This window comes from Kitasatospora sp. NPDC127116 (assembly GCF_042677365.1).
Taxonomy (GTDB): Bacteria; Actinomycetota; Actinomycetes; order Streptomycetales; family Streptomycetaceae; genus Kitasatospora; species Kitasatospora lactacystinica.
On sequence record NZ_JBHXTL010000041.1, the window covers coordinates 1 to 51,928 of the forward strand.

General features: G+C 64.1%; 73 protein-coding genes, 3 tRNA genes and 1 pseudogene. 41 read left to right on the plus strand and 36 right to left on the minus strand.

Translation table 11 applies throughout. From position 1 onward, the window contains the following. Positions 1-156 precede the first annotated feature (156 nt). The gene (locus tag ACFVHV_RS18285; RefSeq protein ID WP_359900203.1) at positions 157-894 is read left to right on the plus strand and encodes a zinc metalloprotease; all 738 of its coding nucleotides are present in this window, start codon (positions 157-159) and stop codon (positions 892-894) included. Between the two features lie 31 nt (positions 895-925). On the opposite strand, the gene ACFVHV_RS18290 is transcribed toward ACFVHV_RS18285, so the two are convergent. Then, on the minus strand, positions 926-1,309 hold the full coding sequence (locus tag ACFVHV_RS18290; RefSeq protein WP_359900204.1) for a hypothetical protein: 384 nt from the start codon (positions 1,307-1,309) through the stop codon (positions 926-928). 147 nt (positions 1,310-1,456) lie between these two features. On the opposite strand from ACFVHV_RS18290, the gene ACFVHV_RS18295 reads away from it, so the two are divergent. The 18 genes and pseudogenes from ACFVHV_RS18295 (at position 1,457) to ACFVHV_RS18380 (ending at position 12,895) form a co-directional block, all read left to right on the plus strand. After that, positions 1,457-1,918 carry a universal stress protein gene (locus tag ACFVHV_RS18295; RefSeq protein ID WP_359900206.1) on the plus strand — a complete coding sequence of 154 codons (462 nt, stop codon included), beginning with the start codon at positions 1,457-1,459 and terminating at the stop codon, positions 1,916-1,918. Between the two features lie 51 nt (positions 1,919-1,969). Beyond that, positions 1,970-2,176, plus strand: a pseudogene (locus ACFVHV_RS18300) (DNA-formamidopyrimidine glycosylase family protein); the annotation flags it as partial. A gap of 102 nt (positions 2,177-2,278) precedes the next feature. Beyond that, positions 2,279-3,844 carry a recombinase family protein gene (locus ACFVHV_RS18305; RefSeq protein WP_380352072.1) on the plus strand — a complete coding sequence of 522 codons (1,566 nt, stop codon included), beginning with the start codon at positions 2,279-2,281 and terminating at the stop codon, positions 3,842-3,844. A 185-nt stretch (positions 3,845-4,029) separates the two neighbouring features. Further along, entirely contained in the window at positions 4,030-4,296 is a 267-nt protein-coding gene (locus tag ACFVHV_RS18310; protein ID WP_380352074.1) for a hypothetical protein, read from the plus strand. 1,127 nt (positions 4,297-5,423) lie between these two features. Next, the gene (locus ACFVHV_RS18315) at positions 5,424-5,663 is read left to right on the plus strand and encodes a hypothetical protein (RefSeq protein WP_380352075.1); all 240 of its coding nucleotides are present in this window, start codon (positions 5,424-5,426) and stop codon (positions 5,661-5,663) included. Between the two features lie 196 nt (positions 5,664-5,859). Next, positions 5,860-6,084: a hypothetical protein gene (locus ACFVHV_RS18320; protein ID WP_380352077.1), complete on the plus strand. Its 225-nt coding sequence runs from the start codon at positions 5,860-5,862 to the stop codon at positions 6,082-6,084. 349 nt (positions 6,085-6,433) lie between these two features. Beyond that, positions 6,434-6,646, plus strand: coding sequence for a hypothetical protein (locus ACFVHV_RS18325; protein WP_380352079.1), 213 nt, complete (start codon positions 6,434-6,436; stop codon positions 6,644-6,646). Further along, positions 6,643-6,885 carry a hypothetical protein gene (locus ACFVHV_RS18330; protein WP_117490885.1) on the plus strand — a complete coding sequence of 81 codons (243 nt, stop codon included), beginning with the start codon at positions 6,643-6,645 and terminating at the stop codon, positions 6,883-6,885. The genes ACFVHV_RS18325 and ACFVHV_RS18330 overlap by 4 nt, the downstream gene beginning before the upstream one ends. 80 nt (positions 6,886-6,965) lie before the next feature. Further along, positions 6,966-7,262 (plus strand): hypothetical protein, encoded by a 297-nt coding sequence (locus ACFVHV_RS18335; protein ID WP_380352081.1) that lies wholly within the window; start codon positions 6,966-6,968, stop codon positions 7,260-7,262. 184 nt (positions 7,263-7,446) lie between these two features. Beyond that, positions 7,447-7,701: a hypothetical protein gene (locus ACFVHV_RS18340; protein ID WP_117490891.1), complete on the plus strand. Its 255-nt coding sequence runs from the start codon at positions 7,447-7,449 to the stop codon at positions 7,699-7,701. Positions 7,702-8,104: 403 nt separating this feature from the next. Next, positions 8,105-8,332: a hypothetical protein gene (locus ACFVHV_RS18345; RefSeq protein WP_380352083.1), complete on the plus strand. Its 228-nt coding sequence runs from the start codon at positions 8,105-8,107 to the stop codon at positions 8,330-8,332. A 97-nt stretch (positions 8,333-8,429) separates the two neighbouring features. Further along, a complete protein-coding gene (locus ACFVHV_RS18350) occupies positions 8,430-8,963 on the plus strand; it encodes an antirestriction protein ArdA (protein ID WP_380352085.1) in 534 nt (177 codons plus the stop codon). Positions 8,964-8,998: 35 nt separating this feature from the next. After that, entirely contained in the window at positions 8,999-9,223 is a 225-nt protein-coding gene (locus ACFVHV_RS18355) for a hypothetical protein (protein ID WP_380352087.1), read from the plus strand. Next, positions 9,220-9,582 (plus strand): hypothetical protein, encoded by a 363-nt coding sequence (locus ACFVHV_RS18360; RefSeq protein WP_117490898.1) that lies wholly within the window; start codon positions 9,220-9,222, stop codon positions 9,580-9,582. Before ACFVHV_RS18355 ends, ACFVHV_RS18360 begins: the two co-directional genes overlap by 4 nt. Further along, the gene (locus ACFVHV_RS18365; RefSeq protein ID WP_380352089.1) at positions 9,579-9,839 is read left to right on the plus strand and encodes a hypothetical protein; all 261 of its coding nucleotides are present in this window, start codon (positions 9,579-9,581) and stop codon (positions 9,837-9,839) included. Before ACFVHV_RS18360 ends, ACFVHV_RS18365 begins: the two co-directional genes overlap by 4 nt. Positions 9,840-9,916: 77 nt before the next feature. Continuing rightward, positions 9,917-10,597 (plus strand): hypothetical protein, encoded by a 681-nt coding sequence (locus tag ACFVHV_RS18370; protein ID WP_380352091.1) that lies wholly within the window; start codon positions 9,917-9,919, stop codon positions 10,595-10,597. A 13-nt stretch (positions 10,598-10,610) separates the two neighbouring features. Next, positions 10,611-11,963, plus strand: a complete 1,353-nt coding sequence (locus ACFVHV_RS18375; RefSeq protein ID WP_117490904.1) for a DUF3987 domain-containing protein — start codon at positions 10,611-10,613, stop codon at positions 11,961-11,963. A gap of 143 nt (positions 11,964-12,106) precedes the next feature. Further along, on the plus strand, positions 12,107-12,895 hold the full coding sequence (locus tag ACFVHV_RS18380) for a hypothetical protein (protein WP_380352094.1): 789 nt from the start codon (positions 12,107-12,109) through the stop codon (positions 12,893-12,895). Between the two features lie 88 nt (positions 12,896-12,983). On the opposite strand, the gene ACFVHV_RS18385 is transcribed toward ACFVHV_RS18380, so the two are convergent. The 29 genes from ACFVHV_RS18385 to ACFVHV_RS18525 all read right to left on the minus strand — a co-directional run bounded on the left by ACFVHV_RS18385 (position 12,984) and on the right by ACFVHV_RS18525 (position 33,917). Further along, a complete protein-coding gene (locus tag ACFVHV_RS18385) occupies positions 12,984-13,283 on the minus strand; it encodes a hypothetical protein (RefSeq protein ID WP_380352096.1) in 300 nt (99 codons plus the stop codon). Positions 13,284-13,323: 40 nt separating this feature from the next. Beyond that, positions 13,324-14,604, minus strand: coding sequence for a peptidoglycan-binding protein (locus ACFVHV_RS18390; protein WP_380352098.1), 1,281 nt, complete (start codon positions 14,602-14,604; stop codon positions 13,324-13,326). A 61-nt stretch (positions 14,605-14,665) separates the two neighbouring features. Next, a complete protein-coding gene (locus ACFVHV_RS18395) occupies positions 14,666-14,935 on the minus strand; it encodes a hypothetical protein (RefSeq protein ID WP_117490912.1) in 270 nt (89 codons plus the stop codon). A gap of 26 nt (positions 14,936-14,961) precedes the next feature. Continuing rightward, positions 14,962-15,564 carry a hypothetical protein gene (locus ACFVHV_RS18400; protein WP_380352100.1) on the minus strand — a complete coding sequence of 201 codons (603 nt, stop codon included), beginning with the start codon at positions 15,562-15,564 and terminating at the stop codon, positions 14,962-14,964. A gap of 3 nt (positions 15,565-15,567) precedes the next feature. Further along, complete coding sequence (locus ACFVHV_RS18405) at positions 15,568-16,407, minus strand: hypothetical protein (RefSeq protein ID WP_380352101.1); 840 nt, start codon at positions 16,405-16,407, stop codon at positions 15,568-15,570. Continuing rightward, on the minus strand, positions 16,400-17,080 hold the full coding sequence (locus ACFVHV_RS18410) for a hypothetical protein (RefSeq protein ID WP_380352103.1): 681 nt from the start codon (positions 17,078-17,080) through the stop codon (positions 16,400-16,402). The genes ACFVHV_RS18405 and ACFVHV_RS18410 overlap by 8 nt, the downstream gene beginning before the upstream one ends. After that, positions 17,080-18,111: a hypothetical protein gene (locus tag ACFVHV_RS18415; protein WP_380352105.1), complete on the minus strand. Its 1,032-nt coding sequence runs from the start codon at positions 18,109-18,111 to the stop codon at positions 17,080-17,082. The genes ACFVHV_RS18410 and ACFVHV_RS18415 overlap by 1 nt, the downstream gene beginning before the upstream one ends. Positions 18,112-18,131: 20 nt before the next feature. Then, positions 18,132-19,055: a phage tail domain-containing protein gene (locus ACFVHV_RS18420; protein WP_380352107.1), complete on the minus strand. Its 924-nt coding sequence runs from the start codon at positions 19,053-19,055 to the stop codon at positions 18,132-18,134. A gap of 93 nt (positions 19,056-19,148) precedes the next feature. Continuing rightward, positions 19,149-20,381 (minus strand): siphovirus ReqiPepy6 Gp37-like family protein, encoded by a 1,233-nt coding sequence (locus ACFVHV_RS18425; protein ID WP_117490924.1) that lies wholly within the window; start codon positions 20,379-20,381, stop codon positions 19,149-19,151. 73 nt (positions 20,382-20,454) lie between these two features. Continuing rightward, a complete protein-coding gene (locus tag ACFVHV_RS18430) occupies positions 20,455-24,000 on the minus strand; it encodes a tape measure protein (protein ID WP_380352109.1) in 3,546 nt (1,181 codons plus the stop codon). Positions 24,001-24,009: 9 nt separating this feature from the next. Beyond that, positions 24,010-24,294: a hypothetical protein gene (locus tag ACFVHV_RS18435; protein ID WP_380352111.1), complete on the minus strand. Its 285-nt coding sequence runs from the start codon at positions 24,292-24,294 to the stop codon at positions 24,010-24,012. A gap of 131 nt (positions 24,295-24,425) precedes the next feature. Then, the gene (locus ACFVHV_RS18440) at positions 24,426-24,746 is read right to left on the minus strand and encodes a hypothetical protein (protein WP_117490928.1); all 321 of its coding nucleotides are present in this window, start codon (positions 24,744-24,746) and stop codon (positions 24,426-24,428) included. 110 nt (positions 24,747-24,856) lie between these two features. After that, positions 24,857-25,498: a hypothetical protein gene (locus ACFVHV_RS18445; RefSeq protein WP_380352113.1), complete on the minus strand. Its 642-nt coding sequence runs from the start codon at positions 25,496-25,498 to the stop codon at positions 24,857-24,859. Further along, positions 25,495-25,872 carry a hypothetical protein gene (locus ACFVHV_RS18450; RefSeq protein ID WP_380352114.1) on the minus strand — a complete coding sequence of 126 codons (378 nt, stop codon included), beginning with the start codon at positions 25,870-25,872 and terminating at the stop codon, positions 25,495-25,497. Before ACFVHV_RS18450 ends, ACFVHV_RS18445 begins: the two co-directional genes overlap by 4 nt. Positions 25,873-25,895: 23 nt before the next feature. Next, positions 25,896-26,228: a hypothetical protein gene (locus ACFVHV_RS18455; protein WP_380352115.1), complete on the minus strand. Its 333-nt coding sequence runs from the start codon at positions 26,226-26,228 to the stop codon at positions 25,896-25,898. Beyond that, positions 26,228-26,575, minus strand: a complete 348-nt coding sequence (locus tag ACFVHV_RS18460) for a hypothetical protein (protein WP_380352117.1) — start codon at positions 26,573-26,575, stop codon at positions 26,228-26,230. The genes ACFVHV_RS18455 and ACFVHV_RS18460 overlap by 1 nt, the downstream gene beginning before the upstream one ends. After that, a complete protein-coding gene (locus tag ACFVHV_RS18465; RefSeq protein ID WP_380352118.1) occupies positions 26,526-27,173 on the minus strand; it encodes a phage gp6-like head-tail connector protein in 648 nt (215 codons plus the stop codon). Before ACFVHV_RS18465 ends, ACFVHV_RS18460 begins: the two co-directional genes overlap by 50 nt. Positions 27,174-27,244: 71 nt before the next feature. Continuing rightward, a complete protein-coding gene (locus ACFVHV_RS18470) occupies positions 27,245-28,312 on the minus strand; it encodes a hypothetical protein (RefSeq protein ID WP_380352120.1) in 1,068 nt (355 codons plus the stop codon). 47 nt (positions 28,313-28,359) lie between these two features. Beyond that, positions 28,360-28,926: a hypothetical protein gene (locus tag ACFVHV_RS18475; RefSeq protein ID WP_380352122.1), complete on the minus strand. Its 567-nt coding sequence runs from the start codon at positions 28,924-28,926 to the stop codon at positions 28,360-28,362. Between the two features lie 78 nt (positions 28,927-29,004). Beyond that, positions 29,005-30,519, minus strand: coding sequence for a phage portal protein (locus tag ACFVHV_RS18480; protein WP_380352124.1), 1,515 nt, complete (start codon positions 30,517-30,519; stop codon positions 29,005-29,007). A gap of 9 nt (positions 30,520-30,528) precedes the next feature. Beyond that, positions 30,529-31,530 carry a terminase TerL endonuclease subunit gene (locus ACFVHV_RS18485; protein WP_380352126.1) on the minus strand — a complete coding sequence of 334 codons (1,002 nt, stop codon included), beginning with the start codon at positions 31,528-31,530 and terminating at the stop codon, positions 30,529-30,531. 300 nt (positions 31,531-31,830) lie between these two features. Continuing rightward, positions 31,831-32,136: a hypothetical protein gene (locus tag ACFVHV_RS18490; RefSeq protein ID WP_380352127.1), complete on the minus strand. Its 306-nt coding sequence runs from the start codon at positions 32,134-32,136 to the stop codon at positions 31,831-31,833. Beyond that, positions 32,136-32,435: a hypothetical protein gene (locus tag ACFVHV_RS18495; RefSeq protein ID WP_147409271.1), complete on the minus strand. Its 300-nt coding sequence runs from the start codon at positions 32,433-32,435 to the stop codon at positions 32,136-32,138. Before ACFVHV_RS18495 ends, ACFVHV_RS18490 begins: the two co-directional genes overlap by 1 nt. Positions 32,436-32,575: 140 nt before the next feature. Beyond that, on the minus strand, positions 32,576-32,749 hold the full coding sequence (locus ACFVHV_RS18500) for a hypothetical protein (RefSeq protein ID WP_181970752.1): 174 nt from the start codon (positions 32,747-32,749) through the stop codon (positions 32,576-32,578). Between the two features lie 34 nt (positions 32,750-32,783). Further along, positions 32,784-32,857: transfer RNA gene (locus tag ACFVHV_RS18505), tRNA-Asp, on the minus strand. 2 nt (positions 32,858-32,859) lie between these two features. Further along, positions 32,860-32,933, minus strand: a tRNA-Ser gene (locus ACFVHV_RS18510). 55 nt (positions 32,934-32,988) lie between these two features. Next, positions 32,989-33,060, minus strand: a tRNA-Asn gene (locus ACFVHV_RS18515). 25 nt (positions 33,061-33,085) lie between these two features. Then, on the minus strand, positions 33,086-33,430 hold the full coding sequence (locus tag ACFVHV_RS18520; RefSeq protein ID WP_380352129.1) for an endonuclease VII domain-containing protein: 345 nt from the start codon (positions 33,428-33,430) through the stop codon (positions 33,086-33,088). Between the two features lie 85 nt (positions 33,431-33,515). Continuing rightward, complete coding sequence (locus ACFVHV_RS18525) at positions 33,516-33,917, minus strand: HNH endonuclease (protein WP_380352188.1); 402 nt, start codon at positions 33,915-33,917, stop codon at positions 33,516-33,518. Between the two features lie 432 nt (positions 33,918-34,349). On the opposite strand from ACFVHV_RS18525, the gene ACFVHV_RS18530 reads away from it, so the two are divergent. The 21 genes from ACFVHV_RS18530 to ACFVHV_RS18630 all read left to right on the plus strand — a co-directional run bounded on the left by ACFVHV_RS18530 (position 34,350) and on the right by ACFVHV_RS18630 (position 47,663). Further along, positions 34,350-34,808 (plus strand): hypothetical protein, encoded by a 459-nt coding sequence (locus ACFVHV_RS18530; protein WP_117490955.1) that lies wholly within the window; start codon positions 34,350-34,352, stop codon positions 34,806-34,808. A 288-nt stretch (positions 34,809-35,096) separates the two neighbouring features. Continuing rightward, the gene (locus ACFVHV_RS18535) at positions 35,097-35,438 is read left to right on the plus strand and encodes a hypothetical protein (protein ID WP_380352131.1); all 342 of its coding nucleotides are present in this window, start codon (positions 35,097-35,099) and stop codon (positions 35,436-35,438) included. Then, positions 35,435-36,229, plus strand: a complete 795-nt coding sequence (locus ACFVHV_RS18540) for a PD-(D/E)XK nuclease family protein (protein WP_380352133.1) — start codon at positions 35,435-35,437, stop codon at positions 36,227-36,229. The genes ACFVHV_RS18535 and ACFVHV_RS18540 overlap by 4 nt, the downstream gene beginning before the upstream one ends. 53 nt (positions 36,230-36,282) lie before the next feature. After that, entirely contained in the window at positions 36,283-37,107 is an 825-nt protein-coding gene (locus ACFVHV_RS18545; protein ID WP_380352135.1) for an AAA family ATPase, read from the plus strand. Positions 37,108-37,391: 284 nt separating this feature from the next. Continuing rightward, positions 37,392-37,787 (plus strand): CHC2 zinc finger domain-containing protein, encoded by a 396-nt coding sequence (locus ACFVHV_RS18550; protein WP_380352137.1) that lies wholly within the window; start codon positions 37,392-37,394, stop codon positions 37,785-37,787. Then, positions 37,669-38,256, plus strand: a complete 588-nt coding sequence (locus ACFVHV_RS18555) for a toprim domain-containing protein (protein WP_380352139.1) — start codon at positions 37,669-37,671, stop codon at positions 38,254-38,256. Before ACFVHV_RS18550 ends, ACFVHV_RS18555 begins: the two co-directional genes overlap by 119 nt. Positions 38,257-38,309: 53 nt before the next feature. Next, positions 38,310-38,720 (plus strand): DUF3310 domain-containing protein, encoded by a 411-nt coding sequence (locus ACFVHV_RS18560; protein ID WP_259316805.1) that lies wholly within the window; start codon positions 38,310-38,312, stop codon positions 38,718-38,720. Further along, on the plus strand, positions 38,717-39,478 hold the full coding sequence (locus tag ACFVHV_RS18565; RefSeq protein WP_117490967.1) for a metallophosphoesterase: 762 nt from the start codon (positions 38,717-38,719) through the stop codon (positions 39,476-39,478). Before ACFVHV_RS18560 ends, ACFVHV_RS18565 begins: the two co-directional genes overlap by 4 nt. Then, entirely contained in the window at positions 39,478-40,014 is a 537-nt protein-coding gene (locus ACFVHV_RS18570) for a hypothetical protein (RefSeq protein WP_117490969.1), read from the plus strand. The genes ACFVHV_RS18565 and ACFVHV_RS18570 overlap by 1 nt, the downstream gene beginning before the upstream one ends. After that, entirely contained in the window at positions 40,011-40,226 is a 216-nt protein-coding gene (locus ACFVHV_RS18575) for a hypothetical protein (RefSeq protein ID WP_117490971.1), read from the plus strand. Before ACFVHV_RS18570 ends, ACFVHV_RS18575 begins: the two co-directional genes overlap by 4 nt. Before the next feature lie 8 nt (positions 40,227-40,234). Further along, the gene (gene nrdJ / locus ACFVHV_RS18580; RefSeq protein ID WP_380352141.1) at positions 40,235-42,262 is read left to right on the plus strand and encodes a ribonucleoside-triphosphate reductase, adenosylcobalamin-dependent; all 2,028 of its coding nucleotides are present in this window, start codon (positions 40,235-40,237) and stop codon (positions 42,260-42,262) included. Between the two features lie 59 nt (positions 42,263-42,321). Beyond that, positions 42,322-42,843, plus strand: a complete 522-nt coding sequence (locus tag ACFVHV_RS18585; RefSeq protein WP_380352143.1) for a hypothetical protein — start codon at positions 42,322-42,324, stop codon at positions 42,841-42,843. A gap of 79 nt (positions 42,844-42,922) precedes the next feature. Continuing rightward, entirely contained in the window at positions 42,923-43,198 is a 276-nt protein-coding gene (locus tag ACFVHV_RS18590; protein WP_117490979.1) for a hypothetical protein, read from the plus strand. Beyond that, positions 43,191-43,388, plus strand: a complete 198-nt coding sequence (locus ACFVHV_RS18595) for a hypothetical protein (protein ID WP_380352145.1) — start codon at positions 43,191-43,193, stop codon at positions 43,386-43,388. The genes ACFVHV_RS18590 and ACFVHV_RS18595 overlap by 8 nt, the downstream gene beginning before the upstream one ends. 273 nt (positions 43,389-43,661) lie before the next feature. Next, positions 43,662-45,476, plus strand: a complete 1,815-nt coding sequence (locus ACFVHV_RS18600; protein ID WP_380352146.1) for a DNA polymerase — start codon at positions 43,662-43,664, stop codon at positions 45,474-45,476. Continuing rightward, the gene (locus tag ACFVHV_RS18605) at positions 45,476-45,700 is read left to right on the plus strand and encodes a thioredoxin family protein (protein WP_380352148.1); all 225 of its coding nucleotides are present in this window, start codon (positions 45,476-45,478) and stop codon (positions 45,698-45,700) included. Before ACFVHV_RS18600 ends, ACFVHV_RS18605 begins: the two co-directional genes overlap by 1 nt. After that, the gene (locus ACFVHV_RS18610; protein ID WP_380352150.1) at positions 45,697-45,933 is read left to right on the plus strand and encodes a hypothetical protein; all 237 of its coding nucleotides are present in this window, start codon (positions 45,697-45,699) and stop codon (positions 45,931-45,933) included. The genes ACFVHV_RS18605 and ACFVHV_RS18610 overlap by 4 nt, the downstream gene beginning before the upstream one ends. Further along, entirely contained in the window at positions 45,930-46,088 is a 159-nt protein-coding gene (locus ACFVHV_RS18615) for a hypothetical protein (RefSeq protein ID WP_181970753.1), read from the plus strand. The genes ACFVHV_RS18610 and ACFVHV_RS18615 overlap by 4 nt, the downstream gene beginning before the upstream one ends. Beyond that, positions 46,081-46,647, plus strand: a complete 567-nt coding sequence (locus tag ACFVHV_RS18620) for a thymidine kinase (RefSeq protein WP_380352152.1) — start codon at positions 46,081-46,083, stop codon at positions 46,645-46,647. The genes ACFVHV_RS18615 and ACFVHV_RS18620 overlap by 8 nt, the downstream gene beginning before the upstream one ends. A 260-nt stretch (positions 46,648-46,907) precedes the next feature. Further along, positions 46,908-47,282 (plus strand): transglycosylase SLT domain-containing protein, encoded by a 375-nt coding sequence (locus ACFVHV_RS18625; protein WP_380352154.1) that lies wholly within the window; start codon positions 46,908-46,910, stop codon positions 47,280-47,282. A gap of 39 nt (positions 47,283-47,321) precedes the next feature. Then, positions 47,322-47,663: a histone-like nucleoid-structuring protein Lsr2 gene (locus ACFVHV_RS18630; RefSeq protein ID WP_380352156.1), complete on the plus strand. Its 342-nt coding sequence runs from the start codon at positions 47,322-47,324 to the stop codon at positions 47,661-47,663. Positions 47,664-47,724: 61 nt separating this feature from the next. Here ACFVHV_RS18630 and ACFVHV_RS18635 read toward each other — a convergent pair whose 3' ends face one another. The 3 genes from ACFVHV_RS18635 to ACFVHV_RS18645 all read right to left on the minus strand — a co-directional run bounded on the left by ACFVHV_RS18635 (position 47,725) and on the right by ACFVHV_RS18645 (position 48,783). Beyond that, the gene (locus ACFVHV_RS18635; protein WP_380352158.1) at positions 47,725-48,057 is read right to left on the minus strand and encodes a hypothetical protein; all 333 of its coding nucleotides are present in this window, start codon (positions 48,055-48,057) and stop codon (positions 47,725-47,727) included. Positions 48,058-48,237: 180 nt separating this feature from the next. Next, entirely contained in the window at positions 48,238-48,432 is a 195-nt protein-coding gene (locus ACFVHV_RS18640; protein WP_380352159.1) for a hypothetical protein, read from the minus strand. A gap of 24 nt (positions 48,433-48,456) precedes the next feature. Next, positions 48,457-48,783: a hypothetical protein gene (locus ACFVHV_RS18645; protein WP_380352161.1), complete on the minus strand. Its 327-nt coding sequence runs from the start codon at positions 48,781-48,783 to the stop codon at positions 48,457-48,459. 215 nt (positions 48,784-48,998) lie between these two features. Here ACFVHV_RS18645 and sufD point away from each other — a divergent pair, with 215 nt between their 5' ends. Next, positions 48,999-50,183 carry a Fe-S cluster assembly protein SufD gene (gene sufD / locus ACFVHV_RS18650; RefSeq protein ID WP_380352163.1) on the plus strand — a complete coding sequence of 395 codons (1,185 nt, stop codon included), beginning with the start codon at positions 48,999-49,001 and terminating at the stop codon, positions 50,181-50,183. 8 nt (positions 50,184-50,191) lie between these two features. Here sufD and ACFVHV_RS18655 read toward each other — a convergent pair whose 3' ends face one another. Genes ACFVHV_RS18655 through ACFVHV_RS18665 form a run of 3 tightly spaced genes read right to left on the minus strand, consistent with a single transcriptional unit; the run spans position 50,192 to position 51,736 of the window. Further along, a complete protein-coding gene (locus ACFVHV_RS18655) occupies positions 50,192-50,986 on the minus strand; it encodes a hypothetical protein (RefSeq protein WP_380352165.1) in 795 nt (264 codons plus the stop codon). Next, complete coding sequence (locus ACFVHV_RS18660; protein ID WP_380352167.1) at positions 50,983-51,504, minus strand: hypothetical protein; 522 nt, start codon at positions 51,502-51,504, stop codon at positions 50,983-50,985. The genes ACFVHV_RS18655 and ACFVHV_RS18660 overlap by 4 nt, the downstream gene beginning before the upstream one ends. Before the next feature lie 4 nt (positions 51,505-51,508). Continuing rightward, positions 51,509-51,736: a hypothetical protein gene (locus ACFVHV_RS18665; RefSeq protein ID WP_380352168.1), complete on the minus strand. Its 228-nt coding sequence runs from the start codon at positions 51,734-51,736 to the stop codon at positions 51,509-51,511. Between the last annotated feature and the right edge of the window lie 192 nt (positions 51,737-51,928).

The window sequence follows — 51,928 nt, forward strand, 5'->3', positions numbered from 1 at the left end:
ACCCCCTCCCCCCACGAGAATCCCCCCTCGCGCAGGCTCTAGCCTTTTTTATTGATTCGGCGACCTCCGAGATCTACTCTCCCTATATCGTCGGCTGCTTCAGTTGTGTATTAGAGTCAGTACCCGAACGCGGTCGGCGCCGGGCAGGCCCGGGCGATGCAGGCCGACCTCGACCGGCGGCTCGCCGAACTGGGCGCCGGCCGGCGCCGGGCCGCCGCCCCGACCACCGTCCCGGTGTTCTTCCACGTGATCCACGACGGCGCCGCCGGACGGCTGGACCGGGCCGCCGTCACCGGCCAGATCGACCACCTCAACGAGAGCTACGGCGGCCGGGGGCAGGGCAACGCCGCGAGCCCGTTCCACTTCGAGCTGGTCGGCGCCGACTGGACCGACAACCCGTCCTGGTACACCGGCATGACCCCGGGCTCGTCGGCCGAGCAGGACATGAAGACCGCCCTGCGCAAGGGCGACCAGGGCGCCCTCAACCTCTACACGGCCCGTCTCGGCGACTCCCTGCTCGGCTGGTCGACGTTCCCGGACGCGTACCGGACGAACCCGACCGACGACGGTGTGGTGGTGCTCGACGCCTCCCTGCCCGGCGGCGCCGCCACCCACTACGACGAGGGCGACACCGCGACCCACGAGATCGGCCACTGGCTCGGCCTCTTCCACACCTTCCAGGGCGGCTGCCGGGCCCCGGGCGACTACGTGGACGACACCCCGCCCGAGCGCACCGCCGCCTCCGGCTGCCCCGAGGGCCGCGACACCTGCGCCGGCCCCGGGCTCGACCCGATCCACAACTTCATGGACTACAGCTACGACTCCTGCATGACCGGGTTCACCCGGGGTCAGGTCCAGCGGATGGCCAACGCCTGGGCTGCCTACCGGAGTTGAGCGGAGGCGGCGCGGCAGGACGGCACGGGGCTCAGCAGAACACCACCAGGTAGAGCAGCGTCCGGCCGCCGGAGGCGCGGAACTCGTAGGCCAGGTGGTCCAGCTCGCAGGCCTCCCGCCAGACGGCCGGACGCTCCTCGGGGGTGAGCAGGGCGGGCACGAAGACCCCCGGGGAGACCTCCTCCAGCTCGCCCCGCAGACCCAGTGTCATCTCGTCCGCGCCGACCGCCAGCCGCTTCGCCAACCGCCGGTCCACCGGGCCGCGGGCCAGCCGCCAGTAGCGCCCCCCGGCATCCACGAAGCCGCCCGACGCGAGCGGGTCGTCGAGATTCCGGCACTGGCGCTCCTCCTGCGACGGCAGGGCGGCCAGGACGTCGGCGAAGCCGCCCGTGCGGCGGCGGGGCTTGCTCGGCATCCGGGCATCCTCCCAGGCCTGGAACCCCGGCCGCGATCGAATTGAATGCGGCGGGTCGCTTTCGGCGTGGCAATACCGAGCGTTTGTCCGATTTGATCTATGTTCGGAGGGTCGGGACCGATCAGGAGCAACCGAAGGAGCAAGGCCATGAGTGCCAATCCCCGGATCGTCGTCGGCGTGGACGGCTCGCCCGCCTCGGAGCAGGCGCTGCGCTGGGCGATCGACTACGCGCGGGCCGTCGGCGGGACGGTCCACGCGATCGCCGCCTGGGAGTACCCGGCCTTCTACGGGTGGGCCGGGCAGGGCGTGCCGACCGTCGAGGCCTTCAACCCCGAGGAGCTCGCCGGGAAGACCCTCAGCGAGACCATCGCCAAGGTGGCCGGCGACGACGCCGGCGTCGCGATCGCCGAGAGCGTGATGCCCGGCAACGCCGCCCAGGCGCTGCTGGAGGCCGCCAAGGGCGCCGCGCTGCTCGTCGTCGGCAGCCGCGGCCTGGGCGGCTTCTCCGGCGTGCTGCTCGGCTCGGTCAGCCGCCACCTCACCGAGCACGCGCCCTGCCCGGTGGTCGTGGTGCGCGAGGGCCAGGCCGCCCCGGGGCAGTCGGCGTAACGCGCCGGGGCCGGTGTCCCGCCGGGCCGCCGCGCGGACCAGAATGGAGACATGCCAGAAGGTGACTCCGTCTACCGCGTGGCGGCCCACTTGCGCGAGGCCCTCGCCGGACAGCCGCTGACCAGCGCCGACCTGCGGGTGCCCGCGCACGCCACCGCCGACCTCACCGGCCGCCGGGTGCTGGAGGTCGCCCCGCGCGGCAAGCACCTGCTCACCCGCCTCGAAGGCGGCCTCACCCTGCACACCCACCTGCGGATGTACCAGGTTTGACAAAGGCTCTTGTTCTGGCGAACCCAGGACATCCGTTTGCGGATGTTCAAGGTTTGACAAGGGGTATCGGCGCAGGTCATACCTGGTCGTATGAGTACCAATCGCCGCGTCATCCTTGCCAAGCGCATCTCGAACATGCGAGATGAAGAGTCCGAGTCCATCGAGGACCAGGACAAGAAGCTGTGGACCCGTGTTCACGAGGAGAGCGGCGTCGAGGTGGTCGGCGAGCCCACCGACGAGAACGTGTCCGGCGACGTGGACATGGAGAACCGGCCCAACCTCGGCGAGTGGCTGAAGCCTGAGGGACGTGAGGCATGGGATGAGCTTTGGGTGACCACCCAGGACCGCCTGAGTCGTGACGATATCCACTTCATGGCCTTCGTCTTCCGCATGATCGAGTGGGGTAAGACCGTCATAGTCCTGGACGACCCGGCCTTCAACGAGCAGATGCACTCCCCAGAGGGACGGCTGATCCTTCATGCAAAGGCCCTGGGCCCTGCGAAGGAGTTGGAGCGCATCAAGAAGCGCTGTCAGGACTCGCACGACAGGCGCAGGTGGACGACCCGCTGGCCTGGCGGCATGCCGAAGTTCGGATACCGGCCCGTGCAGCGGTATGAGGACGGCAAGGTCGTCACGTACATCGAGCTGGACGAGGACATGGTGTCGGTGCTGCACCAGATGCGGAAGCGCATGATCGCGGGGAGTTCCTGGGGACAGCTCAAGACCTGGGCGAACGCGAGCGACATTTACACGACGCGGGACCGCGCTCGACTTCGGCGCGGTAAGCCCACTCGCGGGCGTCGGAGGAAGCATCAGGACGTGATTACGAGCCCGAAGCGTGAGATGTGGGGGGAGTCTGGGCTGCGAAAGCTGCTGACCGACGAATGCCTCCTGGGCTACAAGAAGCACAAGGGGAAGATCCTCTACGACGGCAATGGCGATCCGCTCCGCATCGCGCCTCCGGTGTTCACGAAGCACGAATGGGACACCCTCCAAGCGGCCTGTGCGAAGCGAACGAAGGGGGCCCCGCGTGTCGAGGAGCCGTCGCCGCTCTCCGGGGCCACGATCTGTGCCGGCTGTAGCGGTTCCTCGTATCATCGGCGGGCTTTCTACAAGGACTTGATCTACCGGTACTACAACTGCGGTGGGCAAAACCCGGAGCGGAAGCGGTGCGCGGGGTTCAGCTGTCGAGCAGAGATCGTTGAAGACATGCTTGAGGTGCTGTTCCTACAAGAGTTCGGCAGGACGCGCGTCACGAAGCGCGTTTGGGTGCCCGGATCGGACAACTCGGCTGAAGTCGAGGATGTTGAGAAGCGGATCAAGCGCCTTCGCCGACAGGATGAGGAAGGCGACTGGGACGACGATCGGGAGGGGTACCGGGAGCGCATGGACAGCCTGAAGGCACGTCTCGCCAAGCTGAAGAAGCAGCCAGTCCGACGTGCAGGCTGGTCTGAGGAGGACCAGGGGATGACCTTCCTGCAACTCTGGCCAACGCTGGATCTCGAAGGACGACGGAAGGCGTTCCTGGATGCAGGCTTCCAGATGGTGATCGGTGAGGGGACCTGTTGGCCGGCTCGGGCAGTGCCGAAGGCGCAGGCGGGCAAGGCCTCGGCTGCTGACAACATCACATCTGAGGGCTTGGCCCTGGCTGGATAGATCAATACCGCAATACTTCATGACGGTGGGAGCCGCCCTTCGGGGCGGCTCCTTCTGCATGCCGTGGACGGCCACCAGGAGCAACCGGGAGCGGGCGAACCTGGCCGGCTCCGAGGCGCACAACGATCGTCGGTGAGGTAGCAGCTCAGCGTGCGACCTCAGCGGGCCCGGTGCACGCTCGGTGTATGGCGTCGATCATCGTGCTGTTCGAGGTGGACCAGGGCGAGGCCGCCGGCCTCGAAGACGACGGCGCCGAGGTACTGCGGGTGCACGCTGCTGCGTCCGAACCGGAGGCCCCCGAGGACCCGTTGGACCTGACCCTGTGCGGGCTGAGCACCACCGCGATGGAGCACTCGGGCTACAGCCCTGGGCGTCCAGGTGATCCCTGGTACCCCGTCTACCTGAGGGCCAAGAGGTGCCACAGCTGCGAGGACATCCTGAGGAGGGTCTGACCCACACCGGCCGCCTTCAGGTGGGCGGTCCTATATGTAGCCCTTCCAAAAACTACATAGGTGCCGCTCGGTCAGCCGGCGGGCACCCACCTCCGCGGATGTGGTGCAGCTCACGAGGCGAGGTCGAAGGCCAGCACGGACCAAGATCATCTATTACATCAATCCAGCAATCCAACATCGACGTCAGGTGAGTTGACTGGCGGAGTGGGGCGCATCGAGGGCCGCGGGAGGCCCTGCGCCGGCTTCTGGTGATGCTACGCAGTGTTGATGGTCCGTGACTCAAATACTTCAATCCCGTACACGGTTGGAGGACGGTGCCCCCGGCGGTCCCGTTTAGATTGAGCTAAGGCATTACCCCCGCATTTCAATTCTTCATTCAGTCAATGGGAATTGCTGAATTGCTGAAAGGGGGAGAACTGGCATGGACATTACTTCAATCAACCTCAACAGCTGCGCCCGAGTGAGTAGAAGCACATCTGGGTTGGTGCTAGTCGACCGCTTTGTGTGGTATCACGTGCACGTGCGCATGCATTGACGCCACAGAGGGCCCACAGGGGCCTGATGGGGTAGGTCTGGGGTGGTTGTCCCGGGGGGTGCCTGATAGGCGCTCAGAGGTGCCATTCTGTGCGTTTTGGGATTGACTGGCGGAGCTGGTGCACGTGTGCGCGCAATCCCTCTCTGGGAATGAATAGATTGACTTGCGGAGTGATCCAGATCACTCATTCAGAAGTTGACCTGCGGAGTTGATCGGCGTAGCTTTGAATGCGTTGGAGGGCGAACGGGACGGAAACGACCGAGAGCCCCGACAGGGCCGGAAGAGGACGAACCCCAAGGGTTCGGGAAGTACGGCAAGCACAGCAAAGAGCGGAAGCGCGCACGCCCCATCCGGGGAACGGCGTCAAACCGTGTCACGGCGGACTAGCGGCCTAATGCGACGGCTAGGGGACACACTCCCAATGCGCGACGAAACCAGCGGACAAGGTGAGCGCAAGCGAGTGTGACAGCGGACAGAGGAATGGACAGTCCGCACTCAGCAGCGTAGGGCGCGAGAGAGCGCCTATACCGTCCCGGTGCAACTCCGGGACGCTGCGCTTGCCCAAAAAGTTGACTTACGGAGTTGATCTGAAATGCGCAAGAGTTTCGAAATGGCGGCCATTGTCGGCGGTGTGGTTGTGGGCCTTCTGTTTGCCTACTGGCTGGGCGTAGACCGGGTTGTCGGGACCGTGTGGCACAACATCGTCTGGCTGGTCACTCCGCACGATGCGGACAACGTGACCGTCTTTAATGACGGGTTCTATGAAAGCAAGTTCGATGACTGTGAGCAGGGTTTCCAGGCTGCTTGCGAGTGGCTTAAGGAGAGCAACTGATGTGCGAGTCGCTTAGCTACATCGTTGAACGGGACGCCCGATTCCGTACCCGGATTCTCGGAAGTGCGGCCGTCTGGCTTGCGCTCGGAATCAAGGACGAAATGACCATGGCGCACAACACCATGGTTGAGACGTCCCGCAAGCTCCGAAACGCACACAAGTCCGTGTGCTCCATCTGCAAGTAAGGGCAAGGAATATGCATCTGCTGACGTACGTCAACAATCTTCCCGTTGTGGCATGCATGCGGGACAACAGCTCGGAGACGGCGCGCTCAGTCGTGGTCTGCGACCAGAAATACAAGGGCCCCTACACGGTGTGGAGCGTCCACCACATGGGCGGCGAATTGGTGGCAGAGAACGGCCACTACGACATTGACGACTACAGTCGTGCGCTGTCTATTGCCTCGGAGCGTGCCAAGTGATCTATGAGCTGTGCGGCCCCGGGGTTGCAGATTGGTGCATCACTGTGATTGGTGGACGGCCCGGGGAGACGGATTATTGGATTCAGTACGTCAAGGGTGATCGTCCCGAGAGTGAAGACGCGTGCTTGTTCCTGCCTGGTGGGTGGGAGTTGCTGGAGTTCGAATGCAAGGCGACACCCCACGGTGCGCATGCCGATGAATGGGAACCGGAGCACGTGGACTACCCGCATGAGCCCGGTTCTCTGCATGACTGCCCGGCCTGTGAGGCCGAATGCAACTGCACCCGCATTCCGGGCTCACTTGAATACACGAAGTGCGTTTTCTGCGACAGCCTGGAGGAGATGTCCCGATGATTGAGCACGTCTACAAGGGGTGGGCTGTCACCCTGGCCAATGGCAACGTCGTTAATTTCACTGACCAGAAGCAGGCATTGATCTATTTCGGAGATCACGACACGACGGAAATGAAGATGAAACAACAAGCCATCGAATGCGGAATGTTCACGCGTGGATTCTGTGGACACTGCTCCCAGGGTGTTCCTGCCCGGATGGTGACGCGATGAGCGCGGGAGAGCGGTTCTTCTATTACGAACCTGCGGACTTCACGGCATGCGCCGAGCACATGGCACGCGACTTGGAGCGCTGGTTCCCGGAGACGGCAGAGAGCTGCCAAGGGTGGGATTACAACTACACCGGGCCGGATATCGACCGGCTGATACCCGCCCTTACCGAGTCGGGCGAACTCCTGCCCGGACATATCACGCGGCTTGGCTTTGCTGGCGCGTGTGAATCGCTCCACTGAACCGCTTGGGTTGGGCGCGCGAAAGCGTGCCCTTCCTTGGCTGCTCAGTGCTGCCTACTGGCTCAATCGAAAGGACAGTCATGCACACATTCACCATCGAACAAGCCGACGCACACCGATTCGGGTCCGCTGTAGCAACACACATCCGAGCGCGGGCAGACTTCCTGACCGACGAAATGCACGCCCTTTGGTGGGACCTCTACGTGTCATTCCGGGACGCCAGTGGGAGTGGAACGGTGGACGTCCCCCGGGACGCTGCGCACGGTATTCCGGTGATTCTGCACGCGGAACGCTACTGGGAAGACGAGGAAATCCGGGTGCGCGTTAAGGGTGTGCTCCGGCCGCAGTGGCGGGAATTCATGAAGGGTGAGTTCTAATGACCGTGAACCTGCACAAGCACACGTGTCGCTTCGATGGCTGCAAGGGGCATGCGGCCTATCTCGCGGAGACTCCGCACCACGGCGCGTACTTCTTCTGCCCCTCGCATGCGCGCCGCGCTGTGAACCAATTCAGGGCCGTCCTGGTGCCCATTGCAAAGTGCCAGTGCAAGGGGGATGACGCGTGAGTGCGACCGCTGAAGAAGAGGGCGTCATCGGGGCTGCGAAGGCGTTCGTTGAGATCTGGGCACAGACGGCCCTTGTCGTAATCGATGACTATGGCTGCACCTACACATGCGATGAAGCGGATGTTCTGGCAGAACTCTTCCGGGCCTGCAATTGGAACGAGACTGCGGATGACCTGATCCGTGAACACGCTGCTGATGACGGTTGCTTGGAGGAGCACCCCGGGTACGGCGGGGAGGTTGAAGCAGCGTGACAGGGCACGGACTGAAGTGCATTAGATGCGGCGGCGCGCAACTGATGTTCACCGTTCGGGCATGGGCTGTATGCCTGGGGTGTCGCGCCGGAATGGGGCAAGGCGAGGCAATGCATTGCCTCGAATGGTGTGAAGCGTGCGAAGCGTTTGTTACGGAAGATAATCGGTGATGGCAGCAAAGCACTTCCGCAAGCGGGACGACGGAAAGATCGGATGCAACCACGGGTGGACCGCCTGTGAGGCTCTGGCAACCCGGTGGATGGACTTCCTTCCGCATGGCGCTCTGAGGGTCAGTACGGCCTACTGCGCTGAACACGGAGATTGGGAACTCAAGGACGACCAGACCAGGGAACGCCAGCTCCGTCAGCCGTAGTCCTTCACCAGTCGATTAGGAAGAGAACGCATGAGTACCTATACCCGAGACGCTGTCTCTACGGCCATCACTGACGCCGCTGATCTCGTCTGTGAAGAACTCAACGGTGGAGAGCGGGACAGCGACCTTTTGAGCGTGGTCGTGAATGCCGCGCTGACCCTGTTGGACAACCCGAACGTTTCGTTCCGGGAGATCATCGAAGAGTGCTACAGCATCGAAGAGAAAGAGCTTCGTAGCTGGTGGTCTAAGTGGTCTTAACCCTCCTCTGACGGGCTCCGAGAGTGGCCCCGGTACTGAGTGACCGGGGTTGCTCCCTTAGGCCGTCAGAACCGCTCAGAGACTCAAAGGGATTGGCATGCGCATCTATGTCGCCTCGCTGCTTGACTACAGCGGAGGAATGCTTCACGGGCGATGGATTGACCTTGAAATCTATGCGGACACAGAAGCCGTCATGGGTGAAATTCGAAAAATGCTCGATGAGTCGCCGTGCGCTACCCGGGGGCTCGGACCAGCTGAGGATTGGGCCATTCACGACACGGACGACCTCCCGTCGGGTGTCGAAGTCGGGGAGTTCACCTCGATCGAACGTGTCTGTCAAATGGCCGACATCATACGTCAGGTAGCTGACCGCGAAGTGATTGAAGCGGTGATCTCGTCAGTCGGGCCAGACTTCATCGAATGGGAATCTCCCGACTTCTTTCATGACCGATGGGTGACCAAGGTCGACAGTGTGAACGACTTCCTCTATGAGGAGTTCCAGCGTGCGCACGAGGTAGCTGATGAACTCATGAGTTACATCAACCTGGACAGGTACCGCGTTGACGCGGAACAGGACTACGACTTCGTCAGGCTCTACGCCGGGTACGGCGTCGTATTTCGAAACGTCTGAGGGAATGCAGGAATGCCCGCGAGAGGGGAAAACAAGTGAAGCCAGATGAAGTCGGGCCGGACGTGCGGGTGACCGGCAAGGAAATGAACGGAGCAGAGGTCGCCGGGCGCATCATCGGCGGCGGCTTGATCCGGCTGGACGGCGAATTGCGAGCAACAGTAACTGTCCGCGTCCCGCGTGAAACCAACATCGTCGGATACCTGACCAACCCGGGCGGCGTCTTCGTCGCCCTGATCGAAGACCTGGAGATCAGCAAGTGACCTACACCCACATGGCGGTCGGGGACGGGCCGAACACTTTCGGAGTGACGGCAGTTGTCGAATGGCACCCGATCGAGGGCGGGTATCGGGTCTCGCTCCTGGATGCCAATGGGGAGCTCCACACAGCGGCCACGCGGGAGCTGGACCACCTTCCCGAAGACCCCGGTCCGGCCGGCCTCAATCGGGCCGTTCTTCGCGCCTTCGGGGACCTGCGACGGCTCATCGGGGACCGAGACGACTGGTGGACTGAAGCTCCGTGTGTGGCCTACGAGTTGGCCGACCATGACGACTTCGTGTGGTTCGCCTGCTGCACCGTCGACCGCCGCACCCGCGACCTGATCGAGAGGCTGGGCGCATGAGTGACGGAGTGCTCCTGTACTGGGCTGTTCTGTACGTACAGGGCGACGAAGGTTCTGGCCTGGTGTCGGTGACGGACGGTTGGCATTCCCCGCACAGCGTGGACAGTGTCCGCCGGTCGGTCGAGATCCGGCACGGCAAGGTCGACAAGCTGTCCGCCGTTGGCCCGATGCGTTCCCGGGAACTCGCCCGCCAGTACCTGGAGGCGGCTACCTCTACAGAGGCCGGTCTGAACTTCTGGCTGGCGCAGGCAACCTGACCTGACTTCCTTTGATGAGGGGCACTCACAGCAGTGCCCCTTGTCATAGGGTGTCAGGCATACCGAAAGGTAGAACAATGGCAATTCGCAAGATAGTTCGAACTGAGTTCGTCGCGACCTGCGACGCGCATGCACAGAAGGGCGTGGACGACATCCCCGGAACGTGCAAAGTGTTCATTGGTGCCCGGGGTTGGGACCTCTGCCAGGAGCACGAGGACAAGTTCGTAGGGTTCTTTGTCGAAGCCCTGGGCGAACCCTGCCGGACCGAGGTGCATGCCGTCGAGGCCCCCGAGGAGGAGACCGCAGCGGAGCCGGAGGAGGGCGTCCAGGAGGCCGCCGAGGAGCCTGCCCAGGAGGAGCCGGAGCAGCCTTCCTTGGGAGGCTTCGACGCTGCCGGACAGGGCCTGTGGGAGGACTTCCCGGAGGACCAGTCAGAGGATGACGACGAGGACTTCAAGGGCACCGTCGTGGTCACGGGGAACATCCCCGGCTACAACCACTCGGATGCGCGGCGCGCGCTGGAGAACGCGGGGTACAGGGTTGTTGGTCACGTGGATGTCGACACGGTGATGATCGTGCTCGGCAAGCAGCCAGCGGCGCACAAGGTGGCCGAGGCTAGGCATCACCAGACGCCGGCCTTGGACGCCAGCCGGGCCCGCGTGTTCGCCAACTGTGTGGAGGCGGGGGAATTCCCTGCCAACGATGAGCTTCCGGACGTTGAACTCAAGCGGGGCGCGCGGGCGCTCCTGCCGGTGTGAGGGGAGATAGGACATGGCTTCGGCTGACTACAGCGGGATGTTCACGGGGCGACTGAAGGCCCTGGTGGACGAGTTCGCACCTCAGATGAATTGGAGCCCGATCGGCCTTGGAGGAACGCTTCTCGCGGTCCTGTCGGCCATGGCGGACGACACCCGAGTTCAGCGAGGGGAAGGAAGCCTGGCGCTCCCGCTGCAAGTGGTGATCGTCGGCGAGTCCGGCGAAGGGAAGGGCCAGCTATGGAGCATGGCACGTGAGATTGCGCAGAACGCCGACCCGGTGTTCATGGGCAGCAATGTGATCAACAGCGTGACAGGTGGAAAGGGCCTCCTGATCGAGGTATTCGGCCGGAACAATCACGCGCTGGTGTTTGAGAGCGAGTGGCAGCGCATCCTGATGTCAGCTACCAGGAACCCCACGCTCTCCGCCAACATCCGGGACCTGGCCGATTCCGTCACCGTGGCGGGCGGCACGGGCAAGGATCGGGTGGTCGTGGAAGACCCCCACGTGGCCTTCCTCGGGCACATTCAGCCTGAGGTCTTCGCCTCATGCATGTCCGCGAGGGACGCGTCAGGCGGTTCGTACAACCGACAGATCTTTGTTCCAATCGAGCAGGAAAACTGGCTGTCGGAGCGGCACCGCCGACCCCCGGCGCTGATGGTGAAGGCGCAGGACTGGTTCTCCGAGGCGCTGCGTCACTCACGCCGAACGCCCTTCCTCTCGCTGACGGAAGACGCGCTGGACGCTGCGGACGAGATGGAACGTCCCATCCGACAGCACATTGCCAGCGTGCCCGCCTTGAAGCCCTTCGGTGCCCGGGTGATCGAGCACATCCGGCGCGTGGCGGCACTGATGTGCCTGTTCGACATCCGGAAGGAGGTGAACAGCACCGACCTTCAGGCGGCCCGCGCGTTCGTCGAGTACTCGTTCACGGCGGTTGAGCAGTTCGCAAGCCTGGCTGCGAACGGGCGGGGAGTGAAGACCCTGCCGGACTACATCCGGGAGCACCTGGTCCGCCTTGGCGGAAAGGCCCAGCACTCCAAGCTGGTACGTGCGCTGGGCGCGCGAGCCAACGCCGCCTCTGTCCGCGCGGCCGTCAAGGAGATGGACGACATTGAAGTGCTCTGGGACGAATCCGGAGCGCTCGGACGGACGGCGGAGATCTACCGGTTCCGCGCCACCGACCAGGACACCGAAGACGACCTGGGCGACGGCATCGAGGTCGACCAGGCCGAGGAGGAGACGGCACAGGTGATCTCGCTCCCCGAAGCGAGGAGGCAGGGACGGGCCTCAGCGAAGGCCTCCGAGGAGACGCCGGCCGAGGCTCCGGCGGCGGAGCCCGCCAACCCGCTCCAGGCGCTCTTGTAGGGGAGTCGTGACGGCGTAGGCCAGGAACGCGCGGAGGAGCTGCGCGACGAAGACGGAGAAGAGCGGGCCCAGCTGATGCGGGCCCGCTCTCTCGTATGCGGGGAAGAAGACAAGTGACCGAGAGTCGTGCCACTCGGCATGTAATGCGCAACCTACAGAAGCCGAATGAAGACACCGGAGACCCGTGGTCTCCGGTCGCCGAGTCCTTCACGAAGACCTTCGAGGGCTTCGTTGGGGATGCCAAGCGCTGGCTGAGGGAGAAGTCGGACCTGTCGACCAGGACGATTGAGAACGCGGACTACGAGGTTGCTTACCTCTGGTTCATTCATGGAAAGAACAAGGAAGAAGAAATGGGAACCGTCGGAGTTCGGGTTGGCAAGCGACTGTGGGAGTACTTCGAGGGCACGGGGCTGCTCCAGGAAGGCGGGGAGGAGGACCCGAAGATCTACGGTGAGCTCATGGGGCTCCGAGCCAACGGCGGCGGGCGCATCGGGAGGGTGGGGCAAGACACCCTGGGATGGATGCTCGACTTTGCGGAGTCCTTCGCCGACGTGGCCGAAGACCGATACGACAGCAAGGCCGCCGAGGACTTCCTGTCCGGGCACAGCAACCTCTTCACGGGCCAGATCGTGGCGGTGGGTAAGCTGGCTGCGGACCGCGTGCCAGAGGAGGACGAGGCGCCCCAGGAGAAGGACGCGAACATGGAGCTGCTGCCTCAGCCTCAGCTGGCCAATGAAGCCATGGACCGTTTCATGGGCGACGAGTCCCTGGAGCAGATAGCCGACGATTGGAATGAGCGGGACGTCCGCATGGCGGTGAAGCCGCCTCACGGCAAGCCGATCCACCACGTGAAGACGGGGAAGCTCGTCGGGTGGTGGACTCCCAAGGCCTTCGTTCCGGTGGAGAGTGTCAGCGACGCATCCGAGGGCTGACCAGCCCACAGCAGGTCAGGCCGCTTGAGCCAGAATGCAAGAAAGGCCCCCGGGTATCCCAACTGGGATGCCCGGGGGCTCTCTGCGTTTAGACCATCGGTCCGAACGCTCTCTCCTCTGCACTCCCCAGCTGGCCGGCCGGGGTGGTCCTGTTGCTTACCTGCTCGGTCGGCAGGTTCTCCACGCCGGCCTTGCGGACTGCGCGGGTGTGGGCCTGGTGGACCAGCTCGCCACCGAGTAGCGAAATGACCAGCATCACCAGGGAAACGATCTTGTCCTGAACGTCCGGGCTGACCCAGTTCGTGAACAGCGCCAGGACCGCCACCAGGGCGGCCTGGACGCGAGCCGAGTTGGCCAGCAGGAACGAGACGACAGCCTTCACAGCCAACTCCTTCCTTCAATCTAGCAATCCGTCATTGCGGCTCCGCCTACCAGGCGATTCCGGCGGTGGTGCGGGCGGACACCGTGTAGTCGAGGCCCTTGGAGTCCTTGCCCTGCACCTCGGCGAGCAGGATTTCGCCGGGCCAGAGCAGGTTGGTGTACGTGAACTGGGCGTCCACGAGACCCTGTTCGTCAGCCACGAAGCGGGCGGCCGGCATGGTGTAAGTCCGGGCGCCAGTCGCCTTGTTGGCCTTGAAGTAGCGGCACGCGAGGGCCGAGCCGGGCGACATCGTCGCCTCGATCGACATCGTGACAGCCGCGTACTGGTGCACCTCTCCGTCGAGGATGACGCCGTTCCTACTGCCGTCCACGTCGATGGTTGCGAGCTGTTCGTTCGTCACCTGCGTGCGGTTGTCGTTGCGCGCCCAGATGTTGCTGGGGATACCTGTCACCTGAGGTGCCACCGGATCGTGCTGCGACGGGGGAGCGGGCTCCGCGGGCTGCTTGCTGATCGGCCACAGGCCCTGACCGTGCTCGGTCTCCAGCTTGGCGAGCTGGGCGGGGCCGGGGATGCCATCGGCGCTGTCGGTGTCGCCGATCGCGAGCTGATAGGCCCGCATGGACTCGGTGTCGGCGCTTCCCCACGTCGGCCCCGGGCCCTCCGAGTACCGCGAACAGCCCGCGGCCACCAGGCACTGGCCCATGTAGGTGATGTGGTCGCCCTGGACGCCCGGTCCGTACTGGAAGCCCTGGATGGTCACGGTGCCGGCCGCCGGAGGAGTGGGCGTGCCTCCGGCTGGGATGTCGCCCTCGCCGGCCTCCTGGCCGAAGTAGACGTCGGCCAGGTTCTTGTCCGCTCCGACGATGCCCTCCGGGTACTTCGGGTAGCCGTAGGAGTGGGTCCAGTTCGCGTGACGAGAGACGGTCCGCTTGAAGACACCGACGCCTTCGGAGCCACCCCAGTCGTTCGTGTTGCCGCCCACCGTGTAGATGTGATCCCGGTCGTAGGCGTAGACGATCTCCGTGTGCGAGCCCCCGGGGCCGTAGGTGGACGTCGAATCGCCGTAGAAGACCTGGGCTCCCACGGCAGGAAACTCGCTCAGCCGGCCCCGGCTGCGGTACCACTCCTGGGCGACGCTGCACGACGCCGTGTTCGGGATGATGTCGGCGTTGCCGGTCTCACGGGCGACGGCGGAGATGAAGTCCGCGCACCACGACTCCGCGGGGCGCCCCATCTCCTGGGAGAACCGGTTGCTGTTGCCTGCACCTTCGCGATACCCGATGTAGGTCTTCGCCTTGTTGATGAGCGTCTGAGCGCCAGTCGCCAATGTGTCCTCCTCGGGCATGAAAAAAGGAGCCCGGAGGCTCCATGCAGAATGTGTTGTTGGATCAGTCGGGAACGGGGAGGTCATGCTTCTTGATGAAGAGCTCCAACTCGACCACCCGGAACCGAAGTTTGGCGATCTCCTCGGTCTGCTTGTCGCAGAGCTCCTGTAGCCGTTCCACTCGGTCCACCAGGTCCTCGTTCCAGTGCTTGATGGTTCCGAGGATTTCGCTGCGGTCGGCCTTCGCGCCTTCCTTGACCATGCGGTAGAGCTGCACCACGCCAGTCACCGCAGCGATGAGGCCTCCACCGAGGATGTAGTCGAGTGCGTTCATCGTGCAGCGTCCTCAAGGTCTCGGGTTCATGCCGGTAGATCGGCGATCTTCTGGATGGTCAGCGAGATCATGGCCGTGTCGTGAACGTGCGCGTCCGCCCACCAGCAGATGATGCTGGCCCCTGCCTTGCCGCCCTTGGCGCAATGGCCTACAACCTCGGTGGAGTAGGTCCTCAGATTGTCTTCGCCGCCTGCTGGGACAAGATCCTGCGTCGCCTTGTAGTTGTAGGGAAGTGACACGGTCCCTCGGACCTTTCCGGCGGCAGCACCTCGGACGTTGTCCACGTAACAAGCGAACTGGAACCGCGCACGATAGACGCCGTCCTCAGGGATGGTGAACTGGTGAGGATCATCGAGAACCCAGTTACCAACCTTCGCGGCAGGGCGGGTGAGGTCCCATTCCGGAGCCACCCAAACCCCATTCGGAACGTCGAAGGGGCTCTTGATTTCGAGGGAGAGCACCGGATTCTGACCGAGGCGGTAGGCGTCCCGCTTGAGGCCGGTGGTGTCGGCCAGCAACTGTGTCGTGCTGCCGTAGAGGGCCTGGTGGACGTCGTACACCTGGGCGTTCATCTTCTCGGGCGAGACCACCTCGCGGTCTGCCCACTTCTCCAGATTGGGAAGGGTCATGGGTTACTCCAGAACAGTCGAGGAGCCGAGTACGGATGCCTTCTGGTCGCCGAGAATCCAGGTCGGCTTCCCGTCAGGGTTCGGCTTGCCGGGGATGGTGATCACGGCAATGGCCAGCTGATCGGCAAGGGAGTCGAAGACCAGGTCTCCGGGCGTGAACCCGGACCCGACCGTGTCGGCGGCCATGATGTGGATCGTCTCCGTCTGCCAAGGCCCGTGCTCGCTGACCCGTCGCTGAACGCCTCGGGGCCAGCCCGCGGCGGTCATGTCCTTCGAGGCCGCGATGGCGACGTACAGGGTGGTGAAGTCGTCGGCAGGATCGAGGGGGGCCTTCGCGACGCCTTCGTAGGTCTTGTACGAGATCACGGGCTTCGCCGGGATGTTGCCGGTGTCACCGTGGCGGTAGACCAGGTTGGCCACCGTCATGTTGTCGTCCTCGCCGAACGACTCGAAGGCGCTCTCATAACCGCAATCCGGCGTCCAGAGGAACATGTTCAGGGTCAGATGGATGTCCGAGGGGCGGAGCCTCAGCAGGTCGACCACTGGCCGGAGCCCGTTGGCCGGCTTCGTCACCGAGCCGTACGAAGCGCACAGCGACACGACGATGTCGCCCATCGAGACTTCCGGAGGGATGGGCAGGGAGACGTGGTTCCGGTCCCTGAACGTCGCGCTCCTGGCCGCGATGAACATCGGGAACTCCTCGGGCGTCTGCCCGGCGGGCCGCCAGTTGTGGCCGTCGTACATCGGGATCTCGCCGACCGGATTCCAGGCCTTGCCGTCGAAGACGCTCGTCTTGGCGAACTGCCACGTTGAGCCGTCCCAGACGTACGACGCATTACCCATACTGCACCCACACATCACCCGGAGCAGGGTTCTCCGGAGGCTTCGGCCCAGAGAACACCCGAGCAGTTCCGACGTTCTTGGCGGTCACCGTTCCCTGCGTTGCGAGATTGCCGCAGCGGACATCCCCGTCCGCGCTCACATTGCCGTGAACGGCCAGGTTCTTGACGGTCGCGTCACCGCTCTCCGAGACCTGGAACGCGGTGTTGCCGTTGCCCTTGCCGGTGACCTGGAGGACCGGCCTGACCCCCGTGCCGTCGCCTTCGACCTGGAGCCACGGAACGCCGGAGGACTCGGCCCGGTTGCCTCCGGCGAGCTGCGCGTAGCCCTGCAACCGCTGATCGGCGTAGGCGCGGTCCCCGTGAGGGTCCGTGCCCTTCGCGTGCTCCTGGAGCTTGTCCGGGGTGTCGTTGGCCTCGATGGCGATCCGGCCGGGGCCGAAGTCGACCCACAGGCGGAAGACGTCGTTGTCCGGCCCCCGGAACTCCGGGACCATGCCGCGGGCGTCGGCCGTCAGGTTCTTGATCGGATTGCCGGCCGCGTCCTGAAGGTCGGTGACCTGCCGGGCATCCTTCCCCAGGCCATCCCAGACGGTACCGGTGACGCCGGGAAGTCGAGCCCCGCTGTTGTCCTCCGCCGGGGTCGCTGCGTCCCCCGCGAACTTTCGCCTTGCCATTAGCTATTCCCCTCGTGGAAGAGGTCCATTTCGATCAGGCCCGTGAGCCAGAGGTTGGCATCCTTCGGGAAGGTCTGGAGCCAGTAGGTACCCCAGTCCGTGTTCGGGAAGCTCATCCAGGCGAGGTTCCAGCCGCCCGTCCAGGCATTGCCGTTGTGGAGCATCAGGGAGTCCGCGCCGCCGTTGTCGCGGTACAGCATGACGTTCATGAGCTGCGTGATTCCGCCTCGCGGCGAGTGCGGCAGGGACACCGAGAGAGGTGTGGTGCCGTTTCGCAGGTCCCGGCCGGAGACGTTCTGAAGGTTGGCGGTGACCCAGCACATGTTGGAGCCCACCCACTGGAAGTGGCCCGTGGCCTGGATGCCGTCCTGAGTCGCCAGGCCGTGAAGCTCAGGCCGGTACTTCCGGGTAGGCCCGAGGTTGCTGATCGGGGACCAGCCGCCGTTTCCGGCGTAGCCCCAGACGGCCTCACCGCCCACCGAGTCCCGGGCGTACACGATGTCACCGGGGGTGCCCATCATGGTCCGTCCGAGATCGCTGTGCACCTGCGGGAGCGAGTTGCCGATGAAGACCCGCTGGTCATAGATCGTGCTCACCGACGTTGCGGAGGAGGCGATCGTGCACTCGGCAATGGCGATCTGCCACACACCGCCCAGCTCCTGGGTGAGGCTCGGAGGAAGAGGAGTCGAGGCCGGCGAGCCCTTCACGGTCGCCAGCCTCACGATCCCCTTGCTCATGTCCAGCTCCAGGACGACCAGGTCGATGCGCGGGTTCATGTCCGGGTTCTCGAAGAACTGGAGGGTCACCGCGGAATCGGACTCGTAGCAGAAGCCCTTCACGAAGGCCTTGCCGGGCTGGACGTCCACGGTCCGGGGGAGCTGCGAGGAGAGGTTCTGAGCCACCGAGAGGGCACTGTCGGTGGCCTTGCCGATGACGCCGGACGGCGAGAACGCGGCGGCCATCTTCTGCCAGCGGACTTGATCGACGCTGGCGCCGTCGCCCTCGTTGAAGGGCCAGGAGTTCTCAGCCATTCGTTCAATCCTTCGTCTTGTCAGCCACCGGTGTACGACAGGTAGCGGGGGGTGAAATGCAAGCGGATCAGGGTCTTGTCGTCGTAGTCGCCGCCCTCGACCTGGACGATGTTCCTGCCGGGTGCCAGGGCCCACAGGGCAGGGTTCGGGGCCAGGTGCGGCCACAGGTTCGTGCCGTCGTCCAGCGCGACGGTCTTGAACCCCGGCCTCGTGTCGACGGTCGCCACCTGGTCGTCCGGGACGGTGTAGTTCGAGGAGAAGGCGAAGCTCTTGCCCGTGGTCTTGTTGAGCACCTTCAGGCCGGTAGCTCGGCCGGAGATCGACCAGACGGGCCAGGACTCCACCGAGGAGGGGTTGTTGACTTCGACCACGCCTTCGGGGCCGAGTGAGGCTGAACCGATGCGGAGCGGGTTGAGGAACTTCCGGTGCAGGTCCTTCGGCGGGGACAGGAACGAACCGACGTCGCTGGACTTGAGCGACCAGTCGAATTGGTTCTCGCTGTTGGAGTACCAATACGGGTCCATGGCGCGGAGGATCAGCGCGTACCGGATGTGCAGGAAGCCGGCGCTCTCCTGGGTCTCGTTGCCTTCCAGGCCGGAGACGTAGAAGCACTTCAGGTGCCGGGCCGGGAGGTCGCCGTCTCGGACGGTGAGGAGGCCGGGGCCGGCGTGCGGGTTCAGCGCGGAGAAGAGCCGGTTCTTCATGGTGATCAGTGACTTGCGATCGAGGCCGCGGATGTACAGGGGGATCGTGACGTCCCTGGAAGTCGCCCTGGTGGTGCGGAACATGGCGCCGTCCATGTTCGGGAGCTGGTCCGCGTGGAGGTCGTAGGTCGGCAGGTCGAAGCCGGACGGCCCCCACTGGACCGCCAGCCCTGCCGGGCGCCTTCCGGAAACGTCTCCCGTCAGCGGGATGACGTCGCCGTTGGCGCTCGTCCAAGTCACGTACGTGTGCGGCCACTTGACGGGGGCGTAGGGGCCCTTGCTGAGCCCACCCGGTTCCGGGAATTCTGAGTACTTCGCAGGAATCGGCATTGATCAAACCCTCGCACTCAGTTCTCGAACCCGCTGCCACAGCTTCTTGATCTCGTTGAATACATTCGCAGGGCTGTCGGTACCCTGATCCCCGATCACGGGGGTGATGCTGTGCCCATTCGAATTCACTTCGATGGTGACCTGGCGCACAATGTCTCGGTGTTCCTCGCCGTCGACAATGCACGTCACCGTGTCGCCGAGGAACCAGTCCTTGCCGAAGGTCTGCTGCGGGGTGTCGATCGGGTACAGCTGCAAGTTGCCCTGCGGTCCGTTGTCCAGGAGGGCCTGCTGTCCCTTCGCGTCGAGCGCTGCAAGGGCGTCCTCGACCTTCACGTCTTCATCGGCGGCTACCGGCGTGCCGTCCGAGGCACTGACCTTCTTCACCGGGATGTCGCGGGCGTCGACGAACAGCTCCGAGATGATCCCCCAGTACTCTTCGGACTCCCGGTCGATGTACTCCTTGATGTAGCGTTCGGCACCCTGTCCCTGGGCCGCGACGATGGCCCGGGTGTACTTCGGGGCCTTCAAGGAGTAGACGAACTCCTTGAGGTTTCCCAGGTCCGCGGAGAAGCGGATGTGTCCGCTGCGGTCCTGGGGCTCGAAGACGTCGAGCTGGATGGTGCGGCTCTCGGCGTCGTACACGGTTCGCCAGCCGACGTTGCCCGCGTCGCACACCGGCTTGAGGCCGTCCCGGAGGTTGTCCCATTGCAGGTTGAACGGGGTGACCTTGCCGAACTGGTGCCAGGGCTTCTTGTCGCCGTCCGGAGTGCCGAAGCGAGCCGGCGTGCGGCCGTCGAGCGCCAGGGCGCCGGCGTTGCGGCTGACCATCTCCTCCACGGCCTGGGCGGCGCGGACACCACCGTTTGTGTAGGAGGCGCGGTCCTGGTTGGTGACCGGCAACTCGGGGTTGGGGTAGGCCACGTGGGCTTCGAGGATGTAGTTGTCGTCGCACCCGGAGATGATCAGGCCGCCGGGCCCGGAGTCCGTGTCCACCGTCCAGTACTTCTCAACTGTCTGAATGGGGCCGGAGGCGATCGGCTTGTCGACTCCCTCTCGGTAGGCGACGATGCCGTGACCCGGCTGGAAGAGCTGGGCGTGAGGAGTGCCGGCCATGATCTTGATCTGCCAGTGCCCGGTGTCGCAGTAGCGCAGGACGGCTTGGAACTCCAGGAAGTCATCGACCTGGCCGATCGGATTGAGGTCGCGGTCCCGCACCAGGACTCGGTACTCGCTCACCTGAACTTCTCCTCTCGGCCGGTTAGTTGGGGCAGGACGAGGCCCGGCAGGTTGGACCTGCCGGGCCGTGTCACTAGAACCCGTTCATGAGGGCAGCCGTGTTCAGGGCCCTCATGATCTGCCGCTCGGACGGGACGTCCGGGGCGGCGTTGACGATCACGGTGTGACCGCTTCGATCCTTCAATCCAGCAATCCGTAGAAGCTGGTCGGTCCGCCGCTCGTCGGTGAGCGGGAGGATCAGTTCGGGCCCGCGCTCGCCGATCTCGGCGAACGTGCGCGACGTGACCAGCCCTCCCCGCCAGTAGCCCTTCGGGGGCAGGTTCGGGTTGGCCTGCTGCACGTTCTGGATGCCGCCGTACCGCGCCACGATGTAGTTGATCGAGGCCGCCAGGTTGGCGATCGGGTCGAGCAGATCCCAGGACGTTCCGGCCTGGTGGTAGGCCGCGAATGTCGGCCAGATGACCTGAGCCAGACCCTTGGACGGGGTGCCGGCCGCGGCGTTCGAGTCCCAGTTGTTGACGACGTTCGGATTGCCGCCGGACTCGCGCTGAACGATGGTTCCCATGCCGCGTTCCCACAGGTCGACCGGAGTCACACCCGTGAGGCCGATCGCCTGATCGATCCAGGCCTTCACCTGGCCGGTCGGGGCCGGGCCGGAGCCACCGCCCTTCGACCCCTTCTCGTCCACCCCGCCGAGGAACTTGTCGACGGCGTTGTAGACGGAGTGGGCCGGGGCCATGCCGAGCCGGGAGAGGATCAGCGGGGTTCCGGCGAGCGTCTTGTCCAGGCCGTCAACGATCGGCTTGGCCGTGTGCTCCCAGACGAACTTGGCACCCTTGGCAAGCTGGTCCTCAGCCCAGCCCACCGCGGACTGAACCCAGTGGATCGGGTTCCAGTCGAAGCCCTTCCTTTTCTTCGGTGCCGAAGGGACGATGCCGCCTTCGGCGAACCGGAGAGGCCGGCCTGCAACCGCGTCCGCATTCCACGAGAGAATTCGGCTGTGGCCGATGGACCGAGCAACTTCAGGACGAAGGACAGCTTCACCCGGAGAAAGGATGGCCGGATAGTTGTCCACACCAGGTGCGTAGCCCGGGACAATGCCACCAGTGGCGAACCCTGGAATGTTCGGAATCGTTGGAATTCCGAGCTTGTCAAGAACCCAGTTCACGCCGCCATTCGGATTCTTCTCCGAGCCGAGGAGTTCCTTGTTGATGAAGTTGATCGCGGCCTTGATGGGCGCCTGGACGATGTCACTGACTTCGCCCCAGGTCTTCTTGATCGCTTCCTTCGACTTGTCGAAGAAATTCGACAGGCCGAGAATCGCGCTTCCGAAGGTGTCAAGCACGGGCTTGATCACATGGTCCCAGGTCCAGGACATTGCCGTCCCGATGCCGTCCCAGGTGGGCTTCACGATGTCCGTGTAGAACCACTTGATGGCCGGTCCGAGAATGTTCTTTAGGAACAATTCGAACAAATGAAGGATCGGCTCGATGACGACCTTCCAGGCCGTGTGGATGGCCCATCCGATGAGGTCCCAGGTCGGCTTGATGACATCGGAGTAGAACTGCTGAATTCCCGGCCAGAGAATGTTCCGGATCACCGACCAGAAAAGTCGGAGGATCGGGTAGATCACATCGTTCCAGGCAACTGATATGACCGTGCCGATGCCGTTCCAGGCGGGCACTATGCAGGACTGCCAGAAGTCCTTTACGGTCGGTATCAGGTAATCTACGATGAAAACCCGAAAGGCATCGTAGACGGGGTAAATGACGTTTCGCCAGGCCCACATGACGGCCGCGGCGATTCCGTCCCAGGCCGGGATGATGACGTTTCGCCAGAACCAGAGCGTGGCTGGGACCAGCTGATTCATGATGAAGTCGCGGGTCTCGAAGAACGCCGGCTTGATGTACTGGGACCAGGCAATCGAGACGGCCGTGGAGATCCCGTTCCATGCGGGGACCACAACGTTCTGCCAGAACCACAAGGTGGCCGGCGCCAGGTCGTTCCTGATGAAGTCCCTGGTGGCAAAGAAGGCGGGCTTGATGTACTGAGCCCACGCGATCCAAACGGCCTGCTGGATGTCGACCCAGGCCCTCTGGCAGAAGTCGCGGAAGGTCTTGTTCTTCTGGTAGAGCTCGTAGATGCCGAAGGCGACGAGTGCGATTGCGGCAATAACCCAGCCGACCGGGCCGGACATGACGGCGATCGCCGCACCCAGCCCCCGACTCACGACGATGATCCCGATAATTGCGTGGGCGAGCTGGCCGAGAATCAGAATGGCAGGCCCGAGAAGGGCAATGGCGATCACGGTCTTGCCGATGGCGTTCTGGACGTTCTTCGGCAGCGTCGAGAACCAGACGGCGAACTTCGACACCCATCCGATGATCATCGAGAAGACGTCGATGACCCTCGCGGCGAACACCGTCAGGAACGGCATCGCACTGTCCAGCGCGTCAGCGAACTTGCTGACCGACTCGGCGAGTCGCGTCACCGACTCGGAGGTCTTCTCATTGGAGCCGAGACCGACCTTGAGGACGTTGGTCAGCTTGAGCCAGGAACCCTGAAGCGACTCGTTGGCCGCTGCGGCGGACTTGGTGTAAGTCTCATCCGTGTTCAGGAAGTGGATCAGCTTCGGCATGACGTCCTTGGAAAGGAGATTCCCTTCCTTGGACATCTTCTTGAGCTGTTCGATGTTCTTGCCCGTCGCCCGGGACATGAGGTCCCAGGCGGGGATGCCGTCCATCGTGAGGGTGTTCAACTCCTTGGAGTTGATGGAGACACCCATGAGCATGTGCTCAAACTGGATCATCGCCCGGTTCGCCTGAGAAGTGTTCAGGTGATGGGCGGCGATGGCATTCGACATCGCATGGACTTCGTCAGTCACCGGCGCGACATTCGTCTCCAGGGAGGAGAGAATTCGGGCCAGCTTGTACATGTCGTCGATGCTGACGGGCAGCGTCTTCGACATCCGGTCAAGGGTGTCGACCATCTTGACCGCCGCGTCCTGACCCTGGAATGCGGCGATGGCTGCGATCGTCCGGTTCCGGAGGTCGCCGAACTTCACCGAGACGTCGACAACACCGACGCCGAGCGCCAACAGCGGACCCGAGACGAAGCGGGTGATCCCGTGGCCGGCCGCGACGGCTCCGGTGGCGAAGGCGTGCAGGGAACTCGTGTGCCGGGTGGTGACAACAGCGCCTTCGGTCTCAGCCCGCGCCAGGCGGGCCTGCGCGGCGGCCTGGCGGTCGGCGGCGGCAGCCGCGGCCGTCATCGAGGCGGCCAGCTGCTCTTGGACGGCCGTGGCTGTCCGGGCCTCCGTCGTGATCCGACGCAGCTCCGGCCCGAGCCTGGCCGTAGCGGTGTTGAGCTCCCGCAGGGCCGCGCTGGTGGCCCTGGTCGAGGAGACCATGCCCTCCTCGAAGGCCCTGCCCATCCTGCGGCCGGCGGTCCGCATCTTGCCCTCGTTGGCGAGCAGGCCGGTACTCAGGCTGTTCGATGCATTGCGGCCGAGAGTTTCCATCTGCCGCATCAGGGTCAGCCGGAACTTGTCCAACCCGTCCCTGTCCAGGCGGGGAGTCACGGGAATGTAGCCGGACCCCACCTTGATCGGTTCGGCCATCATTACTCCCTAGATCTGAAACGGGTCGGCGAAGAACGCCGCGACGTCAGCCACGGGCGTCATCTCCGGCGCGGGAGTCTCTTGCGAGGCCTCCTCGAATTCGCCAGGGCGCGGAACCGATTCAGGGAACGGGATATCCTTGGCGCCCTCACCGGAGTTCGCCTTCAGGAACATCCAATTCGACACCTCAAGGGAGTCGACCAGTCGAGCAGTCAGGTACTCCTGCGGCCCCCAGGACATCTCTTCGTTGACGCTGGAGGCGAATAGGGATTGGCCCGGCATTCGCAGGAGCATTCGGGCCAGTACGCACAGACGGCGAAGTGAGAGCTTTCCTCGCCAGAGATCACACACGTCCGTCTGGAAGTGCCGAAGACAGTCAGATTCGAACTCCGGCAGATGATCCGTCAGGGCGATGGAAAGCAGGATCAGTTTCCCGGCTCACCGAACCCCGCGGCCTCGGACAGCACCTCGGCGAACTCCAGGAGATCGCGCATCTTCGGCTTGTCCGAAAGGAAGCCGGACCACTGGTCCTCACCCAGAATCGCCTTCAGCATGCCAACGGTGTCGTCGGAGCCGGCCAGCTCCATGACCTCAACCGGCATGTCCAGCGGCGCCGGGATGGTGTACTCGGTGCCCCGGAAGTCGAAGTGCGTCTCCTGCTCCAGGGCCTCGTCCTGGGCGATGGAGGGGCGCTTGCCGGTAGCCGCAACAGCCTTGGCGGCACGGGCCTTAGTGGTGACAGTCATGGGGTACCTCGAAATTGTGAGTAGCGCAGAAGGAGAGAAGAGAGGCCGGGCGGTTAAAGCCAGCCCGGCAAGGCTTTCGCTCCGCCAGTCAACTTTTAGGGCAAAAAAATTTAGGCCTTGGAAGTCGAACCGGGGGCCGCAATGCTTCGGGCGGAACCGCCCGTGGTCGACGGCATGATGTTCTGGTCGTCGGTGACCAGGTAGCCGAGGAAGCCGTTGCCGTCATCGAGTGCATCGATGGTCAGCTCGTAGGCCTGGTTCTTGGTGCGGGTCAGGGTGATGGCCCCACGGTCCGAGACCATGGCCTGAGAGAGGACGGCGCGGTATCGTGCACTGGCGTCGTTCCAGTCCACGATGACGGAGATCGTGTCCAGGTTCGGGTTCGACGCGATGTTCAGCCGGTACTGGCCCTCGACGGGCTTGCCGTCCTTGTCGGTGGCCGGCTCCCACTTCGAGCCGTAGAACAGCTCCGTGTTCGGGGCGTTCAGCTCCATGAGCGTGGCCTTCACCTGGAACGAAGCGTTCTTGACCGTGTAGAGCACAGGCACCGCGGACTGCCAGACCTCGACAGCTTCGGTCTCGATCTTCGGAGTGATCGTCACACCGTCCGAGTTCGCGTAACCGAGCGGCACGAAGTTCAGCGTCTTGGGGTCCTCGTCGACCTTGGCGGGCAGCGGGGAGTCCTCACCGAAGTGAACCCAGATCTGCCCGTTCGGAGCGAAGCGGATGTTCTTCTTGTTGTTGTTGCTCATACTGACTTCCTAGGGCTGACTTCAACGAAAAGGATCTCGACGGTGCCCAAATAGCGGGCCTCACGAGATTCGGGGTCGGGAAACGAACGCGGCGAATTGCCATCGACCACATCGAGAACCTGAACGTTGTCGAGCACCATCGAGGGCATCTGCTCCAACAGGTACTCGCGTACGGCGTAGGCGAGGGCCGAGCACTGCGGCTTCGACCCGGCGTAGGTGCTGATCGAGAAGCCGGCACGGTCCATCCGGTCCCGGACGTCACGGTGGCCGCCGTCGTGTTCCACGATGACGGCAGGGGTGCCGGAACTCCGGCCGACCATGTCGCCGGAGATGAAGACACCCTTGAACTCGTCCAGGGAGCGCAGGTAGTTCACGAGGAAGACTGCGGGGTCGATTCTCACTGCGATCGGGCCTCTCTCAGAGCGGCCTCAAGGAAGTGAGAACCGGGGTGTCGCTTCCCCGAGCTGTCAGTGAAGCCGTAGTTGAGCAGCAGCGCGTGACGGACACGGTGGCTCGGCTCGATGACGACCAGGCCCTCGCCGCGGGCAACGCGGACTTCGAACTGCCGCTTGATGGTGTTCCAGTGCCGTGCCCGATTGCGGTAGGGCGCAAGGGCCATGGCCCGCCGGGCTATGCCCTCGCAGATCCGGAGCAGCGCGGCTTCGAGCTGGGGGGAGGTGCGGCAGATCTCCTCGAAGGCGTAGGGGTCCAGCACCAGTTCGACGGCCATCAGTGGTTCACCCGCCAGACCTGAACTTTGGTGTGGTTGTTCCTGGGGGAGCCGTGGTCCCAGAACTGCGGCGCACCGTTGACCTGGTAGTGCTCACCGTCGAAGACGACGCGGTCGGTGTCGCGGACGTCGACCTGGCCCAGGACGTAGAAGACGGCCTGCTCGGTCTCGGTCTCCCGGCCGGCGTCGGGGGAGGTGAACACCCGGCGGGAGGTGCCGCCGATGGGCTGGTAGGACGCCTTGCCGGTAAAGACCACGGAGGCGTTCGTCCAGTCGCGTTCCAGGACGTAGCTGTCCTCAGCGAGGCCAGCCCGCAGGACCGAGATGGTGTGCCTGAAGGGGTGCATCCGTGTCCTCCTTCCGCATCGTGATCGTGCGGACGGAGCCCCGGCGGTAGCGGCGTCGAAGCGCTCTCAGGGTGGCCTCGGACAGGGAGGCCTGGCCCGGTGTCGAGCCGAAGGAGGTCTCCAGCTCGCCGACGCGTTCCATGGAGACACCGGGCCGCAGGGCGGCCCATCGGATCACCTCGGCGCACACGATGGCCCGGAGGCCGGCGGGGCACGTCCGGTAGCCCCAGGAGGCCGTCACCTTCACGTCGGAGGTGCTGGAGCTGATCCCGTGGAACGGGCGGGGTAGCCACCCGTCGCGGCGCCACAGTGAGCCGCCCTTCAACAGGTAGTCGGTGACCACCTCGCCGTCGAGGACGACCGAGGAGACACGCTCCAGGGGGAACATGCGCCTTGGCAGGTCGAGCTGGATCGACAGTGCCAGCGGGAGCGACACGGTCTCGTTCTCGTGGAACCGGAAGTCCGTCTGGCAGTAGTCCTCGATGAGGCCGGTCACGTCCTCGATGAAGGCCTCGAACTGGGGCTTCTCTTCGTCGGAGACGGGCCGCCCGAGACGGGCGGCCACGTCATTGACGGTGACGAGAGGATTCTCAGTCACCCTCCGTCCTCCTTTCAGAGGATCGTCGCTCCGCAAGTCAACCTTTGGAGCAAACAAAAAGGACGGATTGCTTACTTGGTGACCTTGGTGGTCGGCTTCTCGAAGGACTTGACCGCGATCACCTGCTCCGGGCGGATCACCTTGGCGTCGTAGAACATGCGGCTCTTGATCGCGTGGGTGAAGCTCTCCTCCGGCTCGTAGGCCTTCATCTCGGCGAACGGCATGACGAGGCTGATGGCGTCGGTGGCGAAGGCCGCCATGTCGAGCTTGTTCAGGTCCGAGGTCAGGTTGCGGATCAGCGGGGACTTGTTCCGGTCGTGGTTGCCGAGGGTGTTGGACACCAGGATCGGAACGCCCAGGACCGAGCCGATGTGACCGTTCGGGATGACCGGCGTGCCGCCGTACCGCTGGGCGTCGATGAACTGGGGGTCCTTGAGCAGTGCGCGGTAGACGTGCGGAGATACCGCAATCACGCGATCCGCGGGGGCGTTGTTGATGTCGAGCTGCGTGACCATGTCCACGACCGCGCCGTAGACAGCACCATCGGCGACCTGGTCGCCCCGGTCCTTGAGGACCGGGTCCAGGAGCTCGACGGCGCCGCCCTCCAGCTTCGCGGCCGGCACGGCGTCGGCCTCGACGGAGTTGTAGTCCAGGCCCTGCGTCGAGTACATCAGGGTGGTGGCGAGGGTGCGCTCGATGGTCTCGGCCTGGATGCGGGCGCGCTTGCGGATCAGGTCCGAGAGCTTGTCGACGCCGGGCTGGGTGAACAGCTGGTCGACGCTGTCGATCTCCAGGTGGAAGCTGGAGCCCTTCTGAACGGTCATGCGCATGTACTCAAGCTGGGCGTGGTCGCGGTTGCCGACCTTGCCGTAGGCCTTGACCATGCCGTAGTCGTTGACGATGTCGTTGCCGTCGTCGTCGGTCCACCGGAAGTGCGGAATGCGGATGGTGTCGCCACCCTTGTGGAACTCGCCCTCGTACGACCGGTTGGTGAACTTGTTGTTCCCGAGGATCAGGTTGTCCTCAAGGTCGTCCAGGAGCTGAGTGGTCCAGATTTCCGGCGTGAAGACGCCCTTGACGCCGTCAGTGATTCGGGCGCCGGTATCGCCGTAGAACAGGTCCTTGTTCTGAGTGGACATGAAGTCTCCCTAGGGGATTGAAAGGTGCGGTGATGCCTGAGCGGGGCTCAGAGCTGGCCGCGCATGATCGCGTCGAGACGGCCCTCGGAACGGGCCTTGCTGATCTCCTGGCGGGTCATGCGCTTGAGCTGGTCGCGGGTGACCTGACCCACACCGGCTCCGCCACCCTGAGGACCAAGGCCGAGATCCTGGCGATACTCCGGCTTCTTGCGTGCCTTCGGGAGGCCATCGACGAACGACGAGATCGCCTCGGAGTTGGGGGTGCCGTCCTCGCCGACGAAGCGGGAGAGGTTCAGGAAGTCGGCGTCCGGGAGCCGGGCCCCAGCGGCCGCGGCTGCCGCCTTCAGCTCAGCTGTGGCAACGCGCGTTCCGAACTCGGCTGCGGCGGATCGCCGGCCTTCCTGGCGGGCGGTCTCGACGGCCAGCTCCTGGTCCGAGAGGGACGCCTGCTTGAGGGCGTCGAACTCGGGCTTCAGGACCTCCAGCTCGGCGAAGGACTCCTTGGCGCGGGCCTCGTGCTTGCGGGCCAGGGACTTCCACTTGTCCACCTCGGCCTGGAGGTCCGGGGTAGTCGGGTCGGCGCCGTCCTGCGGGGCGGGGGTCTCGTCGCTCATGCGTGTTCTCCATGTCGGGGAAATGGGGAAGGCCGCCATGACGGCGGCCTTCGGTGTGGTCGGTGTTCGGCTGTCGCCCTACGCGGGCTTGTTCTTCGGACGCCGGTTCTTGGCCGGCGCGGAGCGGGGCCGGGTGGACGAGGAGCCCGCGGCCTTCGTCGCCGTAGCGACCGAGCCGCCGGCCTCGGCCAGCTTCCGGTTCACGTTCCCGCTGTTGCCCTGCGGAGCCTTCTGGGCCAGGCCCGCCAGGTCGACGCCGCCCTTCGACGGGCCGAGCATCGCCGGGTACCGGTGCAGCAGCTCCTCCTGCTCCGCCAGCATCCGGTTGAAGCGCTGGATCTGCGGGGGCGTGTAGCCGGCCTTCTCCCAGAGAGCCTGTCGCGGAATGCCGAGAGCAGATTGCTTGATCAGTGCATCAATATGCTGAGCCTCGGTACGAATCTCAGGGTCAGCCCAGATCGTCTCCGCCTGGAAGGCGTCCTGACGAGGATCACCCAGAACCTTGAAGGCCAGCCGCATTGCGCGCTCCCAGCCCTCACCGAAGTGAAGCATCCGTTCCCTGGTCTTCGAGATGAGACCGGCCTCGGCAGAAGCGATGGCGTCGCCGGACGGGATCATCCCGCCGGACAGGAAGTAATGGAACGGGAGCTTCGCCTTTGCCGCCATGTTGGCGACCAATTTATCTATGAGAACGCAGTAGTTCGCCAAATTCGCGGCTTCGAAGGAGCCGAAACGTGTATCGGGGTCCTCAGCCTGAAGAAGCTTGTCGACGGCGACCTGAAAAGGGGCGACCGGGTTACCGTTCTCATCCTCAGTGATCTCCATGCCGGTGACGTAGCGCTGAGGGAAAGCGGCGTATTCGGACGCCACGATGGCGTCCTGGACGGTCTTGTTGATGGCATCCTGGATCGGGATGATGTCGTGCAGATCCGAGTACGGATGCCAGAGGTTGGGCGCCGCCAGGCGGTTCCGATTGATCAGCGGAATGACGGGATTGGTCCCGAGGGGGTTCCTGCCGACCTTCGGATTGACCCACTCGCCCTTGACGTTGTCGAAGGTGTAGACCTTCGTGTCGGTCCACAGGGTGGCCGTCTGGCGGCCCCAGTCGTCGGTGGTGAACTTCGCGGAGACCTCGATGTCCCGCTTCGATCCGGCCTTGAACTGGACCGCGATGTTCTCGCTCGACTCGGCCGTGATGGTCGGCCGGCCGTCCGAGTCCGCCCAGACGACGGCGAAGCTGGCGCCGGTGACCATGGCGCCCAGGTGCGCGGCGTTGGAGTCCGCGTCCATGTGGTTGCGCTGCCAGATCTCCTGTGCGTCCCGGTCGGCGGACGGGTCATCCGTCATCCGGAAACCCTCGACGCGCATCCGTTCATTGGCACTGTCGACCACCAGGCCACAGAAGTTGTCGGCCCACTTGTTGAAGATCTCACCGAACGCATTCGAGTACTGCGCCTGAGCGAAGCGCATCAACTCGTGGTTGCCCTCGTAGTAGTTGGTGAAGCGCTGGCCGGCTGCCCAATTGCGGGTCAGCTTCCCATGCAACCAATCCAACCATTCCGGGGGCGTCGTCGGTCGGTTGAACGGGTCCATGCGCTTCTCCTAGAAACCTGCTACTCGTCTCCTTCGCTTGAAGAGGCGGCCATCAGCTATCGCGTCTGCCCGAGCTTCGAACGCCAGGACAGAGCAGACAGCGAGGTCAATTTTCTTCTTGCTCTTCGGGGAGTTCTTCTGGATGAGAAGGCCCTGCGGGACTTCCCTCGTGACGGCATTCAGGACATGCCGGGTGATGTGTTCATTGCCGTCATGGCTGAGATCGCCGGTGGAAACGGCGGTACGGAACCGTTCAATGGCATTGGCCATGCGGGTCGGGCGATTGGTCCAGAACTCGAAGACCTTGTCGTCTCCGTACTGAAGGGACCAGCGACCAATCGGCTCCTGCCAGTACGGCGGATCGCAATACATCCATTCGACGCTGTACGTCTCGAAGGCGCGCTTCACCGCGGCCTCGACCGAAAGAACGTCTACTTCCCAGTCCGGTCCCGCTTCCCGCGGCTTCTCCCAGAGGCCCAACAGAAATAGGCGACCATCGCGAAGCCGGCAGCCGACGAGACCAGTGCTATCTCCGCGCAGAGAACCATCAAATCCCACAGAGATCTGATCACCTGGAGATATAGGGTCAGAATCAGAAAAGCTTCCATCCCATTCCTCCTTGGACATCCATCCATCGGCGCCCTCGGCAATGTTGTTCAGGTAGAACCGGTACGCGACCGAGGCCGGCGTGGTGGCCTTGTCCTGGATGGCATCCACCAGGCCGGAGAAGTCGACCCAGTACGAGTCTCCGTAGGCCTCCTTGAGGCCCGCCAGGAGAGCTTCCTCGTCGTCCAGGTCGATGTTCCGCTGTGCCTCGCGGCAGTCGTAGAGGCGGGACTTCGACGTGGACTCGGCAACGCGCTGGGCAACCGAGTTCTCGGTCGGGTTGAATGCATTGGTGGTCTGGACCCAGCGGGAACCAGCACCGGAGGTCTTACGGACATTTCTGTCCAGCGTCTCGAAGACATAGACGCCGTGGTTTGACTCGACCCAATGATGGGTCTCGTCCATGATGACGAATCAGGCAAAGTCAGACCCCGGCAGGAACGTTCCTGCCGGGGTCTGACAAAGCTTGGCCTCGCCCCCTCAAGACCACGACTGGAGGAGGTGACCGGCTCGATGCGGCCGGGATCGCCATTGCGGAACTGGATCAGCGACTTTCCGATGTCCAGCCCGTACGTCTCCTGAGCCGGCCCTGAGGCCAGCATTCCGCGGATCATGTCTCGGGTCTGGGCCGTCTGGTCCAGGGAGGTAGCGGCGATCTGAATGACAGGCAGGGCGACGCGCTTGCCTACCGGGTACCCGTCCTGGTCAAAGTGAGAGAACCGGGCAGGACCGATGAATTCGATGATCGCGAGTGCTGCGAGAAGAGGGGTCTTGCCTTAAACCCCAGCCCTTGGCGCGCCGGAGGGCGCTGGACCGGTAAAGCCACCTCCCCTTCTTGTCGATGGCGTAGAACCACAGAATGAAGCGGACCTGTTCATCGGTGAACTGCCAGGGCTGGCCTGCGTTCTCACCGTCAGGCTGGACGAGGAAGGTCTCGGCCCATTCAAGGATCTCGTATCCGAGGGTTTCCTCGGGAGAGGGAACTCCGGAGGGTATGTTGCCTGTCTGCATCACACACCTCCGAGCTTCTTGAACCGCTCCATCCGGAGCACCTTGGAATCCGTCTCGCCTGCCGAAGTGGCGGCGTCGAGATCATCGAACGTCATGCGCAACCGGGCGCGGTCATCCACCGTCGAGCCCCATTTGGCGACCCGCTGACGTATCTCGGCCGCCAGCATCACCTTCGACTTCCCGGTGACGTACATCTCGTGTACGAGGTTCATGCACTGCTCAAGCTCGAACCAGTCCGTCTCAATGAAGAGAGAGGCCTGACGGCAGGTCGAGTACACGTCCCAGAAGCGGAGTGCCATCGGGTGCCACGAGTCCTCGTAGATCGAGTGGCACGGCGGGTAGGGACGCTGGGGAAGCGGCTCGGCTGACGCCTGGTGAGACCACGGGTCCTTGTTGCGACGTACCGCGTTGGCCTTCGGGGCGGGGCCCCGGCCGGCCATCAGCGAACCGCCTTCAGTGCGGCCTCGGAGATGCCGAAGATCTCGCCCAGGTCCTCAAGCTCGAAGAGGGCGTCCTGGCGCCAGGAACGGCGCTGAGCGGCCCGCGTGTGCGCCGGCTTGGAAGGCGCGTACTGGCCGCTGTGGTCGTCGTCGTTCAGGGCGTAGGGACGCATGGTGCAGGACTCCGTGTCGGATGAAAGTGAAATGCGGCCCCGGCCGGACTTGAACCGGCGGCCTCTGCCGTGACAAGGCAGTGCTCTGACCTGCTGAGCTACGGGACCTAAGTGAGTCGGCAGGATTCGAACCTGCTCTTCCGCCCTTCGCGGGCGGAGTGCTCGCCATCTACACCACGACTCCAGCCGGGAGCGACCCGGCCTTGCGGCCACCAGGTGATCAGCCCGGTGGCCGGCGGCTCCCCAACCTGGATTCGAACCAGGAACCCGGGCCTTAACAGGGCCCTGCTCTGCCGTTGAGCTATCGGGGAAGATCCCTCGGAGGAGGGTGGAGCGTCATGCCTGCTGGTTGTCGATGTGGATGCGCAGGCCCAGCAGGGCCTGAGCCGGCGGGGCGTCCAAGTAGTCCGCGGCCCTCCGCAAGACGTCGGCGCGGTCGCGGGCGCCCTTGCCGAGCAGCTGGTTGTTGCAGCGGCGGCAGAGCAGCCCTCGCACGGCCCCGTTCTTGTGGTCGTGGTCGACGGAGAGGTTCTGTGACCGTCGCTCCCCGCAGATGGCACAGCGGCCGTCCTGGGCGGCGAAGAGCACGTCGTACTCGCCGGGCCGTAGGCCGTAGGTCCGCTGGACGCGGGACTCGTGAGCAGCCTTCCGTCCGGCCTGCTTCCGGCAGGTCGAGCACACGCGGCCGCGGGGAGCGAAGAAGCGCTGAGAGCGGTTGCGCTCGCAGCGTGAGCAGCGTCGGAATCCCTTGCGGGGCTCGGCCATTTCAGCCCCCTCTGGACTCTCGTTGTGTCTTCTGCCGGTGACAGGCAGAGCAGACCGCAGCCAGGTTCGTGGGGTCGTGGGTTCCACCCCGGGCAACCGGGACGATGTGGTCGACCTCATTCGCCCCGGTTGACTGGCAGAGGTAGCAGGTCTTCCTGTCCCGGTAGAGAACTCGGAGTCTGATCCGACTCCAACCGGGGATCACCTCCCGGTTCCTGCGGGAGCGGTTCGCCCATGGCTTGCGAAGCTGATGCTCGGCACAACGGCCGTCTCGAACGGTTGTTCGAATGCAACCGTCGATGAGACAGACACTTTTGGCTCTGGGCATCTGTGCTCCCGCCGGGCGGATTGATAGATTGAACAAATGGGCCAGGACTCCCGGTGCACGGCGCCGCGGGCGCATGTCAGGCACTCCGCCGGAGCGGATCACCAACTAAGGGCGGTAGTCCTGGAAGTCTTGCCCGGCCCAGGGTTTCGTATCTGGCCTGGGCCGGTAGACGCCCTCTGGAGCCATCCGGGAGTTGAACTCTCAACCAGAGGCTCAACAGAAGGAGGTGTTCTCCAGTAGAAGCAGGACCCTTTTGGAGGTCCTGCTCTCTTGGGCGTTCGAGATCAGAGAGTTCGCTTCGCTCTCTCTCTCTTCTCTCTCACTAACTACATAGGTGCCGGAGGAGTCAGCTCATGGCGCCAGAGTTGGATTTGTGGCCCAGGTCACATTGATTCATCCAATGACTTTTGAAGCGGCCCGCGTTGACTGGCGGACTTGGACTGACGCTGTGTGAGTGCTAGCTTTGGATGAAGTTAAGGATCAAGAGGAACGGAGCTCAAGCGAGTCATGACTGCACTCCCCGACGATCGTGAGCTGTTGAAGATGGCCCAGCGGGGCATGACTCACGAGGAGATCGGCAACCTCTACGGGGTCACCAAGCAGGCCGTCAACAAGAGGCTGCGGGCCCTGGGATACTCCAGCAAGCCCATCGCGCGAGCAGTCGCGGAGTTGCTGCCGTGGGACGTTGAGAAGGAGCACCGGAAGGCCCTGCGGTACGTGAACCTCCGCTACTGGATGCGCATGCAGTTGGGGGACGAGGAGGTGCCTGCGGTCCGCCAGAGAGACGGCCGGAACTACGCGTACCTCCTGGCGGTCAAGGAAGTGGTGCTGGACTACGACGCGGCCACGGGCTGGTCCGAGGTGCCCAGACAGCCGTCCGATGGTCGACTGGCGATTCGCTGGCCGGCGGACGCCCCGGAGCCCTCGGAGGAGGCGCGAAAGGCCCTGGAGCTTCCAGAGGTATGACTTGCCACAGCCGTGCAGCTGACTCCCGCTGAACCCCTGACGAAAGTCGGGGGTTTTTTCATGTCCAAAGTCCGTCCGTTTCAGGACTTTAGTCCCGCCTGGAGATCGGCCCCTGCCATACCCCTAGGCCTATATGTTTCACGTACTGAACTTGTGTGGCTCTCATCACTTTTTAACCAACGCTTTAAAGTTGGTTGACCGGCGGACGGCATGTAAGGTGATGAAGCCCTCGGTGACCGGGGGTAAATACAATCCCTCCCAGGAAACTCTCAGGAAGGTTTGCGCAGGATGCTGGTGACCCCAGAATTTCGGACGCTGTTTGCGAACGAGGAGCTGGTCACAGCCCTTACGAGGGCACCGGGATGGGGTCATGTGCAGACCCTGGTGGCGATCGGAATCGTGATGATCATCAACAAATGCAGGACGGGAACTGAATGGGTTCTCATCTATGACTCTGAGATGATGACTGATCAGGATGCCGAAGATATGCATGAGTTCATCGACCGCATACCTCGCGGTTCTGATCTGGTGCAGGTCATCGAGTCAAGCCGGCCTCACCCCAAGATCCCAGGAAGCGCAGGCTTCCTTGAGTTCAGCTACTTCGACTCCACTGTGATTGGAACCCGATGAGTAAGCACCGTCGCAGCGTCTCCCAGTTCAACCAGTACTTCGAGGGGTGCAGCTGGCGCTACAAGCTCCAGCGGATCGACAGGGTTCCCCAGCGGCCCGCAGCATGGAGCCATCACGGGACGGCATTCCACACGGCCGCGGAGCACGTTGAACTGGCCCGCTGGAAGGGGGACGGCCTCCTGGACCAGGGCGACGCTCAAACCCTCTTCAACGACGCCTACACCGAGGCCATCAACAAGAGCATGCGGGAGTGGCCCGACCTGGACGACTGGCTGAGGGCCAAGGGGGAGACGCAGGACGACATCGAGCAGCGGTACGAGTTGGGCATGCAGCAGGCCGCCGAGTACGTGACGCACTCCAACAACCGTCGGGAGCGCATCTGGGAGACCCCGGAGGGGGTGCCGGCGATCGAGCTGCATTTCGAGGTCGAGTTCGCAGGCGTGCCCGTCGTCGGCTTCATCGACCTGGTCGTGGAGCGCCCGGACGGCTCTCTGGTCGTGCGCGACAACAAGACCGGCACGATGAAGAGCAAGTTCCAGCTCTACGCGTACGGCAGTGCCCTCCGGCGCATGGTGCCGGGTGTCCGAGTGGACGCGGGTGACTGGTGGCTGGCAAAGGAGAACCGGCTCTCCCGGCCGGTGAAGCTGGGCATGCCTGAGCAGGAGATCGAAGCCTCGTTCGTAGCGCTGGACGAAGGCGTCAAGGCCGGGGAGTTCGTGCCGCAGCCGGGCTTCAACTGTCGGTTCTGTGACGTGTCGCACAAGTGCGATTTTTTTTACCGCAAAAGTTGACCTGCGGAGTTGAGTGACCTAGGTTTATTAATGAGGGAAAGGAATGAAGAAAGTTGATTTCGCTTTCTCAGGCCAAGCGGGTCAAGGGTGCGGCCGGCGAGCCGATCCCGTCGCCGTTCAAGGGTCTGACGAAGATGGGCGTAGAGTTCCGGCGAGGTGAGTTCTCGATCGTCTGTGCCGGAGGCGGTACAGGAAAGAGCGTGTTCGCGGCCAACCTGAGCGTCCTGCCGAATATCCCGTCCCTGTACTTCTCGGCTGACAGCAACGCAGCGACACAGCTCACCAGGGCCACGGCCCTGATCACGGGAGAGGACATCCAGACCCTCAAGCGAAAGCTGCGAACGGACGAGTTCGACCAGTACGACAAGGTGCTCTCCGACCGGTGGTGGCTGAGGTTCAACTTCGACGCCAGGCCGACAGCGGAGGATCTGGAACTCCACCTGAAGTCGTACGTCGAAGTGTTCGGCATCGCGCCGCACTTGGTGATCATCGACAACATCACAAATGTGGATGGTGGGGCCGACTCCGCCGAGAGCTACACCTTCGGGCTGGAGGGCATGTGCGAGTACCTGAACGAGATGGCCCGGAAGACCCACGCCCACGTCCTGGCGCTGCACCACGTCACCGGCGAGTTCAGTGACGGACTTAAGCCAATCCCGCAATCCGGCGTGAAGGGCAAGATCTCCCGGGTGCCTTCGCTGATCCTGACCATACACAAGGAGATCGACGGCATGGACTCCCGTGTCCTGCACATCTCCCCGGTCAAGAACAGGGAGGGTTTTGAAGACAGCAGCGGCGAGACGTTCGCCTCGTACGACTTCGACACCTCGACCATGAGGCTGACCGACGTCGATGCAGGCGAAATTTTTTTGCCCTAAAAGTTGACTGGCGGAGCGATGGAATACATTCTGAAAGTGAAAGGGAGAAAGATGATCCGGGAAGAGCTTCAGGCCCTGGACCCGGCTACTCCACTCTGGGAGATCCCTGTCGAACTTCGGCTGGACTTCATGGCCTACCGCCGTCGCTGCCGGTGGATCGGGGCGGACAGTGGCCGCTAAGGAACTCGCCTTCAACTACCGGAAGTACCGGGGGGATCGGCACACGTTCCTCTCCCGGTTCCGGCGGTACGACTTCCCGGTGACGATCACCTACAAGGACGGCTATGGACCCACAGGAACGGCCGAGCATCCTGGCCGTGTTCCGGCAGTACTACCCGGAGACGACGATCAGCGAGGGCCGCGGGGAGTGGCAGAAGATCCTCTGCCCGCTACACCCGGAGAGCCGGCCGTCAGCGTCGCTGCACCGCGAGCGGAACAGATGGAGCTGTTTCGCGTGTGACATTCACGAGGATTCATTGGATGTCATCATGAGGGAAGAAGGAGTTAGTTTCAGTGAGGCCCGAGGAATCGCGGCAGAGCGCCATGGTGCAGGCGGCCAAGGTGTACCACACGGAGCTGGAGGACAGTCCGGCAGAACCGTACCTGGCAAGCCGGGGCCTGCTGGAGGTGGCAGGAAGGTTCGGCCTCGGGTACGTCGGTTCCCCTCAGACTGGGCATGACCGGGCTGACGGCCGGCTGGCGATCCCCTACTTCCGCCCGGCCGGCGGCATCCACCAGGTGGCCAGCCTTCGCTTCCGGGCCATCGGGAACGAGGACCCGAAGTACCTGAGTCTGCCAGGCGATCCGACTCGGATGTTCAACACCAAGGCGCTGATCACGGCCAGCCCCGTCGTAGCGATCTGCGAGGGCGAGATCGACGCCATGACGGCCGAACTCTGCGGCATACCGGCAGTCGGCATACCCGGCGTCGGGAGCTGGAAGCCCCACTTCGAGCCCCCGTTCATGGGCTACGAATCCGTGCTGGTCCTGTCCGACGGAGACGAGCCGGGGCGCAAGTTCGCGGAGAAGCTTGCGGGGCAACTCCCGAACGTCAAGCACATCGACATGGGTGACGGCCTCGACGTGAACAGCTTCTACATGAAGTACGGGCGTGAAGCCCTGCGGGAGAAGTGCGGTCTTTCTTCATGACTAAAAAGTTGACTTGCGGAGCGATGGTAAAGGTTGTCCTGAGCTCCGAAGGAATGGACAGCATCTTCAACGGCAAGGTGGGTGAAGTCGTCACGATCGAAGACAGGGACTACCGACCCGTTGAGGTGAAGTTCCCCTGGGGGGTCGGACCGTACGCCTTCTCATTTGACGAACTAGAGGAGACGCCGAAGCTGACCCGAGAGCAGGAGATCATGCGATCGGCTTTCCGCGACAAGCCGGAGCCGGTGAAGCACGACGCAGTGAACAGCCCGAAGCACTACACCAGCCACCCGAGCGGGGTCGAGTGCATCCAGGTGACCGAGCACATGAACTTCAACCTCGGCAACGCGGTGAAGTACATCTGGCGCGCAGGGCTCAAGGGCAGTGGCAAGGACATCGAGGACCTGAACAAGGCTCGCTATTACATCAATCGAGAGATCCAGCGACGAGAGGCCATGCAGTGAAGAAGATCGTCGTCGTCTCCGATCTCCAGATGCCGCTGGAGAACCGGCGGGCGAACAAGAACCTGATCCGCTTCATCGGCGAGTTCCAGCCGGACGAAGTGATCAACATCGGAGACATCACCGACTACACAGCCCCCTCCCGCTGGTCTAGCGGCAGGCGCGCCGAGTTCGGCATGACGGTCAAGCAGGAGGCGGCCTACACGGTCCGCCACCACCTGGAGCCGGTCCGGGCCGTCTATGACGGGAAGTACACCCTGCTGGGTTCGAACCATGGCGAGCGCCCCAACAAGTACCTGGTCGAGCGGTGCCCGGCCCTCTTCGACTACGACGAGTTCCAGGAGCCACAGCTGCTCTGCCTCGATGACCTCGGGATCGGCTTCGAGCCGGTGAAGTACGACTTCGCGCCCGGCTGGACGGCGATCCACGGCCACGCCCGCGGAATCAGCCTGAGCCGGACAGCCGGCGGCACCGCGCTCAACGCGGCCAAGAAGCTCCAGAAGAACGTCGTCATGGGCCACACGCACCGGGCGGGGATCGTCTCCGAGTCGACCGGCATGGGCGCCCACCGGACCCTGACGGGCGTCGAGGTCGGCCACCTCATGGACGTCTCCCGGGCGGGCTACCTGGGGCCCGCACGCCTCGCGAACTGGCAGTCCGCCTTCGGACTGCTCTACATCGCCGGAGGCCAGGTCCAGGCCAACGTCGTCCCCGTCAGCCGCACCGGCTCCTTCATCGTGGAAGGGGAGCTGTACAAGTGATGGACTGGGAGCTGGTCCAGGAGCTGGCCGCCGACATCGGCCGCGAGATCGGCCGGCGGTGGCCCGTCGTGGACGCCGACGACGTGAGCCAGGAGATCCTGACCCACGTGGTCGAGAACCAGGCCCGGCTGACCGACAAGGAGCGGGGCTACCTGGCGACGGTGTTCCGCTCGATCGGCCAGCGGTACGCGAGCCGGGAGCGCGACTACCAGAACCTCGTCGATGACCAGTACTGGTACACCCCGAAAGAAGTCCGCGCGCTGGTGCGGTCGTTCGGCCTCGACAACGATCAACTCGCCCAGATGCTCGGCAAGAAGGACGACCTCCAGCACTGCCGCGTCACGGACAACCTGGTCCCGGGCCGCTGCGACGTCATGGAGGGGATGAAGTGCATCTCCCCGCGCTACCGGGAGGTGGTCTGGAACCACCTGGTGGACGACCAGGAGGTCACGGACTCCAAGCTGCTGACGAGGGCCGTCGACGCCCTCACCACGGCCATGAACCGCAACATCAGGAAGCAGGAACAGACCGCATGATCGAGACGGACCAGCACTACACCAGCGACGACGAGATGGTTGAGCTCCGCGTCGTCCACGACGACAAGCCGGACTCCCTGACCTACATCCAGGTTCACAAGAGCTCTCCGCCGGAGAGCCTGGAGTTCACCGTGGACCCGAAGACCCGCGCGGCCCTGGTCGCGATGCTCACCGCGGCCGCGAGTACCAACACCGTTTCCATCCGACTCTAGGAGAGTCCATGTTCAAGACACCGACCGCCGAGACCGTGTTCCGGCGCACCTACTCCCGCGAGCTGCCGGACGGCACCTCCGAGACCTGGGCCCAGACCGTTGAGCGGGTCGTGAACGGCAACCTGGCCCTGGTCCCCGAGCGCTACATCGAGCCGGGGGAGCGCGAAGCCCTGATGAGCCTCCTGCTCGACTTCAAGGCACTCCCGGCAGGCCGTCACCTCCGCTCCTCCGGCGTCGCCGACTACGCGCTCAACAACTGCTGGGCGGCCCCGTGGGACGCGGACGACGTGGCCCGCCACTTCTCCTTCACCATGGCGCGCCTGGCAGAAGGCGGAGGCGTCGGCACCAACTACAGCAGCCGCTACCTGGAGGGCATGCCTGCCGTCGCCGTACCCACCGAGGTCCACATCGTGTGCGACCCCGAGCACTCCGATCACGACGAGATGGAGGAGGCCGGCCTCCTCTCGGAGACCTACAGCCACAAGTGGGCAGGGGCCTTCCCCGTCGAGGACTCCCGGGAGGGCTGGGCCGATGCGCTCGCCGACCTGATCAACACCGCGCACGATCCCAGGACGAAGCACGTGACCCGCGTCTACGACGTGAGCCGCATTCGGCGCAAGGGCGCCCCTCTCAAGAAGTTCGGCGGCACCGCGAGCGGCCCCCAGCCCTTCGCCCAGATGCTCCTGAACATCGGCCGGATCATCCAGGCCACCCCGCCGCACCGTCGCCTGTCCGGCATCCAGTGCATGGAGATCGATCACGAGATCGCCCAGTGCATCGTCTCCGGCGGCGTCCGCCGGTCCGCGCGGATGAGCCTCATGCACTGGGAGGACCCGGAGATCGACACCTTCCTGAGCTGCAAGCGGGATATGTCGAAGCACTGGACGACCAACATCTCGGTGGAGATCGACAACCGCTTCGTCCAGGCCCTGGACGACACCGTCAACATCTTCGAGCACGAGGAGCGCGTCAGGGCCCGGGAGGTCTACCGGGCGCTGTGCGAAGGCATGCTCCACGACGGCGAGCCAGGGTTCTGGAACTCCTCCCTGAGCGCCGTTGGAGAGCCGGACGGCACCTTCACTGTGAACCCCTGCGCCGAGGCCCTGCTGACGCCCGCGGAGCCCTGCAACCTCGGCTCCATCAATCTGGGTGCGTTCGTGGACCAGGAAACGGGCCTTCAGTGGTCCGAACTGGTCGCGGCTCATCGCCTTATGACCAGGTACCTGATCCGAGCCACCTTCGCGCCGGTGGCCGACGTGGAATCCCAGAAGGCGATCAGCCGAATGCGCCGCATCGGCCTCGGGCACCTGGGATTCGCCGACTACTTGGCGCGGCGCGGAGTCCCGTACAGCAAGGCCGCGTTCAACCTGAACGTCATCGAGGACCTGGAGGAGCTGGCCGAAGTCGTGGACCAGGCCGCGGCCGAGTACGCGCACCAACTGCGCATCCCGACGCCCGTCAAGAAGCGGGTCATCGCCCCGACCGGCACCATCAGCAAGCTGGCCGGCTCTTCCGGTGAGGCTGTCCACCCGATCTTCGGGCGCTACTTCATCCGCCGCATCCGGTTCTCGAACGTCGACCCCCGTGAGGCCGCTCAGGTGGAGGAATACAAGGCAAAGGGCTACCACACCGAGCCCTGCCTGTACGCCGCGAACACCACGGTCGTTGAGATCCCGACGAAGGACCCGCTTGTGTCGGAGGTAGGGGAGGGGAGCGTTCAGGATGCCGGTGAACTCACCATCGAAGACATGTTGAATGTGCAGCGCCTCTATCAGCAGTGCTGGGCCGATCAGGCAGTTTCCTACACCGCCAACATCGACCCGAGCCGGTACACCGTCGAAGACCTCATGCAGATTCTGAAGGGCTACCTCGGCGACCTGAAGGGAGCCACGATCTTCCCGGAGGTGTCCCGGGACCAGGCCCCGTACGAGCGTATCTCGCCCATGGAGTACGAGGCACACGCTAAGCGCCTGGGCATCGAGGTCGAGGATACCGGCTATGACGAGATCTGCGCTTCGGGTGCCTGCCCGATTTAGCATGCCCTAAAAGTTGACTTGCGGATTTAATCAACGTACAAACGGAAGTAGGAGGACAAGTGCCCAACTATGACGATCCTTTCGCGGATATCAGCCCCTGGGACGAGAAGTCCGATCTGACCGAAACCCCCACTGTCGAGGAGACGCCTATGACCACCCCTGCGACCGCCGACAACGAAGGCTTCTGCGCGACCCTGAAGTTCGGCCCCGGGTACGACGCGCCGTGGCTTGTCATGCGAGACGGCTCGGCGGACGGCCTGAAGCGCAAGATCGGTGAGGCCAAGGAGAGCGGCCTGCTGGAGACGATGGGCAAGGCGAGCGCCTATGTCGTCACCCTCGCCCCGTCGAAGGCCGACAAGGCCGCGGGCCAGCCGTCGTTCTCCGGCGGCCGGGTCCAGAACTCGGCCGGCGCCGAGTCCGGTCACAAGGGTGACCTCACCTGTGATCACGGGGCGCGCACCCACGTGGCGAAGGGCACTTGGGAGGCGTACTTCTGCAACGCCGACGAGCGAGCCGGGGAGGCGAAGTGCCCGCCGGCCTTCCTGGACAAGAAGACGGGGAAGTTCGCCGTGAAGCGCTGATTACTTCAATCTGCCCTAAAAGTTGACTTGCGGAGCGGGGGCATTCAAGGCCCCCGCTCCCGCCCCTGCGGGAGACGCCATGAGCTGGACCTACATCCCCGGCGAGCTGCTGAGGAACCCGAACCGAAAGAGCTCCACCCGGCACTACGGCCTGGTAGTGAACAAGACCGATGCCGCACACACCATCGGCCCGAAGGGTGAGCGCGCAATCCTCATCTCGGGCGTCCACCTCAACGAGAACAGCAGCTCCACCTCGACGCTGCACCTCAGCCGGGAAGCGGCCATGACGCTTCGGGACCAGATCAGCGAGGCCCTGTCGGATCAGGCCTACGAGATGGAGTTCGACTGTGACTGACCTCGATGACGCCCTGGACGAAGCCCTGTGGGAAGCCATCGTCGTTCAGGTCGCGCAGAGCCAGCGCACCCACGAGCTGATCGCCGAAGCTGCCGGGAAGGTCCGATGGAAGGCGCGCCGCGCCGGCCTCACCCGGAAGCAGGCCGGAATGCTGGTCGAGATGATGATCAGCGGAGAGATCAAGAGCTGATGCCGACCAGCCTCTATGAGTGTGAATGTGGGGTCCGGCGAATGATCTGGGGCCCCTTCGAAGGGTTTTGCGAGCGAGAGACCTGCCCCGGCTGCGGTGACGCGATGGAAAGGATCTCCGACCATGTCGACGCTTAACAGCATTCTGGTCAGCTACTTCTGCGGCGAGTGCCTGTTCGAGTTCGCGGAGTCCTTCCCGCCGGATACCGAACTGCCAGAGGTCACACCCTGCCCCGCGTGCGAGGTGCCGAGCATAAACGAGTAAGGCAAGATTTTGAAGGTCATTGAGTACAAGATCAAGAACGATCCCATCCGGATCAATGTGGTCGAAGACCCTTCAGATCTTGCGCAGTTCAAGAAGTTCATCGAGGCGAACCAGGAACTCTGTGCGTGGGACACAGAGACCACAGGTTTGGACTGGTGGAATGCGAAAGTCGGAACCTTCCGGATACGACTGGCCCAGTTCGGCAACGCATCCGAATCGTTCGTCATCCCGGTCGAGAAGGAAGTCGGCCCCGACGACAACTTCCGCACGGCGGTGCGCTGGGCCCTGCGGACCGTCAAACGCCTGATCGCCCACAACGGCACGTACGACATGCACGTGGTCGAAGAGACCCTGGGCGTCCGCATGGAGGAGCTGGCCCCGAAGTCGTGGGACACCGTGCTGCTCGGGAAGCTGGTCGACTCCCGGGCCGTCAAGGAAGGCGGCCCGGGACACAAGCTCGAAGAGGCGACGAAGTACTACATCGACCCTGTGGTGGCCGACGAGGTCAAGGGGTCGATGACGGCCATCGCCAAGGAGCTGGGAGTCAAGAAGTCCGCGGTGTGGCCGGTCGTGCCGCTGACGCACCACGGCTTCAACCTCTATGCCGGCATGGACCCCGTCCTCGCGTTCCGGCTCTACCGGACGCTGCGGCGCCTGGTCCCCGCCCGCTCGAAGCGACGTGGACTGATGAGCTGGGAACACCGGCTCGCCCACGTCTGCGCCAAGATCGAGCGCCAGGGCTACTTGCTTGATGTGGACTACACCCGCCGGGAGGCGGACAAGCTCATCGCCGAGGCCGAGCACTGGTGCCACGTCGCGGCCGAGCTGGGCGTCGAGAGCGTCAACTCCACCGACCAGGTCGCCGAAGCGCTGATCGAGCGGGGGCACAAGCTCACCCAGAAGACGCCGACCGGCAAGTGGAAGGTGGACGACGCGATCCTGTCGTCGTTCTCGTCCGAGCCGCTGGCCCAGGCCGTCATCAAGGCGAAGAAGTGCGGGAAGTGGGCCAAGACGTGGTTCCTGCGCTTCTTGGAGCAGCGGGACGGTTCGAACCGCTGCCACGCTTCCATCAATACCGCAGGCGCGCGGACGTTCCGGATGTCCTGTACGGGCATCCCGGCCCAGACGCTTCCGGCCGGGGAGGCCTTCGTCCGGAACTGCTTCCTCGCGGAGCCGGACCACGTCACGGTGAGCATCGACTACGGAAACATGGAACTCCGGGTCATGGCCGCCCTGTCGGGGGACCAGACGCTGTTGGAGGCCTTCCGGAACGACGCGGACCTCCACCAGATGACGGCGGACGCCGCCGGTGTGAGCCGCAAGGCCGGGAAGACCACCAACTTCTGTGTCGCCTTCGGTGGCGGCTGGCAGGCCGTTCATGAACAGGCCGGCGTCAGTGTCGAAGAGGCCAAGAAAGCGGTCAAGGGGTTCTGGCGGGCGTACCCGGGGGTTCGGGTCCTCGCTGACCGGCTCCAGGACGAGGCCCGTAAGAAGGGCTACATCTACACGGCCACCGGTCACCGGCTCATGGTGGACCGCGGCCGCCCGTACGCCGCCTTGAACTACGCGATTCAGAGCGCTGCGAGGGACATCACCGCCAGGGCGGTCATCGAACTCGACCGCGCCGGCTTCACACCCTGGGTCCGCTTGATCATCCACGACGAAATCGTCTTCTCGTTCCCGAAGGAGCGAGCCGCAGAACTGGCCAAGCAGGCCGCAGAGATCATGCAGTTCACCATGAACGGCCTACTGATCCCAACTGACGCAGACATAGCCGACGGGCGCCCCTGGGGCGCCATCTACGACAAGGAAACGAAGCACTGATGATGCTGTTCACCAGCCCGACCTGCCAGCCATGCAAGCGGATCAAGCCCCTGGTCCTCGAAGCATTCCCCAACACCGAAGTCGTCGACATCACCGCAGCCAGTTCGCTGAAGAAGATGAACCAGCATGACGTCTACGCCGTTCCGACGCTCATCACCGACTCCGGCGTCGGCTACATCGGCGAGGCCATCGTCTCCAACTTCCTCAAGGAGAACGCCCGGTGAGCCCTTCCGCGCTCGGCCTGATCGCCGAACTCGCCTGCTTCGCCTGGGGCGTCCTGGCCCTGCTCCTGGGCGTCATCGAAGCCAACGGTCGATTCGCCACACTCCTGAACATCGCCGCCAACACGGCGATGGTCATCGTTGGCCTCCAGATGCATCTGGCCTTCCCAGTGGTCCAGGGATGTTGGGTCCTGGTCTGGATCGTCAACGGCGTCCGAATGGAGCTGAAGAAGTGAAGAGCTATCGCTTCACCTGCGTCCTGAGCGACGTCGAAGACCTGGGCAGCGACCCGGAGCGATTCATCAATCTGGCACTCCGGTACGGCGACAAGCACCAGGACTACTTCCTGGCGTGTGTCGGCGACATCGCCGAGGAAGACGACCATGCCTGAACTCGTCGCCCACCTCGGTGTGATGGACGCCGGGAAGTCGACGCTGGCGCTCCAGCTCCACCACTCGCTCGGCGGCGACGGCGTGATGTTCACGAAGGGAGGCCGAGCCGGCGCCGGGACCATCTCCTCCCGGCTCGGCCTCCAGGCCAGAGCCATCGAGGTTACCGACCGGATGGACCTGTACGACCTTCTGATGGTGTTGGCGGAGGTCACTGAGCCAATTCCGTACGTGATCGCCGACGAGGCCCAGTTCTACACCCCGAAGCAGATCAACCACCTGGCGGACGCCGTGGACGGGCTAGGTGTCGACGTCTACGCCTTCGGCCTGCGGACCGACTTCCGCGGAGAACTCTTCCCGGCCTCGAAGAGGCTGCTGGAGCTGGCCGACCGCGTCGAGGAACTGCCGGTCAAGACGCTGTGCTGGTGCGGGCGAAAGGCCACCCACACGGCCCGTGTCAAGGACGGCGTGATGGTGCACTCCGGCGCGCTGGTCGAGGTCGGTGACATGGGTACCTACCGAAGCCTTTGTCGAAGGCACCACAGAGCGGGGATTGCATGAAGGAACGCCTGATCTGGACCACAACGACAGTGCTGGGGGGTGTCGCACTTCTGGCGGCGTCCGTCGTGCCGGCCGCAGCACCGACCACACCGGCCGGGACGGAGGAAGCCCTGCCAGAGCCTCCGATGTCCCCTTCTACTGCCCCATCGAACCTGTCTCCGAGTTCTCCGGAGATGACGCCGGAGCCGCCTCCCCGTCCGATGCCGACACCTTCCGACGTACCGGCCCCGGAAGTCCCTCCAAGGCCTACGCAGAAGCAGGTGGAGAGGACTTCGAAGCCCTCCTACCCCGACAATCTGAACGGATGGGTGGCCGAAGCCGTCGACGTGATGCGCACCCGGGGCATTCCAGGCACTGCTGCCGCCATCCACGTTGCCATCGAGCACGAGTCCGGCGGAGACCCTGACGCGACGAACTACGACGACTTGAACGCCAGGGCCAAGAACAACAGCCGCGGCCTGATGCAGGTCGTTCCCACCACGTTCCGGGCCTACCACGTTCCGGGAACCTCCTGGGACGTCACAGACCCGGTGGCGAACATCTGTGCCGCATGCGCGTACGCGGCGGACACTTACGGCTCCATCGACAACGTGGTGGCCACTCGATGTGGTGGAAAGTGTTGGAAGGGCTACTGAACTAGGATTAGCATTCAGGCACCACAGAAGGAGTCTGCAATGCCGATCGAAGTAGTTCAGCAGGTCAAGGTGAACGTTGACGGCGTCACCTACCGGGGGGAGCTCGGCGACAAGAAGGTGATTACCCAGCTTGAGGCCAAGCTGACCGCCTACGAGAAGTCCAAGACCGACCTGGACGAGTTCCTGGCCGAGCATGGCATTCAGCGGGAGGCTGCTTCCACGCCGGCCTCCCCGGCCCCCAAGAGGAACCGCTCCGCCGGCAAGCCGGGCCCCGACGCCTCTGCCGTTCGGGCCTGGGCGAAGGGGAAGGGCATGGAGGTCAACGACCGCGGCGCCATCCCCAAGCACATTGTCGACTCCTACCTCAAGGAGAACGGCTGAGGTACGCAAGGAGGCCCCCTACCGGTTCGGTAGGGGGCCTCCGTCATTGCGCGCCGAAGGTCTACTCCAACGCTGGGCCTGAACCCTTGTACGTCACTTCCATGCGACGGAACTGGATCAGGTCCTCGATCGGCTTGCCCGTCAGGGCCGCGAGCTCACCGAACAGGATGGCCGAGAGTGCCGCCAACGACCGCAGCAGCTCGCCGGCGGCCTCGTCCGGTGTCAGGCGGAGGCCATCCGAGAGCCCCATAAGCTCGCCGATCAGCTGTGCACTCGCCAGCTCGTTCGCCTCGGCTTGGGGGACTCCGGATTCGACATTCATGACTTGGAAGACCGATGCGAGGTTCAGTGCGGCGTGGTCGGCGGCGCATTGAGCCTTTTCGACGTTGGTCATAGTTCGTCGCTATCTGGTCGAGTTTTCAATGGTTCAGTCCGGTGATGAATCATGGTCGATTTTGGTTTGTGTACGAAAGGTTCCTCATGGGGCATCGCAAGGCTTGCCGCGCGTCAGTGCTCGATGCTGTCGATCAGTTCACGAGCGTCCCGGACGCCACCCGGGCCGCCCGCGCCTACATCAGCTTTCCGACCTGACGAACTCGCAGCTCAGAACTTCCGTCGCTGCCCACGGGATGCATTCCTCTACGTAGTCAATCCACTTCTGCCGGGCTTCTTCCTCGGTCTCCCGCCACGGGGTGTACACGGTGGTGGTATGTGTCTTGTTGCGGTATGTCATGGAGACGGTCAGGCGGTACGTGTTCTTCTTGGTCATCAACTACTCCGTCGTGCCTTGTGCTCAAGTCCCGTACAGCAGCAGCTCTATCCGCCGGGCCTCGATGAGTTCGCCCACCGGCATGTTGGTCAGCAGGGAGTTCTCCGCCAGGAGGCCGGCCGACAGCATCGCCAGGGCGCGAAGCAACTCGACCATGGCGACGGCGGGACTCAAGCCGTGTTCGGATTCGAGCTGCGTCATCGATGAGATCAGCTGTTCTCGTGCCAGCCGATCGCCCTCGGGGCGCGGCACCCCGGAGTTCGAGCGCTTCACCTGGAAGACGCCTGCGATGGTCAGTGCCGCATTGCCAGCACTGAGCTGAATCTGAAGTTGTGGATCTATCGAGCTCACGGTTAGGCGCTATCTACTTGGGATGGGCGAACGCAATCGACTTCGGGGGCTCCGGCTGATCAGCCGTAGAGGAGCCCTGGCGGGCCTCGGCGGCATTCGGCAGGCCCTCGCACGCACGAGACGCCTGCGGCGAGGCCCGGAGCGGCGTCGGAGACACATCGATCACATAAACCAACTGGCGTCTGGTGGCGGCAAGTTGGCTGTAGGCTGCGGGGATGGAACTCCCTGACGAACGACTGGCGGCCGGCCACGCCGGCGGCGATGTTCTGGCGTTGTCCACGATCCACCGCTTCACCTCCCTCGATGTTGACGCCTTCGAAATCCCGAAGGGCCGAGAAGAGGACTGGCGATTCACCCCGCTGTGGCGGCTCAACGGGCTGCACGACGGGACTGCCGTACATCGCGACAACGGCCTCTACTCCGGCCCTGCGCGGCTGGAGAGCGGAGTCCGCGTTGAGGTCGTCGCCTCCGGTGCAGGGCGCGACGATCCCCGCATCGGTTCGGCCGTCGCGCCTGCCGACCGTGTTGCAGCTCAAGCCTGGCGCAGCCACACCCACGCACTGCTGGTGACCGTGCCACCGGACACGATCGCGACGGAGCCCGTCGTGGTCGGAGTCACCGGCCCGGGAGAGGGCACCGCGGCCTACGGACACGTGACGATCCGGGCCGGCAGGTTCAGCAAGGCCACCGTCGTGTTGACCTACACCGGCTCGGGAACCTTCGCGGACAACGTCGAGCTGGTTGTGGAAGAGAGCGCCGACCTGGCCGTGGTGGTCCTCCACGAGTGGGGCCCGGATGCCGTCCACGTCTCGGCGCACCATACGAGCCTTGGACACCACGCCAAGCTGAGGCTGACCACCGTCAGCCTCGGTGGCGCGGTGGTCCGCGTCAGCCCCACCCTGACCTTCGAAGCGCCCGGAGCGGACGCGGAGTTGGCCGGCCTGGTCTTCGCGAAGGCCGGCCAGCACATCGAGCACCGGCCCATCGCCGATCATGCGGGGCCGAACTGCACGTCCCGGGTGAACTACAAGTGCGCTGTGCACGGCCGGGACAGCCGAAGCGTGTGGATCGGCAATGCCTTCATCCGTTCCGCGGCTAAGGGCACCGACACCTACGTGGCCAACAGGAACATCCTGCTGTCGGCCGGCGCCCGTGCCGATGCGGTCCCGAACCTGGAGATCGAGATCGGTGACATCGTCGGCGCCGGCCACGCGAGCGCGACCGGGCGATTCGAGGATGAGCAGCTGTTCTACCTGATGTCCCGAGGCATCGATGAGAACGAGGCGCGGCGCCTGGTCCTGCGCGGCTTCTTCCGGGACATCATCGGGAAGATCGGCATCCCCGAGGTGGAAGACCGCGTGCTGGGCACGATCGAAGGCGAGCTGGACCGGCTGAGCTGACCGGCTGGTCACCGGACGCTTCCCAGGACGACGTACGCCACGGCCGGGTAGCAGGACGCGAACGCCCACACGAAGCAGTTCAGGCCCATCACCACCGCGACGACCAGGTGGAAGGCCAGGGCCACCCCGATCAGCAGCGGAAGGAGCGGAGACGGCGCCAGCAGCACCAGCGGAAACGCCGTCTCCGCGCTGACCAGGGCCAGCGACAGCCAGCGGCACAGAACAGGCCGGCCGGACAGCCGGCGCGCCGCCCAGGCGTTGCCCCACGAGCGCGTGCGAAGCACCCCTAAGAGGCCGCTCCCGTCACGCCACTCCGAGTGGAGCACCTTCGCGAACCCTGACGAGAAGTACGCCAAGCACGCCTCCGCGACGATGAACCACAGGGCGATCCGCTGACCACCGAAGGTCTGCGCCATCGCCAGCGAGCCGAAGACGATCAGGAGTACCTGATCGGAGCCCTCACCGCCGTAGGGGGCACGCAGGCCGCGCATCGCCAGCGACGCCGTCACCAGCCACAGCAGAAGGGCTTGCCAGGCCTCAGAGGGGGCGGCCAGGACCAGCGCGGCGGCGGCCACCGATCGCACCGCCACGCCGATCAGGTCGCGCGGGTACCCCAACAGGCCGTCGACCATGGCCCCAGTGCGCCCCGTCGAAGTCCAGCGCCGGCGCAGCCGCAGAACACGCCAACTGTTCCACGAGCCGTCGTCGGTGCTTCGTGGTCGAGCCAGGACCTCAAGAGAGGAGATGAGTACGCCGATCCCGGCGATGATCTCCGTGAGGCGGATAGCGGAGGACGGAATCACCGGGATTCTCCAAGGCGATGGCGGCCAGATTTGAAGATAACGTCCGGGCTCTCGTCACTGAGAACGCCATGCGAAATCGCCAGGACGAATTGAACCTCGCGGGCGGCTGGATCTCTCGATGCAACGGCGGTGACGTAGTTCAGAATCGCGAGGTAAGGCAGGGACACCTGTACGGCGCGTGGTCTCTGCACATCGAAGCGGTGGGCGACGGACATCACGTCGGACAAGCCCTTGAACGCACGACGGTCCGGATTCCAGGCGATGTGCCACCAGCAGCGGTCCGGAGGGCCGGCAACCTGATGCCAGGGGCCGAATTCTCCGGACGATCCAGCCGTCCGCATGAGGAGGTGATAGTCGTGCTGGACCGGTCGAGGCGCGAAGAATCTGTAATTCGGAACAATCCCGAAGATATCCCAGGCCCTCAACCGGTCCAGCAGTCGCCGCGGAACCGTCAACTGGCCGACAGCCGACACGATGAACCACGCCGTCAGCGCGACGGCCGTGATGACGGTCCCCACGGGATCAGGCCGCGATCAACAGGGCCGTACGCCGGACGCCCAGCAGCTCGTACAGGCCGGCGTCCTCGGACGCCGAGTCCACCAGGGTGACGGCGACCTGGTCGTCGTCGGTGACGATGCTGCCGGCCGAGAAGGTCGCGTTCCCCTGGGTGGTGACGTCGGTGACGCCGGTGAGGGCGCCGCTGATCTCCGGGTCGGCCCCGATGGCCGCCGAGATGTCGAACGAGGACATGTGCTCTCCTTTCCCGAGCTTCCTCCCAGCGGCTGCCGGAAGGAATCTTCGAGACGATCACCCCGATGCGGGATGTCCCCTCGAAGCTGTCATTAACATAGCCGATATCGGAGATCCACTAAAGCGCTCTCGGCGGTACTATTTATAAGGAACTTCGCATTCCGAGATTTCATTATTTGGGCATGGCAAAGC

Bases quoted from the DNA above. Each gene is read 5' to 3' on its own strand.
- ACFVHV_RS18285 (WP_359900203.1), top strand. From the start codon at position 157: ATGCAGGCCGACCTCGACCGGCGGCTCGCCGAACTGGGCGCCGGCCGG.
- ACFVHV_RS18290 (WP_359900204.1), bottom strand. From the start codon at position 1,309: ATGCCGAGCAAGCCCCGCCGCCGCACGGGCGGCTTCGCCGACGTCCTG.
- ACFVHV_RS18295 (WP_359900206.1), top strand. From the start codon at position 1,457: ATGAGTGCCAATCCCCGGATCGTCGTCGGCGTGGACGGCTCGCCCGCC.
- ACFVHV_RS18305 (WP_380352072.1), top strand. From the start codon at position 2,279: ATGAGTACCAATCGCCGCGTCATCCTTGCCAAGCGCATCTCGAACATG.
- ACFVHV_RS18310 (WP_380352074.1), top strand. From the start codon at position 4,030: ATGGCGTCGATCATCGTGCTGTTCGAGGTGGACCAGGGCGAGGCCGCC.
- ACFVHV_RS18315 (WP_380352075.1), top strand. From the start codon at position 5,424: ATGCGCAAGAGTTTCGAAATGGCGGCCATTGTCGGCGGTGTGGTTGTG.
- ACFVHV_RS18320 (WP_380352077.1), top strand. From the start codon at position 5,860: ATGCATCTGCTGACGTACGTCAACAATCTTCCCGTTGTGGCATGCATG.
- ACFVHV_RS18325 (WP_380352079.1), top strand. From the start codon at position 6,434: ATGATTGAGCACGTCTACAAGGGGTGGGCTGTCACCCTGGCCAATGGC.
- ACFVHV_RS18330 (WP_117490885.1), top strand. From the start codon at position 6,643: ATGAGCGCGGGAGAGCGGTTCTTCTATTACGAACCTGCGGACTTCACG.
- ACFVHV_RS18335 (WP_380352081.1), top strand. From the start codon at position 6,966: ATGCACACATTCACCATCGAACAAGCCGACGCACACCGATTCGGGTCC.
- ACFVHV_RS18345 (WP_380352083.1), top strand. From the start codon at position 8,105: ATGAGTACCTATACCCGAGACGCTGTCTCTACGGCCATCACTGACGCC.
- ACFVHV_RS18350 (WP_380352085.1), top strand. From the start codon at position 8,430: ATGCGCATCTATGTCGCCTCGCTGCTTGACTACAGCGGAGGAATGCTT.
- ACFVHV_RS18365 (WP_380352089.1), top strand. From the start codon at position 9,579: ATGAGTGACGGAGTGCTCCTGTACTGGGCTGTTCTGTACGTACAGGGC.
- ACFVHV_RS18370 (WP_380352091.1), top strand. From the start codon at position 9,917: ATGGCAATTCGCAAGATAGTTCGAACTGAGTTCGTCGCGACCTGCGAC.
- ACFVHV_RS18375 (WP_117490904.1), top strand. From the start codon at position 10,611: ATGGCTTCGGCTGACTACAGCGGGATGTTCACGGGGCGACTGAAGGCC.
- ACFVHV_RS18380 (WP_380352094.1), top strand. From the start codon at position 12,107: ATGCGCAACCTACAGAAGCCGAATGAAGACACCGGAGACCCGTGGTCT.
- ACFVHV_RS18395 (WP_117490912.1), bottom strand. From the start codon at position 14,935: ATGAACGCACTCGACTACATCCTCGGTGGAGGCCTCATCGCTGCGGTG.
- ACFVHV_RS18400 (WP_380352100.1), bottom strand. From the start codon at position 15,564: ATGACCCTTCCCAATCTGGAGAAGTGGGCAGACCGCGAGGTGGTCTCG.
- ACFVHV_RS18405 (WP_380352101.1), bottom strand. From the start codon at position 16,407: ATGGGTAATGCGTCGTACGTCTGGGACGGCTCAACGTGGCAGTTCGCC.
- ACFVHV_RS18410 (WP_380352103.1), bottom strand. From the start codon at position 17,080: ATGGCAAGGCGAAAGTTCGCGGGGGACGCAGCGACCCCGGCGGAGGAC.
- ACFVHV_RS18415 (WP_380352105.1), bottom strand. From the start codon at position 18,111: ATGGCTGAGAACTCCTGGCCCTTCAACGAGGGCGACGGCGCCAGCGTC.
- ACFVHV_RS18430 (WP_380352109.1), bottom strand. From the start codon at position 24,000: ATGGCCGAACCGATCAAGGTGGGGTCCGGCTACATTCCCGTGACTCCC.
- ACFVHV_RS18435 (WP_380352111.1), bottom strand. From the start codon at position 24,294: ATGCTCCTGCGAATGCCGGGCCAATCCCTATTCGCCTCCAGCGTCAAC.
- ACFVHV_RS18440 (WP_117490928.1), bottom strand. From the start codon at position 24,746: ATGACTGTCACCACTAAGGCCCGTGCCGCCAAGGCTGTTGCGGCTACC.
- ACFVHV_RS18445 (WP_380352113.1), bottom strand. From the start codon at position 25,498: ATGAGCAACAACAACAAGAAGAACATCCGCTTCGCTCCGAACGGGCAG.
- ACFVHV_RS18455 (WP_380352115.1), bottom strand. From the start codon at position 26,228: ATGGCCGTCGAACTGGTGCTGGACCCCTACGCCTTCGAGGAGATCTGC.
- ACFVHV_RS18460 (WP_380352117.1), bottom strand. From the start codon at position 26,575: ATGCACCCCTTCAGGCACACCATCTCGGTCCTGCGGGCTGGCCTCGCT.
- ACFVHV_RS18470 (WP_380352120.1), bottom strand. From the start codon at position 28,312: ATGTCCACTCAGAACAAGGACCTGTTCTACGGCGATACCGGCGCCCGA.
- ACFVHV_RS18475 (WP_380352122.1), bottom strand. From the start codon at position 28,926: ATGAGCGACGAGACCCCCGCCCCGCAGGACGGCGCCGACCCGACTACC.
- ACFVHV_RS18480 (WP_380352124.1), bottom strand. From the start codon at position 30,519: ATGGACCCGTTCAACCGACCGACGACGCCCCCGGAATGGTTGGATTGG.
- ACFVHV_RS18485 (WP_380352126.1), bottom strand. From the start codon at position 31,530: ATGGACGAGACCCATCATTGGGTCGAGTCAAACCACGGCGTCTATGTC.
- ACFVHV_RS18490 (WP_380352127.1), bottom strand. From the start codon at position 32,136: ATGCAGACAGGCAACATACCCTCCGGAGTTCCCTCTCCCGAGGAAACC.
- ACFVHV_RS18495 (WP_147409271.1), bottom strand. From the start codon at position 32,435: ATGGCACTCCGCTTCTGGGACGTGTACTCGACCTGCCGTCAGGCCTCT.
- ACFVHV_RS18500 (WP_181970752.1), bottom strand. From the start codon at position 32,749: ATGCGTCCCTACGCCCTGAACGACGACGACCACAGCGGCCAGTACGCG.
- ACFVHV_RS18525 (WP_380352188.1), bottom strand. From the start codon at position 33,917: ATGCGCCCGCGGCGCCGTGCACCGGGAGTCCTGGCCCATTTGTTCAAT.
- ACFVHV_RS18530 (WP_117490955.1), top strand. From the start codon at position 34,350: ATGACTGCACTCCCCGACGATCGTGAGCTGTTGAAGATGGCCCAGCGG.
- ACFVHV_RS18535 (WP_380352131.1), top strand. From the start codon at position 35,097: ATGCTGGTGACCCCAGAATTTCGGACGCTGTTTGCGAACGAGGAGCTG.
- ACFVHV_RS18540 (WP_380352133.1), top strand. From the start codon at position 35,435: ATGAGTAAGCACCGTCGCAGCGTCTCCCAGTTCAACCAGTACTTCGAG.
- ACFVHV_RS18550 (WP_380352137.1), top strand. From the start codon at position 37,392: ATGGACCCACAGGAACGGCCGAGCATCCTGGCCGTGTTCCGGCAGTAC.
- ACFVHV_RS18560 (WP_259316805.1), top strand. From the start codon at position 38,310: ATGGACAGCATCTTCAACGGCAAGGTGGGTGAAGTCGTCACGATCGAA.
- ACFVHV_RS18570 (WP_117490969.1), top strand. From the start codon at position 39,478: ATGGACTGGGAGCTGGTCCAGGAGCTGGCCGCCGACATCGGCCGCGAG.
- ACFVHV_RS18575 (WP_117490971.1), top strand. From the start codon at position 40,011: ATGATCGAGACGGACCAGCACTACACCAGCGACGACGAGATGGTTGAG.
- nrdJ (WP_380352141.1), top strand. From the start codon at position 40,235: ATGTTCAAGACACCGACCGCCGAGACCGTGTTCCGGCGCACCTACTCC.
- ACFVHV_RS18590 (WP_117490979.1), top strand. From the start codon at position 42,923: ATGAGCTGGACCTACATCCCCGGCGAGCTGCTGAGGAACCCGAACCGA.
- ACFVHV_RS18605 (WP_380352148.1), top strand. From the start codon at position 45,476: ATGATGCTGTTCACCAGCCCGACCTGCCAGCCATGCAAGCGGATCAAG.
- ACFVHV_RS18620 (WP_380352152.1), top strand. From the start codon at position 46,081: ATGCCTGAACTCGTCGCCCACCTCGGTGTGATGGACGCCGGGAAGTCG.
- ACFVHV_RS18630 (WP_380352156.1), top strand. From the start codon at position 47,322: ATGCCGATCGAAGTAGTTCAGCAGGTCAAGGTGAACGTTGACGGCGTC.
- ACFVHV_RS18635 (WP_380352158.1), bottom strand. From the start codon at position 48,057: ATGACCAACGTCGAAAAGGCTCAATGCGCCGCCGACCACGCCGCACTG.
- ACFVHV_RS18640 (WP_380352159.1), bottom strand. From the start codon at position 48,432: ATGACCAAGAAGAACACGTACCGCCTGACCGTCTCCATGACATACCGC.
- sufD (WP_380352163.1), top strand. From the start codon at position 48,999: ATGGAACTCCCTGACGAACGACTGGCGGCCGGCCACGCCGGCGGCGAT.
- ACFVHV_RS18665 (WP_380352168.1), bottom strand. From the start codon at position 51,736: ATGTCCTCGTTCGACATCTCGGCGGCCATCGGGGCCGACCCGGAGATC.